This is a genomic window from Trinickia violacea (genome assembly GCF_005280735.1).
GTDB classification, from domain to species: domain Bacteria; phylum Pseudomonadota; class Gammaproteobacteria; order Burkholderiales; family Burkholderiaceae; genus Trinickia_A; species Trinickia_A violacea.
Map to the genome: position 1 here is coordinate 2,797,527 of NZ_CP040078.1, position 57,671 is coordinate 2,855,197.

The window sequence follows — 57,671 nt, forward strand, 5'->3', positions numbered from 1 at the left end:
CGGCTCGTTCGATTAATCCGACGCAAAGACGATCGGAACGAGACCACCAATTTGCCGGGGAAAGTGAGATGCAGTGCTTTGCCGAAATTCAACGGAATGCCGTATTGCCGCTTATCCTGCCTGACACGCGCCGTGCAAAGCGTATCGGCGTGGCGTTGTTCAATGGCTTTGCACTTCCCGGCGCGGCAGCAATCGTAGAGGTATTCCACTCGGCAAATGCATTTGCCGGCTCGGCGCAACGTGGTAGCGCGCACTACGAAGTCTGTTTGCTCTCGGCGGCTGGCGGCAGAATCGCCAGCGCGTCGTCCGTCTTCGTCTGGACAGAGAGCGTCGAGACACTGCGCAATACCGACGATTTCCACGCGCTCTTCATCGTCGGCGGCATCGGGGCCGCCAACGCATTGCGCGACGAGCGGCTGGTCACGTGGCTACGCCGTGCCTATCCTCGCACGGAGCTGATCTTCCCGATCGCCGAAGGCCGTTTGCTCCTCGAAGCGGCCGGCTTCGGGCAGGCCGCAAATGGGCGCGGCTATGGCGAGCGCGTCGCCAAGTCCTTGCGCAACGTCGCCAGCGGCGCCCCATTGGCTGAGCCCGCGGACCCGTTGCGTATCGCGCTGTCGGTGGTTCACGAGGACCTCGGCGCGGAAACCGCACGCCAGATCTCCAACTGGATTGCGCCTCCGGCAGAAACCCAATTCACCTCCATCGTGCGCAAGAACGCGTCGGTTTGCGTCAGCGAGAAAATTCAGGAGTCGGCTCGGTGGCTCGAGGCGAACGGCGATCGGCCGATTGCCATCGACGACGCCGCACAAATCGCCGCCATGAGCGAGCGCAATTTCCTAAGGCGCTTCAAGATGGAGATGGGGGTCACGCCATCCGACTACCTCTTGTACGTGCGGCTCGACATGAGCTGCCGCCTGCTCGTCGAAACCAATTTGCCGGTCGACAAGATTGCTCGGCGTTGCGGCATCGGCAGCGGCGGACGGCTCTCGAAGCTGTTCCGCAAACACCTCGAAACGACGCCGACGGAATACCGCGCGAGCAAACGGCTAATGGCGAAATCCATATAGGACGCTCGCCAATCCGGCGCCCAGCGATTGCGATTCCGGAGGGGTCCCATTCCCCCATTTTGCCCGCCAGTTTCATCGGCGGGTTTTTTTTATAAATTTTAGAAATACGTTTATGCGAACTTTCTTGTTTTTTTCGGACATCGCCATTCGCGGCCATCAAGGCGGATTTGGCGAAAAATGAAAATATCTGGTCCCCTTTCGCCACCCTGCCCTAAAGCCGAATTCTTTCGGTAAAGATGCGTGCTCGTGGGTCTCTAACTCGTATTCACGAGCAATAGGCATGCAGCGTCGCGCTGCTTCTCGCTATCCATTTTTTGCACCTCGGACACATGAAAGTCACCATTGTCGGAACAGGCTATGTCGGGCTCGTCACCGGAGCATGCTTGGCGGAATTAGGCAACGATGTGTTGTGTCTCGATGTCGACTCGGTCAAGATCGATCAGCTCAACAACGGCGTCGTACCGATCTACGAGCCTGGCTTGTCGGATGTGATCGAACGCAACCGCGAGGCTGGACGTCTTCGCTTTTCCACCGACATTCCGGAAGCCGTGGCGCACGGCGATATTCAGTTCATTGCCGTCGGCACGCCGCCCGATGAAGACGGTTCAGCCGATCTGCAGTATGTGCTCGCCGCCGCGCGCGGCATCGCACGGCATATGAACACGTTCACGGTAATCGTGAACAAATCGACTGTGCCCGTCGGCACCGCGGACAAAGTTCGCGACATCGTCATGCGCGAACTGGCCGTTCGCGGTGTCGAATCCCAATTCACTGTCGTCTCCAACCCCGAGTTCCTCAAAGAGGGGGCCGCGGTCGAAGACTTCTTGCGCCCGGACCGCATCGTGATCGGCTGCGACCTCGATGTGCCCGGCCTGCGCGCGAAAAGCCTACTAGAGCAGCTCTACGCCCCGTTCAATCGCAACCATCAACGCACGCTATTTATGGATGTGCGCTCGGCCGAGTTCACCAAATATGCCGCCAATGCGATGCTGGCGACACGCATTTCGTTCATCAACGAACTGGCCAACCTGGCGGATCGCGTTGGCGCCGATATCGAGCAGGTGCGCCAGGGCATCGGGTCCGATCCGCGCATCGGCTACAGTTTTCTATACGCAGGGTGTGGTTACGGCGGCTCATGCTTTCCGAAGGACGTGCGTGCGCTGATGCACACGGCCGGCGAGCAAGGCATGGAGTTGAACATTCTCGCCTCGGCGGAGTTCGTCAACGAGCAACAGAAGATGGTGCTATTCGACAAAATCCGGCATCACTTCGATCACTCGCTGGAAGGCAAGCATTTTGCTGTCTGGGGACTCGCTTTCAAGCCCAATACGGACGATATGCGGCAGGCAACCAGTAGAGCGCTGATTGCCGAATTGTTGCGCGCAAGGGCGACAGTGAGCGTCTACGACCCTGTGGCGCTTGACGAAGCGCGTCGTACACTCGCCGATGATCTCGATCCTGATAGCTACGAGGGCATTCGATTCTCCAGGGATAGAGACGCTACCTTGCAAGGCGCCGATGCCCTCGTGATCCTCACCGAGTGGAAGGAATTCAAGAGCCCGGACTTCGCGCACATGAAGGCGACCTTAAAGAACACCGTCGTGTTCGATGGCCGGAATCTGTATGACCCGGTGTCGATGAAAAAGGAGGGGTGGACGTACTACACGATCGGGCGAGACGCGGCAAAGGATGGGATTGGAGGAGGAAACGGGCCGTTCCTCCCATAGTGGATTGCAGTGGATGAAGCAGCATCTGACTCCGCACTTGTTTCGCGAATCTTCTAGCCGAGGTAGTCGCGAGAGTCCGATACTTTGCGTGCGAGGCGTGCTAACGTTTCAAGTGAGGCTGTCTCGCACGCCTCGGGCGAACCCGCCGCGAAACTCGTTCTCCCGATCGTTGCGAGCGGTCGCACCCGTTGCCAAGCGACCTCGAATTAGGGGCTTCCCCCAAAGGTGGCAGCCCCTCATCGCTAAATTTCAAGCAACATGCGCTCGAACTCTCCAACCTGCCGATCAGGAGAAAAGTACGCTCGGCGCTCAACACATCGCGCCGAAACATGGTCGTAAAAACTCGAATCCACGGCCAATCGATGAATGATCGCCCCAAGGGACGCCACATCTCCGCGCCCCACGACCAGTTCCTTTAAATCTCCAAATACCTCCGGAAGCCCGCCGGATGCAAACGCAACAGTCGGCTTTGAAAACTCCCATGGCTCAAATGCGACATTTCCAAACGGCTCATCCCACATCGAAGTCACCACGACAACATCGACCAAAGAATAAAAATCTTCCGGTTCGATGAAACCGAAATACTTAATCCTAAATCCACCAAATTCTTCTGTTAACTTCTTCAAAACACCGTCTGGATCGCGCCCAGCAACATATATCTCCACATCGCTTAGCCCAGACGCTTTTACCGCCTCAAAGCATTCTCGCACCCCCTTCTCCGCCTCAATGCGGCCAATAAATCCAACAATGAACGTGCCATCGCGTTTTGAGACATTACCCGCATTCCTCATCGGTGGCCTGGAATTATGAATTACCGACGCCTTTGAACCCATAAAGCAATTATTTTCGATATGTCGATTCAAGGCGAAATTACTGACTCCAACCACACTCGTCACAAAGCGCGACAGCTTCCCTTTTGGAAAAGAGGCAACCGCACATGATCGGCAAACGCCCGAACAAGCCCGCCCATTCTTGAACATCGTGGAAGACGGACAAATCATCCAGTAATCGTGAATGACATGAACTATCGGGATCCCATGAAGCTTCGCAGCAAGCCAGATCGCCGGCCCAATGCCCTTGATGTTGTGCGTGCACAGCACATCGAATTTTCGCCCGCGAAAATATAAAATTGCAGCAATAAATACAAAAGGATTAAATATATCCACAATTGAAAAAACAGTCTTCCTTATCCAGCTACGGGCCCCACGATAAAATTGATTGTATATATTGAAATTTGGTAGCGCGAGTACATCAACACCCTTCCAATCGTAAACGACTCTGGAGTGGGTATCGGAAAGAGATAAAACCGAAACCTTATGTCCCCTTTCCTTCAGACCTCCAGCCAGGTAGCTGACAGTGAGCTCAGCGCCCCCAACCACCGACGGGGGAAATCGATTGGAGCACAAACAGATATTCATTTTTTCACCGCGCGCGAGTGTGTTTTAACGATCAGTACCAACCAGAATAATGCGAGCGATGCAGCACTCCCGATAGAAGGCGAATATTGAATGTAGGAACGAGGGAACAGAAATGGTGAAACAACGATGGCCATCACAGTAAGAATTTGCTTGATAAGCAACATGCGGTATTGCTTAGCCGCAAACAGCCAAGCGCTGAACCCTGAATCGGCAAACACGACTACCGAACAGAACATTGCGACATTTAATATGGAAATTCCCGATTCAAACGCATGTCCGTATATCGCCAAAAAAACATACCGCCCGATAAAGAAATTTCCAATGCTGCCGGCCACCGCCAACGCCGCCAAATACGTACCGAGCATCAGCGCACCCCGTCGGATTTCCGCACCGGACCGCATCCCAAACACGAGTTTCGGGGCGAGCGCCAACGCCAACGTTGCGCCCATCATGTTCCACTGTTCGACAAGAGAGGCCGCCGCCGCATAGACGCCTAATTCCGCCTTCGATATTAGTGAACCTAGCAAGATTCGATCGATACGCAGCAAAAAGATGCCGGCAGCGATGGCCGGCCAGAGCTTAAGCCCTCTCGCAATCAAAATACGCTTGACGGCGTCCGAGTTGCGCAGATGCCGCGGCTCTGCAATAGCAAGCGCCCGATAGCGAAAAAATGGCGCCGCCGCCGCGACACATGCTTCGATTGGCCACGCGATCGACGCAACGGCCGCCCCCAGAGACGCATGCGCCGCCAGATACAGCCAAATTACGCGCGCGCTGCTCGCATATGCCTTCGCCCTGGTTACGATCCACGGCCGCGAGTCGACATAGGCCATCAGCGCCCCAAGGGAAATGGGCTCGGCGAACATGGCGAGGCCCGCGATCAAAGTAAGCTCGAGGCTGTGGGGACGTATGATCAGCAGCACGATTCCGGAAAAAATAACAAATACCAGGACCGTGACGGAAAGCCTCAGCCGGAACGCGGAATAGAAAACCAAATGCCGCAAAAGCGTATGCCTACCCAGAATGGGGCTCACAGACTGGGCGCTGAAGATCAACGCCGCACTTCCGACGATATACGCCAAAGATAGCGCGTATTGCAATTCACCAAACAATGCTGCTCCATACATTCGAGCAAATAAATAATTACTCGCGAATGCAGCCAACATTGCCACGATTTTTTCCGTCGCCACCCCCGACATTGACGAAACGGCTAAGCGCGCGATATTCCTCACGCTCGCACCCGCCATCCGACTTTACCCCGTTCGGCGCCTGATTCGAACAAGAAACACCAAACAACCGTCAAAGTCACAAAAAACAGCATTCTTATTCCAAAAATATTCCAATATTCGCCCTGCTGCATGCCGAACGCAGCATAGTAAGACACCTTCGTCACAAACCAAAGCCCAACGACACCTCCGCGAATAATAAATCTGATTTGCCAACCACACAAAATCCCTAATAAATATCCTGTGAAAAAGACAAAAATTGCACCGCCCAGCATTCCGAACCAAAAAACCGGAACGGCCATTTGCCCCATCGTGAAGGTGACATTATCCGTAACGTATGCATCCATCACGCTTGGCAAACCATAAGCGACCATTAAGTCGCGCAGGCCGCTAAGGTGCGTGTAGTCGTCAAATGACGGAGATGACCAGTTAATCAAGGAGCCGAGGAAGCGGGCAAACGCGTGTATTCCGCCGAGTGCAGGCGCCGATAAAAAACCGGAATCGCCATCCACGACGTACCAAGCCTGCCCTTGCAGCAGGAATCTGACCAGAACCATTTCATCAACATCAAATCCTTGAGCTTGGTAGGCGTAATACACCGAGACCCCGCCAACGAGAAGCGCCACCAAAGCGCCGAAGCCAAGATAGCGGAGAACGGGCTTTTGTTCGATCACGTTGATCGCTACGACCGGTGTTAAAACACTCAAACAGTATTGCAGGGTAGCCATAAACTGTTCGCCGTGAAGCACGCTAAGTAGCGCCCCCACTGCAGCCAGCACTACGGCAAGCCAGCGCTGCCACCCTTTCCCCGCCGCGATCAAAATGCCCAAAAAAATAGCCATGAACATTCTGTTGTTGAGAAAGGTCGAGAACAGTAACCCTCCCAAGCTCGAGCTATCGTTACGCAAAGCATAACGATTTACCCCTTGCAAGAACGCAAACCCCTCGAGCGCTCCCGCTCCCACCCCAGCAACGACAATCAGGCACACCAACGCGATTCCTGAATACAGGTTTTTCCGGCTCGCAATTGCGGCTGGGTATACCAAGCCGCGGCTTTTCTTTTCGTCAAATGTTCTATCGAAGCCAAGAAACGCGGCCGCGACAAATACTATATAAAACAACAGCAACCGGCTAAACGCACCATCCGGCTCGCCTAAAACACCCGTTTCTGTCAGCAGCCCCCCAGCCTCTGTGCCAATCCCCGCAATGAACGCCGTCAGCGCCAGCATCAATAGATACAGAATTGATATTGCGAAAACCGGGCGAACAATAAGAAGAACGATGGTCGCCGCCGTCGCGAGAATAAATGTGACCGGCGCACTAAATTCGTTGAAATTGGTGTACGGAAGGAAGCTATTGACGAGTACCAGTAAAATCAAAATTATGGCTGTCCATAATTTCACCGCCTTCGCATCACCGCTCTCCGGCTTCATTTTTCTCATATATCAACGATAATAAAAAATCAGCCCGGCAACCGCGCATCTTTTCGGGCACTACCGAAGAAATTTGCGAAGGTTTGATTTAGCTTTTCCCCTACGACCTCGATCGAAAATCGCTTGGCGTTCTCTTGTCCCGATACCACGAGCGCCGCGGTGAGCTCCTCGTCAGATATCAATCGCGCGAGCGCGTCGGCCCATGCCCCGCCATCCCACGGTTGATCGATCGACATGAATGTCTCCCCCATGTTATCCCGGTACACCGGCAGTCCGGAGGCCACCACCGGCAACCCGGCAATTTGGGCTTCGATCACCGTTCTGCCAAATCCCTCATGTAAGCTGGGAGAAGCGTAAGCATCAGAGGCCAGATAAAATCTCTTCAAATCGTCGTCGTCGACCTTGTCAAAAAAATATGCATCGACTCCGGAGTTTCTCGAGAAATCCTTGCAAATTTTCCTATTCTCCGCATTGATCGGCTCCCCAACTCGAATTAGGGAGATCTCCCTCAGCGTGTTTAATCTCGACACTCCGTCGAAAAGTGCAAAGTTGTTCTTCCGTCCTTCGTCGGATCCGACATTCAATATTACAAACTTATTTCCCAGATCCAATCCGAATTTATTCTTCAGAAACTCTCTCGCGAGATACTTCCCCAACCCACTTGAATCATCGAAATATCGATTATCAAAAGGGCATGGAACTACCCGTAACGTATCCGCCTGGACGTTCGTATAACTGACCAGATCGCGTGCTGTCGCCTCAGAAGGGACCAGCACCAAATTCGCATACGAAACGATATGTTGCAGCAAGCGCAGATAAATTGATTTTATATATTCCACTATGCCATCAACCTTATTTCGCACTGCAACATGATGAAAAATAAGACAAGCTTTGCCACCAGCAATACGGATAAATGGGATTAAGTGGCACATATCCTCCTGATAGATCACCACTAGGTCGGAGGTGCATGCAGCCCTTATCGCCAAAAATGGATAAACGAGAAATTGCCATAAGTAACGCTTAATCGACCGTGCGTTTGCTGGAATGCTGATCTCATCAACGGTGACCCTTTCGAAACCCTTCAAGGAACGAATGAGCAGCGCACTATGCTGCCCGACGCCGTTCCATGAACTCGAGCGCGGCCCTAAGAACCATGCGATTTTCATCATTTCCCTTTCTGCCTAAGTCGTTTTCCGCTCCGAAAACGACGTTCTAGGATCTTGTCGGAATGCCGCAGGTAACAAATAACTGCAGCATCGACATGGCGAAAATATGATCGATGATGTCGCCGGTTTATCTGTCCACAGCCCCATAGCGATACGCACCGCCATAGTATTGGTACCGGTACAGATATCCATAGCGCATTGTGGACGGCGAGAAGCCATTAAATACAAGGCCATCCACATTGCAACCGATCTTCGCCAGGTTAGAAAGCGACTCGACAACCTCGGGATAGCTCACCTTGTTTTGACGCACGACCAAGGCCGTGGCATCGGCGTGCTTAGAGAGCAACGCCGCGTCCGGCACCGGCAGTACCGGCGGAGAGTCGATCACAACCACGTCGTACTCTTGACGAGCGATACGGATCAACTCCTCCAGCGCGCCGTTCCCAAAGAGCTCGGCAGCCTTGTTCGTTCTCTTTCCGACAGGCAGAACATCCATATTTTTGAACAGCGTCTTCACACTGCTTTTGAGATCGGCAGCTCCTTGCAGTACGCCAACTACGCCGGCACCGTTTCCGACGTCCACATATCGGTGAACAGTCGATTTCCGCAAATCAGCATCAAGCAAAAGTGTTTTCATCCCCTTTTCCGCGAGCAGGTAAGCAATGTTCGCGGAGGTCAAAGACTTGCCTTGCCCTGGAACTGCCGAGGTCACCAGGATCACCTTGCCGTCTTTCTTCTCCGCCAAGGCAAATTGCAAAGCAAGAACCAGGCTTCGCATGGATTGCACCAATGGCACATCACTCATCTGTTTGCTGATCAAGAATGGCGACTCGCCCTCTCCCTTCGCTAACTGTTCCTGCGAAATCGGAAGAATACCGAGCGTTTGACTTCCCGTTACGGCTTCGAGACGCTTCGGGTCGCGAACGCGAGCCGATACGACGGCAACGGCCTGCGCGGCTGCAAATCCGAAGATGAGCCCCAAAATTCCCCCAACGGCGACCATCAATACTTTGTTAGGGCTTACCGGCTTGTCCGACACAATTGCGTAGTCCACGATCGAGGCGTTACCGATCGTTCCCGCCTTTGCAATCTGCAACTGCTGTGCGTTGTTAAGCAAACCGACGTACAACTGGTTGTTGACTTCCACGTCTCGCGCAAGACGCAGGTATTGCTGCTGGGTAAGCGGAAGCTCGCGTATTTGCGAGTTCAAGCGCGACGACGACTGCTCGATTTCCCCAAGCTGTGCATCGGCTGCACGCAACAGCGGATTGTCAGCCCGGTACTTCGTTGCCAGCTGACTCTTGTTCATCTGCGCTTCCAATTTCGACTTCTCGATCGTCGCCGACTCGTCCAAAAGCAGCTTGATCTCACCGCCTATGTCAATGCTGCCCTGCCGGTTTCTGAAAGCATTGAGCGCCGCCTCAGCACTCTGCAACCGATCCTTCACAACGGGCAGTTGCTGTTCCAGAAACTCGAGGCTTCTCTCGGATTCCTCCGAGCGTCGTTTGACGTTCTGTGCAAGATATGCGTCAGCAATCGCATTCAACAGCCGCGACGCGTAGATTGGATTGTCGTCTTCATATGTCAATTTGATCACGCTCGACTGCCGCTTTGTCTCAACAGCAGTCAACTCCTTCAAGATCCGTTCGATACGGTCTTGCATGGAATGTCGAACGAGCCGAAATCTCGTTCCAGGCCGCGCCAGAATCTTGTCGAACTGCGCCCGGTAGCCGTTGCCGACTGCGAGCTGCCCGACCACGCCCTTAAGCAGCTCATCCCCGTCTTTGTCCTTAAGGACCCAGTGCTCATTGCCCGTGTAGTCCAACTCCAGGCGCTTCCCCTGCATCCGATACGGCACATCAAAGGTTTTGACGAGAACGATCTCCCCACCCCACGCCCACGAATCGATTCCAAACGGTGCATCCACGAGCCCGTTCTCCCTTCGCGGCAAAATGGTTCCCAGCCACCGGCCGATCAAAGGAAAGGTATTGATGACGGAAACGGTCGTTTGGGCACCGGTAGCCTCAATCGCCTCGCTCAACACCGACCGCGACCGTACGATCTCGATCTCGCCGAGAACTGGCGAATTTTCGATATCAAGCGCCTTGGCAACCGAAGACAACGAACCGAGTGCGCTGCCCTTCTTCTCCTCCACTTGAATAGTGGCATCGACCGAGTAAATAGGCGTTGCTATGAATACATACGCCGTCGTACATAGCAATATGACTCCAAACACCCATAAGAAAACAGATCGGTATGCGACGAGATTCTCAAGTAGATCAATCGGTGACAACCCCATCGAATCACTCTCAGCAACATCAACTCGATTCTTCTGAGAATTTACGGGGAAATATCCAGTAGCCATGCCTGATCTCAATTAATAAAACATGCGTTTTTTAATATGCACTATCACGACCGTGCTAAGCCGACAGCATCGTGCCCAACGCTGTGCACTCGCTTTTTATACCAGCTCCATTTGCCTCAACTTTTCAACCCATATTGCTGCTGCAGCATCGATAACTTCGACGCACGTTTCGTAATGCTCTCGATCCCTTCCAGTCGGATCCGAGATTTCGACACGCTGCCAATGCCCAAACAGCTTAACCTTGCCTCTTTGGGTGAAATCTTCACGAAGCACATTTTCCATATGCATCTCTTCCATGCACAGGATCAGATCGAACTTCGCGAACAGCGACGGCAGAAACAATTTGGATCGGTGATGCTCGAGATCGCCCAGTCCTCGATCGCGCGCAATCGCCATGATGGTGGGATCCGCACTCGCGCCTGGGCACGCGTGAGTCCCGCCGGAGGAAACCGTCGCCCGAGCGCCCTTCAACTTTCCTCGCAAGACGAGCTCCGCGAAAGGACTTCTACATACATTTGCAGTACACACTGTCAATATTCTCAACACGCTGCCCCCACCGACATTCAAGCTATCGCCAATCACTGCTTTCCGTTTTTTTTCGACGTTGGCGCAGGTAAATCGACAAGGCCACGTACGACCCAAAATATACGAAAGCAGCACAAATCAATAGAATTACGACCCCCAAATCCTGCCAAGGATAGTCATTAGGACACAAAAAGAATGCGCCCACAAAATAAGCCAACAACAACAAAAATGCGAATGCGTGTTTATAGACCTTGCTTCTGATTGGACTATTTATCACAATAACTCACCAATACCTTTCCGTTCGGTCACATCGCGTCTCGGCCCCTTCGCCTACTTCAAAAACTGTCTGTTCAACCACAATGTTCTCTACCACACGCACGACAAAGACCCTTATCCGAATTGCACTCTCGTGCCTGACCGCTTACACGGTCCTGGCCCATGCCGGCCAAGGTACGACCCTTTCCAGCGTCGCCCCCATGCGCGGCAATACATCCGCCAGCGCCAATTTCAAGGGCTCCTCGAACGGCAACCTGCCTGGCGATACAAACGTTTCCAAAGTCAACGTCCACACGCTCCTTTATCCAGGGCACACGACGAAAGTGCTCGTCCATTACCTCCCGTGGTGGGGCCCAAGTCCCCGGGGAGTCGACGTCCGCTACCGGTCCGACGATCCCGACCAAATTCGCCGGACCTTCACGGACATGACATCGCGCGGCATCGATGGCGTCGTGGTGGATTGGTACGGAAGCCAGGATTTCGTCGAAACCGCCTGGCGAAAATCGGCCCAAATCCTGGGTGAATTTCCCAACCTATCCTTTTCCATCATGGTCGACAGTGGTGTTTACAAATTCCATCGTTGCCAGGGATGCGACTTGACGCAAACCATCTTGTATTACCTTCGTCCGCTATCAAAAAACTACTTCTCCAACCCTCAATATCTTCGCTATAGCGCGCAACCTGTGGTCTTCGAATTCGGAATGGATGCGGTCGGTGACGCCGACTGGGCCAAGATTCAAGCTGCCTTTCCGGAAATACTGTGGGTCCACATTCACAAGCAGGGCTTCGATCTCGATGCAAGCCGCGGTGCTTTCGCCTGGATAGATGCCCCCGCCAAAAACAGTATTCTTCCAAGCAGCCCCGCCTCCCGCTTAACCAGCTTCTACCGCTATGCCCACACCGAGCCGGCAAAGTTGACGGTCGGTGCCGCTTATAAAGGGTTCGACGATTCTCTCGCTCCGTGGGGAAAGGAAAACCCCAAACATATCGACCAGTCATGCGGTGAAACCTGGCTTCGATCCTTCTATTTGGTCAACTCCCAGTACAGCGTCAAGGATCAACTTCCATTTCTACAGCTGATTACTTGGAACGACTACGAAGAAGGCACGGCGCTTGAAAGTGGCATCGACAACTGCGCCACCTTGAGCGTGCTGCGTTCCGGCAAAAGCATCGATATCCAATTGAGCCATGCATCGACGATAGATCACATCGTCCTACTACGGCAGAAAGGCAATGAGCTGTTCCAAGAGTTCGCTAGCTATCCGCCTGATACAACATCAATACCGCTGCCCCAGCAGTCTGGAACTTATTTTGTCCAAGCAATCGGAAAACCATTTTTAAAGAATACGATTTCCAACTCCATCGTCATACCGTAAAGCAAGTAGAGACGAAGAAGGCAGTGCTCTATTTCATCGGCCTTCCCAGCTCAAGAAATTTTTTGAAGTGGCGCAACGCCCCCACTTTCGCGGCGTCCAGAGCCGCTCGCAAGCAAAATTCGTTCACGCCCTCTTTCCACAGCTACCGAGACATGCTCCAAAAATTGGCGTCTAAGCAATAAAGGATCGTGATGCTCCACCACGTATGCGCGCGCGGCGAGCGAGATTTGCTGGCACAGCGCGGGATTATTTGCCAATTCCTCAACTAGCCGGGCCGCTTCGTTCGGCGAGTGGGCAATCAGCACCTCTCGGCCGTGCGTTACGGTGAGTCCTTCAATGCCAAGCTCGTTCGTCACCACGGGAATTCCCATTGCCATTGCATCCAGGACTTTCGTCTTTATGCCGGTTCCTTCAACTATCGGCATCAGCGCGACATGGCATTGATGCAAAATCGTCGAAAAATCAGACACAAAACCATAATGCACGACATTCCGGTGAATTCCCGCCGTAATCTCCCCCGCTCGCTGGTCGTGATCACCGATTGTGTGCAATACGGCATTCAGTCCACGACCAATCAGCGCCGGCATGATTTCATGCGAAATATGCTTGAGTGAAGCCAAATTCTGAGAAGTCTTCAGATTCCCGACAAAGAAAAGATTGATCACCACGGGAACACTCGGATCCGGGTGCCACACGGCATTCGGGACCGCCACCGCTTGCGGATTCGCATAGACCGACTTAGCTGCAGGACTCCCAGTCTCCAAGCGACGCACTTCCTTGAGTGAAGTCAGCAACGTCGCGTCAAATCTGCTTGGCGCCCCTCGCTCACGGTTCCCGATAATGCGCTGTTCTCGCTTGAGCACATGTCGGCGCAACATCGGTTCGATAGCCTTGAACACGCGCGGGATCCGATTTGAGAATGTTCCGAATATCTCGGAGTGGTGTCCGTTCTCAATGAACTGCCTGTATCGGTCGGCCAATAAGTCGTCGAGATCGACGATCTTCGGAAGCTTGAGAACGTCGCAATACTGTGCGGTCCTTAGCATATCCGCGACGACCACGTCGAAGCCCTGGCAAGCTATCTCTCTCACGTTGGTCTGCGCACGCCGGGAGAAGAACAAGTTCTCCTGCAACGAGTGACGTAGCCTCGTCACCACGTTGAATGCAACCTCGACGCTGTTCGGCAGCGCAATCGTAGTCACCGAACGGCAGCCAAGCTCCCTCAACTTACCGGCGTCAACCGACTCTGACCTGCCACAGAAGACGATCACATGCACATCGTGTTCCGCAGCAAGAAAATCCAAGCTTTGCAAAATAAGCTTCTCTCGCCCGCCCCGCGCTGGAAATGGCGGCCGTGACGCCAAATAAAGCACGCTGTGCCGCGCAACGTGGTCCGCGCTCATTTTGTCAACACCGCTGCGGTCAAACCTGCGTTGATGGCGGGCAGCAGGAGGGTAAGCACGCGGTTGAAGCGTACCAATCCACTCCCGTCTACGTAGACGATGTCCTTGGGCTGAAGCTCAAATTGATTGGCAAGCAGCATCGCGACCGGCGAATGCGCGTCGATTCGATAGATATTCGGTGTCTTTTTCAGCGAGCCTCGAATGACGTAAATCTGGGCTGCGTTAGCGGTCGAGGAATTGATGCTTCCCGCCTGGGCGATGGCATCGCTCAAAGTGAGTTCTCCGCTTTGCAACGGCACGGCGGTAATCGGCCGGTTGACTTCACCCATTACCGATACGCTACTATCCGTGCGGGGCGGAATACGCAACAGGTCGCCGCTTAGCAGCGATATCTTCGACGGATCCATGCCGCTCGAAAGCATCTTCGACATATTCAACTTATACGAGGTACCTCCTCGCACGAGTTCGATCCGACTCTGATCGGCATCCGGGCCCAGCCCGCCGGCGCGGTTGATCGCCTCATACAACGTCAACGGAACGTCATTGATTGCGACGATGCCCGGCGTGTGAACTTGCCCGTCTACATATATTTGTTTCGAACGAAACGAGTTGATCCGGACCGTCACCTGAGGGCTCACGAATGTTCGCGAAAGCGCCTCGGTAATACGCTTCTGGATTTCCGCGACCTCAAGGCCGGCAACATGCAACGTCCCGGCATAAGGAAACTGGAGATTCCCATTGTTGTCGACGACGAAGCCGGGAATCGGATCGGCGGGCCGAGTATTCGTCTGCTGCTGCAAACCTCCGGCCGCCGCCAATTCCGGGTGATCCCAAACCGTTATCTGGAGGACGTCGCCGACACCAACATAATAGGGACTCGCCTCGCCATACAGCACGTGCAGGTCATCCGCTTCTCGCTGAGCCGCCGCCACGCGCATTTTCTCGATCAAACTGACATTGATGTCCGTGATTGGGATAGTCAGGTAGGCGGCTTCCGACTGCTCGGAAGCAGATGTGACGAGTAACGTTTCTGTTTGGCTCATACGCATACCGGGGGCAACCGAGCAAGCCGCCAACGCTTGACACAATGCGACACTTGTCAGGAGAAGCGTGCGTCGCCCCGCAATAGCATTCAATTTTTCAATCAGATATGAGCCGGCTACCGACATGTAAACCTCAATTTTTATCTATTTGTATTTTTATGCTTTAGTTAGTCATGCAAATCGCTAGTACGCGTTTTGATGAACCAAGCCTTTTCTGATCGTCGCAAGCACGATGCGCATGTCGAGCGCAAACGACCAATTCCTCAAGTAATAAAGGTCGTACTCCACGCGCCCCTGCATCTTCTCGATCCTGTCCGTCTCGCCCCGATAGCCGTTCACCTGGGCCCAGCCCGTGATTCCAGGCTTGATTCGATAGCGATGGATGTAGCCGCTCACGATCTTCTGATACAGCTCGTCGTGCTCGATCGCGTGCGGTCGCGGGCCGACCACCGACATCTCGCCGCGCAGCACGTTGAAGAATTGCGGCAGCTCGTCGAGGCTGGTGCGCCGCAGAAACGCGCCGACACGCGTAATGCGGGCATCGTTGCGAGTGGCCTGCTTGACGACGCCCTTCTCTTCGCTATGCACGCGCATCGTGCGGAACTTGTAGATCTTGAACACGCGTCCATCCGCGCCCTTGCGCTTTTGCATGAAGAGCACCGGCCCGCGCGACGTGCACTTGACGGCAAAGGCAATCGCAATCAGCAGCGGCGTCAGCAGAATCAGCGCGATGGCGGCAAACACGCGGTCGAACACTTCTTTCTTCAGCATCGCGTGATGCGACAGCGGCGATGCGGCCAGGTTGATCGCGGGCACGCCGATCAGGTCCGTCATGCTGCTGTCGAAGAGCGCCACGCTGCTGACGTCCGGCATGTAGCGGATATTCACGAGGTCGTCGCGAAACTCGTCGACCACGCGCAAGATCGTGCTTTCTTCCGAAAGCGGCAGCGTCAGCCAGAGCTCCTGCATGCCTTCGTCCCGCACGTGCGCGCCGAACGCACCAAGGTCGTCGAACACCGGCACGGCCGTCTTCGCAACGCCGGCTTCCGGGCGCACATTGAAAATCGCGCAGGCACGAAAGCCGCTCGCCGGCGAGGCTTCGAGCTTGCGCAATACGAGCGCCGAATGCGCGCCGCTGCCGACGATCGCCACCTTGCGCAAGTTCAAGCCCGCGTAGCGGATGCGAGCGAGAACCGTATGCGCGGCCAACCTCGACACGATCAGCGCGCCGCCGGTCGTGCCGGTCCAATACGCAAACCACAGCCGCGAAATCAAGTCGGTCCTGTGCAAGGCGAACATCAGCGCCAAGCCGCATCCCTGCACCACGAGCCACGCCAGCGAAATCTGCCCGGTCAGGCGGAGCATCGAGCGGCCGCGCCACGATTGATAGACGCCGAACGCCGGAAACAGCACCAGCACAAACGCGGCGGCAAACGCAATGAACGCGGCATCGAAGTGGCTCTCGGTCAGGTCCTCGAAGCGAACCTGCGAGGCCGCCACCGCGCCGCCGACCACCAAAACGACGTCAAGGACGCGTGCCATCAACCCTCGAGGTCCGTGCATTTTTCGCTTTCCGTTGGCAAGGTTGGAACCGTGTGCCGCAACACGCGTGCGTCACGCACGCCCGTAGGTATCGTCGAAACGCACGATGTCGTCTTCACCCAGATACGAGCCGGACTGCACTTCGATGATCTCGAGCGGCACCTTGCCGGGGTTCTCGAGCCGGTGCTGAATGCCTAGGGGAATGAACGTGGATTCGTTTTCGCTCAGCAGGAACTGCTCGTCGCCGCGCACCACGAGCGCGGTGCCGCGCACGACGATCCAGTGCTCCGCCCGGTGGTGATGCAGCTGCAGCGAGAGACGCGCACCCGGCTGAACCACGATGCGTTTCACCTGAAAGCGCTCGCCCTGATCGATCGAGTCGTAGTAGCCCCAGGGGCGCCGCACCTTGCGATGCGTGTTCGCTTCCGGCCCATGGCCTGCCTTGATGCGCTCGACCACGCCCTTCACGTCCTGCACGCGCGAACGGTCGACGACGAGCACCGCATCGTCGGTCTCGACGACCACGACGTTGGTCACGCCAACGCAAGCGACCAGGCGTCCCTCGGAATGCGCCAGGCTTGCCGTCGCCCCTTCGAAAACGACGCGGCCGCGCGCCACGTTGCCGTCGGCGTCCTTGTCGAGGGCATCCCACACGGCGTCCCACGACCCGAGGTCCGACCAGCCCGCTTCGAGCGGCACGACGACGCCTTGCGCGGGCGTTGCGTCCGAGCCGAGGTGCTCCATCACCGCGTAGTCGATCGAGTCGGACGGCGAGCGCTCAAAGTCCTCGAGCGCCGGACGGAAGAAGGGACCGTCGCCCCGGCCATTCGCAAACGCGGCAACGCACGCCTCGTGCATCTCCGGCTGCAGCCGCTCGAGCGTGTCCAGCCAGACGCTAGCCCGCACGACAAAAATGCCGCTGTTCCACCAGTACTCGCCCGATGCGACGTATTGCGCCGCCAGCTCTTCGGCGGGCTTTTCGACGAAGCGCCCGATGCGGTGCGCTCCGTCGCCTAGCGCCGCTCCAAGCCGGACATAGCCGAAACCCGTATCGGGACGCACAGGCGGCACCCCGAGCGTCACGACCGCACCGCGTTCGGCGTGGTCCGCCGCGCGTTCGATCGCACGCTGGAACGCGGGCGTGTCCGCGATTGCGTGGTCCGCGGGCATCGCCACGACAATCGCATCGCCGCTGCTCGCGCACGCCGCCAAGGCCGCGAGCGTCAATGCCGGCGCCGTACCGCGCCGCGCCGGCTCCGCGATGATGCGGGCCTGTGCGCCGCTCGCCTGAAGCTGCTCGGCGGTCACGAAGCGATGGTCGTCGCCGCAGACGACGATCGGCGCGGCCGCGACATCGCGTGCTCCCGCGAAATCGCGCAGACGCTGCACCGTCGATTGCAGCAGCGACGCCGGTCCGACGATCCCGATCAGCTGCTTCGGAAACTGTTCGCGCGACATCGGCCACAAGCGGCTTCCTGAGCCGCCGGCAAGCACGACCGGTGCGATGCGCAACGCTGCGTCAGCATGCCGGTCATCGCATGCCTGAACGTTTTCGATCTCTTGGCTCAATTTATGTACTCCTATGCATGCTGTTATCGCGGCCGCGCGAAGCACTCGCGATGCCGTCCGGCGACCAGCACGCTGATTCGCGCGCAGTGCGGCGACGCTTGGGAGTCCGCCTCGTCACGTATTCTTCGTTCGAGGCGAATCGGGATTTCCGCAAGTCGAGAAAGCGCCTTTTTTCAAGCGCTTGCATCACTTGTCGCAAACAGTTCTGTCAGGCTGGAAGCGTACGGGAACGTGAATGTCAAATTCCGTCACGCTCGTGATCGATTCCGCCAAGTTGTTGCGACCGCACATGAAAGGTCGCTCAACCCGGCGTCGATTGCCGCGCGCATACGGCGAGAGCCGCACGCTGTACTACGCGTGCGGCTCTTTTTCAGGTTGAAGTCTTGGACGAGAAGCCGGCGGTCAGCCGATGACCGAATCGGCCGCGACGTGCGCTCAGCCTAGGCGCGGCATGTCGGTCAGCGCGGGTCGTCGACGCGCGACACGAGCTGCGTCGGGCTGACGAATTGCAGCGCGATCAGCACCCAGATCAGCGTGATCGCCATATAGATCATCGCCATCGCATCGATCGATTGCGGCGCGCGCACGCCGGTCGAGAATGCCGCGTAGTACAGCGCGACCACGAGCGTCTGCGTCGTCGGTCCGGCCGTGAAGAAGGTCAGTTCGAACAAGCCGATCGTCCGCACGAGCACGAGCAAGCCCGCCGCGAGCATGCCGGGCACGAGCAGCGGCAGCAGCACATGCATGAAGTAGCGGAACGTATTCGCGCCGAAAATGCGCGCGGCCGATTCGAGATTCGGGTCGATCTGCTCGATGAACGGCGTCATCACGAGAATCACGAACGGCAGCGCGGGCACGAGGTTCGCGAGAATCACGCCGGGCAGCGTGCCCGCGAGGCCGAACTTGTACATCGCGGTCGCCATGGGAATCCCATAGGTGACGGGCGGCACCATCAAAGGCAGCAGGAATACGAGCATGGCAAGCCGCTTGCCGGGAAACCGGACGCGCGCGAGTGCATAAGCCGCCGGCACGCCGAGCACGATCGACAGCACCACCACCGCGCCCACCACTTCGAGCGTCACCCAGAGCACGCTCGCAAGCTGGAAGTCGCTCCATGCCTGCCCGTACCAGTGCAGCGTGAAGCCCTCGGGCAGCGGCGTACCGAACCAGCGCGTAGCCATGGAATTGACCGCGACCGTCGCGATCAACAACAGAATGTTCAACAGGAAGAAAACCACTATGGCCCAGACCAGCGTCTTCCACGCGCGGTCGATGAGGCTCGCGCGCGGCTTGGCGGCCGGCGTCGCGATCGGACGCATGCCGCTCGCTCGATCGGCCGCGGCTTCCGCGCGTTGCACGATGCCGCTCGGCGCTGCGCCTCTCGCGCCTCGATCGTCCGCTTTGACGCCGCCACGTTGCGGCCATGCGCGCCGGGCGTGATCGTCGCTTGCCATCAGCCCTTACCTCCGCTCACCGGCCCTGAGTAGAAGAAGCGCCGCGCGCCGAGCATCGCCACGACGACGAGCAGCTGCACGAAGCCCATCACGATCGCGATCGTGGAAGCCAGCGAATAGTCGTAGCTCTCGAACGCGGCCTCGGACGCCGCAATCGACATCACGCGCGTCGGCCCGGCCGGTGCACCGAGCAGCACCGCCGACGGAAACACCGAGAACGCTTGAACGAACGACAGGCAAGCGGCCATCGTCAGCCCCGGCACCAGGAGCGGCAAATAGATCTGCCGGAACTGCTGCCACGGGCTCGCGCCCAACGTCGCCGCGGCACGCGCGAGTGTCGGATCGATACCGGTCACATACGAGAGCGTGAGCAAAAACGCGAACGGAAAACCCGCTACGACGAGCGAGATCAGCACGCCCCAATAGTTGTGCGTGAGCCGCACCTCGTCCGACACCAGATGCAGTCCCGTCACCGCTTGCGAAAACCAGCCGTTAGGGCCGAAGTACGTGAGCATGCCGTCCGCGATCAGCACGGTGCCGAGCGTGACCGGAATCACGAGCAGCGTGGTCACGAGCTTCTGATACGGCGACTTGCGTCGCAGCGCGAAAGCGACCGGCACCGATGCGCCGACGTTGATCAGCGTCGCAGGCACTGCGAGCTTCAGCGTGACGAAGATCGTCGGCCACATCGACGTATCCGTGAAGAACGTGACGTAGTTCGCGAGCGCGCCGCCGCCGTTCATCGGCTGAAACGACAGCATCAGCCCGTACGCAAACGGATAGATAAAGAGCGCAACGATGAACGCGAGCGCCGGTGCGACGAGCCAGCCCTTCGCGTCGCGCGGCGCGCGAGATAGGGGCAGCGTGCTCATGACTCTTCTTCGGCCTCGTAGACCAGCACGCGCGACGGCGCAATGCGCAGCGTCAGGCGCTCGCCTTCGCTGAATTCCCCCGGCATGCGCGCCCACAGCTTGCCGAACGGTGCATTCGCGAGCACGAGCGAATCGCGTCCGCCATATTCGACGGTTTCGATTTGCACGTCGAACGCGTTTTCGTCGACGGGTGTGGCGCGTTCGAAATCGTCAGGCCGCATCGCCAGCGCGACCGCCTTGCGATCGAAGCCGGACATCGCCACGCCGACGAGCCGCACGCCCTGAGCCGACATCGCGACGTATTCTCCGAGCCCCTCTTCGAGCGTGAACGGCACCACGTTGCGATAGCCCATGAAGCGCGCGACATGCAGGTTCGTTGGTCGACCGTATACCGCCTGCGGTATACCAATCTGCTGCACGACGCCCTCCTTCATCACGACGATGCGGTCGGCCATCGAAAGCGCCTCGTCCTGATCGTGCGTCACATAAATCGTCGCGCGCTCGAGGCTCGTGTGAATGCGCCGGATCTCGGCGCGCATTTCGATGCGCAGCTTCGTATCGAGATTCGACAGCGGCTCGTCCATGAGCACGAGCGGCGGCTCGATGACGATCGCGCGCGCGATCGCGACACGCTGCTGCTGCCCGCCGGACAATTGCCCCGGCAGCTTGTTCTCGTGGCCGACGAGCTGCACGAGCTGCAGCGCTTCACGCGCGCGCCGATGCGCTTCCGCCTTCGGCACACCGCGCATCTTCAGGCCGAAGCCGACGTTGTTCAGCACCGACATATGCGGGAACAGCGCGTAGTTCTGGAACACCATGCCGAAGCCGCGCTTCTCGGGCGGCAACACGTCGATGCGTTCGTCGTCGAGCCAGATGCCGCCCGCCGTAAGCGGTTGCAATCCGGCGATGCAATTGAGCGCCGTCGATTTGCCGCAGCCGGACGGCCCCAGAAGCGCGATGAACTCGCCGCGCCCGATTTCCAGATCGAGATTGCGCAGCGCGGCGACCGGCTCGCCTTGCGCGTTCGTGAAGCTGCGGCACACCGAGTCGAGCCGCAAGCGCTCAAAAGAATGCCTCATGTGGCCTCCCGTCCCCCAAGGGGACTTCCTGCGGGCGCCGGTTCCGCCCCGAGGAAGGCAAGCCCCCCTCGCACCCCGAAGTCACTTCGTCTTCTGCGCGCCGATATCGCGGTCCCATTTCTGGAAAGCGGCGACCATCGCCTGCGCGGAAAGCGGTATCTGATGCGGACGATCGGCAATCCACTTGTCGTACTCCGGACGGCCGTACTTCTTGATCACCTCCTGGCTATGCGCGGGGGCCCGGGCAAGCGTGACATCCTTCACGGCCGGACCCGGATAGAAATAGCCGTCGTCGTAGGTCAACGCCTGCTGCGCGGGCTCGAGCATGAAGTTCATCAGCTTGAAGAGCACCGCCACCTTGTCCTTCGGCACGCCCTTCGGAATCACCATGTAGTGTGCGTCGTTCACCCACGTCATGTTGTCGAACGCCTGCACCTTGAAGTCGGCGGGCACGATGCCGAGCGCGCGCGGATTGAGGTCCCAGCCCGTCACGGTCACCGTCATGTCACGCGTGCCCTCGCCCAGCTCCTTCATCACCGCCGAGGTGCCGCCCGGGTAGTAAGGGATGCAATCGTTCAATGCCTTGAGAAACGCCCAGGTCTTGTCCCAGCCGTTGATCGGGTCCTGCGGGTTCTTGTCGCCGAGCACGTAAGGCAGGCCCATCAGGAACGTGCGCCCCGGGCCGGAATTCGCTGGACGCGCATAGATCAGCTTGTTCGGATGCGCCTTGCACCATTGCAGCAGTTGCTCGGGCGTCTTCGGGGGATCGCCGACTTTGGCGGGGTTGTACTCGATCAGCGGACCGGCCGGCATATACGCGACCTCGATCCCGTAGCCTTGTGCCAGGTCCTGCATCTTGCGCGGACCGGGTGCGTATTTGTCGAGCAGGCCCGGAAACGCGCCGGCGTTATCGGGCAAGAGCTTGAGCCACAAGTTCTGTTCGATGCCGGCCGCGAGCGCGTCGGTGCCGGTCAGGACGAGATCGATATCGGCGCGCCCCGCTGCCTGCATCGCCTTGATCTTGCCCGGCAATTGGGGCGCTGGCGCGTTGGTATACGTGATGTTGGAGACAAGATTCGGATACTTCGCCTTGAACGCCTCGAAGCCCTTCTGCGTGAGCTGCAGATTGCCCGCGACGTCGACAATGTTCAGCGTGATCGGGTCCGCGTGCGCGGCAATGCTGCCGAGCGCCGTAACGAAGACGGCGCCGAGGGCCGCCAGCTTGACTGACAACCTGCCAGGAAAAGACATGGCATCTCCTGTCCTTGAGCTCGAACGGACGACGGCTCTCACGGTAGCACTGCCGATTCCATGTCGTCAAACAACATCCGGCAATTTGCGCCGCACCCCCTGACAACTTTTACGGACCTGCCCGCTCACGACCCGAACATCCGCTCAACCGCCCGTTCGAGATGCTGGCGCATCGCCAGCGCCGCTGCTTGCGGGTCGCGCTTGCGGATCGCCTCCAGTACCGCGAGATGCTCCTGTTGAACGAGCCGCTGGCGCTCGACGGATTTCACGAGCGACAAATTGCGCGACAGGTTCATGCTGAACACGATCTGCTCCTGAATGAACGAGATCGCCGAGATGAAGAACTGGTTCTTCGACGCGCGCGCAATGGCCAGATGGAACGCGAAATCGTCCTTCGCGCCGATGCCTTCGGTTTCGACCACCGTCTGCAGGTTGTCCCATTCGTGCTGGATCGCGGCGATGTCGTCGTCGTCGGCCTTCTCGGCCGCGAGCGCCGCTGCGCCCGATTCGGTCACCACGCGGTATTCGTAGCAGCGTTTGATGTCCGACAGGCTTTCGAGCGGCGCGAAGCGCTTCACGTTCGGGTCGGGGCGCCGCACGACCGTCGTGCCGGAGCCGTGGCGTGTGGCGATGATGCCGTCGGCGCGCAGTTGCGCGAGCGCCTCGCGCACGGTCGGGCGCGAGGTGGCGAAGCGTTCGGCGAGCGCGTGCTCGGTCGGCAGGCGATCCCCTTCCTTGTATTCGCCGTCGATGATGCGGTTCAGGATGTCGCTGTAGATGCGTCCCGGCATGCCGGGCGATTTGCGTTCGGTTGGTATCACGAGGAGGCGCCCAGTTGTCACGGTAGTACTGGATTGTAAGGCAAACAACGCCAATTTCCGCAACATCTCGGCTAACAACTTTCGTAAGGGCGTGTCAGGATTTCCTGACCTCAATTGCAGAATGCCCCTCAATCGATTTCCGCGTTTCCCGACGGCATTCGTATACCAGCCCGCCTACCATGGAATGCAGTTTGGGCCGGCCCGTTTGGGCACGGGCTGTATAGGCCAGCCTATTAGGGCTGGCCCATTCGGGCTGGCCCATCGGGGCACGGTTACTCTTGATCCGCGGTCGCTCCCATGACTCTCCATCCGTCCGAGCGCGAACAGGCTGTCGAGCACATCAACGGCATCTGCCTGCGTCTGTTCGATAGCTGGTGCGAAACCAGAAGCGTGACGCCGCTGGTGTACTTGATGCATTGCTGGCCCCTGCTCGACAGCGGCACGACGTCGATCAAGCGGCTCGTCGAAACGCTGACCGAATTGAAGAAATTCCACCCTGAAACGCTGGACCATGGGCTGTCGCCATGTTTCGCGGAACTGGTCGACCGAGCGAACGAGGTCCTCGTCTACTTGCCCGAGCGCACGCGGCGCGCCGCGAACGCCTGAACATGTAACCGGATTGGGGCCTACCGCAAAGATGCCGGATCGAACCACAGTTCCTTGCGGTCCCGCGGCACCCAAGCCGGCAGATAGGGGTTTTGAAGTTCGATGATGGTCCGATGGGACAGATCGAGGTCCGAGAGCTGGCTCGCGAAGTGCCGGTTGAAAAACGCCTGGAAGCTGCCGTTTTTTTGCATCAGTTCGAGCCCGTCGCGGATTCGCGCAGCGAGACGGGGTTGCGATTTGCTGACATAGAAGAACTGCGCGAACGGGTACTTGATCAGGAGATGCCGGTCGATCGCGAGATTCGGATAGCGGGGCCCGTATGCCCGCTCCTCCTCCGGCGCCTCGAGTACCCCGCGGGGAAAGAGATCAAAACGCCCATGAAGAAGCATGAGAAAAAGCGAGTCGTAGGTTTCGGCGGTCGTAACGGGCACGCGGTTGTACTGATACACGCGCACGTCGCCCCAATTGCTGCCTTGACCGACGGAAAGCGACCGTAGCTGCTCGAGCGTCGTCACGGTGTCGATCTTCGCCTGGTTGTGCTTGTCGATCAGCGCGACGCGATAGCCGAGCAGCCCGCGGTCGATCGGGAAGGGAATCGGAATCATCCCTTCGTCGAAGTCTTCATGGCCGGCGTCGCTGATCATGATGTTGATGCGATCCCCCTTTAGCGCCTCGGTGTGCGAGCGCGCGATCGAGATCGGATCGGTGTAGGGGATCTCGACGTAGGGGCCGTAGGTCGGCGTGGTGACTTTCAGCACCTCCGTCAGCAGCTCGAAGGGATACGCGTAACGTACGAGGTATTCCTCGGATTTGAGCGGACGCACCACGTCGGCCGCGAACACCGATGAACTCAGGAGAGACCAGAACAACAGTCCGCAAAGCATTTTGCGCATGATAGTCGGCTTGCAGGTGGCACATAATTGCAAAAATAACCCGGACACTCGCGGGAAGATATGACGCTCAATACGTTCGGCGTGCTGTGGAATCCGGTCCAGCGCTCGCGCCATAGCGTGCTGCTGCGGCTGCTCGCGACCGTATTGCTGTTCAGCGTCGTCGTCACGCTGCTGCTGACTGCCTTGCAGCTCTACCGCGATTATCACCGCGGAGCGGCGCGGATCGAAAACCAGCTCGTCGATATCGACCGCAGCTATCGCGACAGTCTCAGCGAGGCACTCTGGCGGCTCGACCACGACCAGCTACAGCTCGAACTCGACGGTATCTTGCGCCTCGCGGACGTCCGCGCGGCAGAGGTTCACGAGGCCGGATCGGAGACGCCGATGGTAGTCACCGCGGGGCAGCGCGCAACGAGCGCGGCGATCGTCCGCGAGTTTCCGCTCGACTATCGCGTGGGGGGCAAGCTGCAGCAAATCGGCACGCTTCACGTCGAAGCGACGCTCGCCGACCTGTACGCCGACCTCAGGCGCACCGCGTTCGTGATCCTGATGAGTCAGGCTGCGAACACGTTTCTCGTCTCGCTCTTCACGATCTCGATCTTCTACGTGCTCGTCACGCGCCACCTCGCGACGATCGCGCGTTTCGTCGGACGCTACGACTTCCGCCAGCCGCCGCAAACCCTGGCGCTGCAGCGGCCCGCGCACCATCAGCCGGATGAGCTCGATCGCGTCGTCACTGCGTTCAACGGCATGGGTGCGCGGGTCTATCGCGCCTATCTCGACGAGCGCGAGGCGGCGGAGGAGCGCGAGGCGCGGCGTCTCGCGGAAGCGGCCAACCGCGCGAAGGGCGAATTCCTCGCGAGCATGAGCCATGAATTGCGCACGCCGTTGAACGGCATCCTCGGTTACGCGCAGATCCTGCGCCGCGACGGCACGCTAGGGGAGAAACAGCGCGACGGCATCGACGTGATTCAACGAAGCGGCGAGCATCTGCTCGTTCTGATCGAAGACATTCTCGACTTCGCGAAGATCGAAGCCGGCAAGTTGCGGCTGGAAATGTCCGACGTGCCGCTCGCGAGCCTCTTGCCGATGATCCGCGAAATCATCGGCGTGAAGGCGGAGCAAAAGGCGCTCGAGTTCGTTTGCGAACTCGCCGACGACGCCCCGCTCAGCGTGCGCGCCGACGAGCGGCGGCTGCGTCAGGTGCTGCTCAATCTGCTCGCGAACGCGGTGAAGTTCACGCAGCGCGGCAGCATCAGCCTGCGCGTGACGCGCTCGTCGTTCGGCACGGCGCGTTTCGAGGTTCGCGATACCGGCATCGGCATCGCCGCCGATCAGCTCGAGACGATCTTCGAACCGTTCGAGCAGGCGCGCGGCCCCGGGCATCGCGTCGACGGCACCGGCCTCGGCCTCGCGATCAGCCGCCAGCTCGTGCGCGCGATGGGCGGCGAGATTCGCGTCGAGAGCGAAGTGGGCCGCGGCAGTGCCTTCTGGTTCCGGCTGATGCCGGCGCTGACCGTGCCCGCCGGCGACACCAAGCGCCCGGCGCGCGCCGTCATCGGCTACGAGGGACCGCGCGTGAAAGTCTTGATCGTCGACGACGATGCGACCAATCGCAAAGTCGCGCGCGATTTCCTGAGCGGGCTCGGCTTTGTCACGACGGAAGCCGTCAACGGTCTCGAAGGTCTCGATCAAGCGCTCGCCGAAAAACCGGCGCTCGTGCTGACCGATATCGTGATGCCCGTGCTCGACGGCCTCGATGCGACACGGCGGCTGCGGCGCCTGCCCGGGTTCGACGAGGTGCCCGTCATCGCGGTTTCGGCGAGCCCTTCCGGCGCCGATGAGCAGAAGAGCCTCGAAGCGGGCGCGAACGCGTTCCTCTCCAAGCCGGTCGACTTCGACATACTCGTCGCGCAAATGGGCTTGCTGCTGCAATTGGATTGGACGTACGCGCCGCTCGCCGATACGGAGGCGCTGCTTCCCGCATCCGAACGCTATACCGTTCCGGACGCCGAGATGCAGACGCTGCATCGCCTCGCGCGCCTCGGCAACATGCGCGAAATACTGCAATGGGCGGACCGCGTCGCGTCGCTCGACGAACGCTACGTCCCGTTCGCCTCGCAATTGCGCGTGCTCGCCAAGGGTTATCAATCGAAGGCGATCCTTCAGCTCGTCGAGCGGCACCTCGGTGAGGGGCAAGCATCATGAATACCGCGGCAGCAATCGTTTCGGACATCGCGGCCGAGCCGCCGTCGATCCTCATCGTCGACGATACCCCCGCGAACCTCGGCGTCGTGATGGACAGCCTCGCCGACAAGGGCTTTCGCGTGCTGGTCGCGCTCGACGGCAACGAAGCGCTCGAGCGCGCGCAGTTCTCGCAACCCGACTTGATCCTGCTCGACGTCAAGATGCCCGGCATCGACGGCTTCGAAACCTGCCGCCGTCTCAAGGCCGATCCGCGCACGCACGATATCGCCGTGATCTTCATGACCTCGCTGACCGGCACGGCGCACCTGCTCGAAGGTTTTTCGGCGGGCGGCGTCGACTACATCACGAAGCCCGTGCAAGTCGCGGAGATGATGGCGCGCATCGGCACGCATCTCGCGCTGCGCTCCATGTACAAGCAGCTCGTCGCGCAGAACAGCCAGCTGCAAAACGAAATCGCCGTGCGCGAGCGGACCGAGATCGCGCTCTCGCGAGCGCGCGACGAGCTCGAAGCGCGCGTCGCGAAGCGCACCGAGGAACTCGCACGCGCGAACGCGAGCCTCACGCTCGAAATCGACGAACGCCGGCGTGTCGAAGCCAAGCGCGTGGCGAGTGAGGCCCGCTTTCGGACGATCGTCGAGACGAGCCCGGTGCCGTTTTGCATCACGTCGATGCCCGACGGCGAGCTGCTCTTCGCGAACGAGCCGATGCGGCAGTTGTTCGGGTTCGACGACACGACGAGCCGCGGCATCAACATGGGCGATTTCTACGTCGATGCGACGCTGCGCGACCAGCTCGTGCAGCATCTGCGCCGCGAAGGCGCATTTCGCAATTTCGAGGTGCAGTTCAGGCGCCCGAACGGCACGATGTTCTGGGCCACCGTGACCTCGCGCGTCGCGACCTACGACGACGCCCCGGCGATCTACAACGGCCTGAACGACGTCACCGCGCGCCGGGCACAGGCTGAAGCGCTGCGCAAGAGCGCAGCGAGCTTGGCGAACGCGCAGCGGCTCGCGCATCTCGGCGATTGGGGATGGGATGCGCGCTTGGGGATGACGCACTGGTCCGACGAGGTCTACAACATTCTCGGCTTGACCGAGACGCTCCATGACCTGCACAAGCCGCCGCCCAGCTATCGCACCTTCGCCGCCGCCGTGCATCCCGACGATCGGCACGCGCTGCGGCGGACGCTGCGCGCGCTCGTTCGCGGCGCCCGCGCCGAGGGCATCGATCTGCGCGTGGTCTGCCCAGGCGGCGCGATCCGCATCGTGCGTCTGGAGGCCGAAGCGCTGTACGCGCCGGGCCAAGGGATGCGGCCATCGAAGCTCGTCGGCACGATTCAGGACATCACCGAACGCAAGCGCATCGAGCAGGAACTGTTCGAATCGCGCGAGCAGTTGCGCGAACTCTCGAACTACATGGAAGGCATCCGCGAGGAAGAGCGCAAGCGCATCGCGATGGAGATCCACGACGAACTCGGCCAACTGTTGACCGCGCTGAAGATGGACGTGGCGCTGATGCGCATGCGTCTTGGCGACGGCGACGCCGAAGCGAAACGCAAATCGGACGATATGCGCGAGCTCGTCGAAAAAACGATCTGGATGGTGCGCAACGTGGCGAGCCATCTGCGCCCTGCTGCGCTCAATTTCGGCATCGTGTCGGCGCTCGAATGGCTCGCCGAAGACTTCGGCCGGCGCACGGGCATCGCATGCCGCGTCCGGGTGCGCGGCGGCGAACCGGTGCTGAACGACGCGCATGCGACCGCCGTATTTCGCATCGTTCAGGCGTCGCTCACCAACGTCGCGCGCCACGCGGGCGCCTCGCGCGTCGACGTGACGCTCGACAACGACAGCGCCTCGCTCGCGCTGCAAATCGGCGACGACGGGTGCGGGTTCGATCCCGACGAAGCGAAGAAGGGGTACTCCTACGGCCTGCTCGGCATGGAGGAGCGCGCGCGGCTCATCGGGGCTTCGCTGCAAATAGACAGTGCGCCAGGCACGGGCACGGTAGTTTCGATCCACATGCCGCTCATAGGCGGCCCTACGACATGATCCATATTCTTATTGCCGACGACCACGCGATCGTTCGCGGCGGGCTCAAACAAATCATCGCGACCACGACCGACATCGTCGTGGCCGGCGAAGCGGCGCACGGCGCCGAAGTGATCGACAAGCTGCGGGTCTTGCAAGTCGACCTGCTTCTGCTCGACATGACGATGCCGGGCATCAGCGGCATCGGGCTGATCCGGCGCATACGCACCGAACAGCCCGCGCTGCCCATACTCGTGCTCAGCATCCATAACGAGGCGCAGGTGGTGTCGCGCGCGTTGCGGGCCGGCGCAACGGGCTACGTCACCAAGGACAGCGACCCCGAGATCCTGCTTACGGCGATCCACAAGCTCGCGGCAGGCGGGCGGTTCATCGACCCGAAACTCGTCGATGCCATCGTGTTCGAAACGCATGCGGGCGAAGCGCCGCCGCACGAGGTGCTGTCGGACCGCGAGTTCCAGGTCTTGCAGATGCTCGCCGCCGGCAAGAGCATCAACGACATCGCCGAATCGTTCGCGTTGAGCGCCAAGACCATCAGTACGCACAAGATGCGGCTCATGCAGAAGCTCAATCTCGGCAACAACGCGGAGCTGATCCGCTACGCGATCAAGCACGGGCTCGTCGCGGAATAATAGTGTCGCGCCCTGATATCCGCCGTCAGGATTTCCTGACAGCGGATACAAGCTATTCCGAATAGACATTCCGGCTGCCCCGACTTCGCACTGTGGTTGTGCGTGACTACGATGGTTTCATGGCCCATTAGGCAGGTTGGAGACGGAGATGGTAGTCGCGGAAAGGTCCTTGCGCATGCTGATCGACAAATGGATCGGCAGCACGGGAGCGACATCGGTGCGCGTATCGTTGATGGTGCATGGGTCAGTCAGGCGAAGACGCTGCGTCTGCATTCACGCCGAGCGGCCAGCCGGCATGTTCATGCTTTTTTTCTTTCGCCACGACGACGGTTCGTGGCATGTCATTCCACCCGAGACGACAAGGCCTGCCATGAGCGCCTGCTGACGCTCACCCAGCGAAGGAGAGAGTCCATGTCCGCTCAACTTGCCGATTCAACCGCCCCCGCAAGCGAGCACGAAGCCAATCTGCGCGCGTGGATGAGCGCGTGGTTCGACCACGCGGTGTCCGTGGGCTTCGTCCGGCCGCCGTTCGTGCTGAAAGACGAGGCCGCCGCCAAGCTCGAAGGCTATTACAGCGTCGGCCTCACGCCGAGCGAAGGGGCCACGGCTTTTTTTAGCAAGCCGCATTGAGCGGCGAAATTTCGCCAGCCGCTCATTCTTCCTACCCATTGACTCGATCGAGTCGGCCGCGGCCGTTCGAGTGTCCCAGCCCCCTCCGTACCTGACCAACACCTGACGGCGCCATGCGTTAAAGGCATGGCTCGTATCGCAACGATATATTTTATTTGTGCCTGCGCGCCGCATACGATACGGGACATGGCAGCGCAGAACCGGAGCGGCGAACGCAAAAACCGCACATGCAGCACGGTGCGCCGACACCAGGATTCAGGACCTTGAAAAAACCAACGCTTGACCTGGAATAACGCCGAAATTGCGGTGTTAGCCATAGCACAAGGCCCATGTTCCACATCATCTAGTTAGGAGTTCAAAATGAAGACGCATCTCGTAGCCGCCCTTTCGATCGCCCTCCTCGCTTCGGCCGGCATCGCCACCAGCGCGACGGCACAGGAAAAGACCCGCACCGAAGTCCGTCAGGAGCTGATCCAGGCCGAAAACAACGGCTCGCGCTTTGTCACGGATACGTCGTATCCCGCGGTGAACCCGATCTTCACGCAGCAGGTTGCCCGTCTTCAAGCGCAAAACAGCGGAGCCGGCGCCGAAATGACCGGTTCGAGCGAATCCGGCCGGCATGCGGCGGGTGACGTTACGGGCGCGGCGAAGACCGCTCACGCGCCGTCGCACTGTGTCGGTCCGGTGAGCTACTGCTCGATCTACTTCGGAAGCTGACATGCCGTGCGCCGCAAGGCTGGCCTTCGGTGCCAGCCACTGCGAACGCCTCGCGGCCGCCACCGCGGCGATTTCGTCGGCGCCGATCCGGCGCGCGTGCAGCACGGAATCGTCGTACGGCCCTTCGATGAAGCCCAGCGCAAAGGTGTGATCGCGCAATCCGGCCTCGACGTGCTCCGTGTTGCTGACGACGAGATCGATCTCGACTTGGGGACGATCCGTGTGAAAGCGCGCGATCAGATCGGGCACCCAGTAGACGCCCAGCGTCGCACTGGCGCCGATCTTCAGGTGCCCCGCGCTCAGCCCAGCCAACTCCTTCAATTCCCATTCGGCCGCGTCGGCGAGCGAAAAGATCTGCTCGGCATAGCGGAACAGCATCGTTCCGGCTTCGGTCAGCGCGACGCCGCGCGGCAGGCGATCGAACAGCGCGAGCCCGAGCCGGTCCTCCAGCTCCCTGATTTCCTGCGTGACCGCCGGCTGGCTGACGCGCAAACGCTCCGCGCCAGCGCTGACACTGCCTGCGCGCGCAACCTCGAAGAAGGCGAGTAAATGCGTGAAATTCATCGAGTCTGATTTGACGGCCACGCCTGGATCGGGCAGCCCGTCCAAGCAGGATAGGCGATCCGCCGATCCGGCGGGCGGGCGCCGATCAGATGGCGCGATACGCCCCCGTCGTCAGCACGATCTTGCCGATGTGCTGCGACGAATCGATCAGTTCGTGAGCGCCGCGCGCGTCTTCGAGCGGGAACGTCTTGTAGATTTGCGGCTTGACCGTCCCCGCTTCGACAAACGGCCACACGTTCTGCTCCAAATCGCGAATGAGGCTCGCCTTGTCCGCGTAGCCGCGCGAACGCAACGTCGAGCCGATATGCGTGAGTTGCTTTTGCATCAGCGGCCAGATATTCAAGTCCTTTGCCGGCCCGCCTAATGCGCTTACCTGGACGATGCGTCCGTGCATCGCGGCCGCCTGATAGTTACGCGCGACGTAATCGCCCGCGATGATGTCGAGGATCACGTCGACACCCTTGCCGTCGGTGAAGCGCTTCACCTCTTCGACAAAATCCGCTTCGCGATAGTTGATCGACAGGTCCGCGCCCAAGCGCAGGCTCGCTTGGCGGTGCGCTTCCGAGCCCACGGTCGTGATGATCTTCGATGCGCCGAACGCCTTGGCGAGCATCGTCGCCGTGGTGCCGATGCCGGATGCGCCGCCGTGAATCAAGACGGTTTCCCCCTTTTGCAATCTGCCGCGCTGGAACAGATTCAGCCACACCGTCAGGAAGGTCTCGGGCATCGCGGCCGCCTCGACCACGGAAAGCCCCTTCGGAATCGCCAACGTGGCGTTTGCATTCGCCACGGTGTATTCGGCATACCCGCCGCCCGTAATCAACGCCGCCACCCGATCGCCCGCCTGAAAGCGCGTGACGCCGCTGCCGGCGGCAACCACCTCGCCCGCCACTTCGAGCCCGGGAATATCGGATGCGCCGGGAGGCGGCGCGTATAAACCCTTGCGCTGCAGCACGTCCGGCCCGTTCACGCCTGCGGCGTGGATGCGAATCAGCACTTCATCGGCCGCCGGTTGCGGCACGTCACGCGTGACCGGCGCGAGCACCTCGGGACCACCGGGTCGAGCAATCTCGATCGCCGTCATCGAGGACGGCAGGTTGTGGGTTAGCGACATGGAATCCTCCTATCAAAAGTTTCCGTAGCACAGCATGGGCTGCTGCATGGGATGCAAGTATAGGTTCGCAATCGGATGTATTTATGCTTCAATATTCCGATCGACCAATGCAAATTTGCATCACCCACGGAGACCCGTCGTGAACTGGGACGACACCCGAATCTTCCTCGCCGTGCAGCGCGAACGGACGCTCAGAGGCGCCGCCAAAACGCTCGATCTCGACCAGGCCACCGTTGGACGCCGCATCGCCGCGCTCGAGCGCGTATTGGGCGCGACCTTGTTTTTACGCGCCTCGGACGGCTACGTGCTGACGCCCGCCGGAGAACTCGCGCTAAAAGCGGCGGAGAAAATGGAGCAGTTTGCGCACGAGCTGGTACGCCAAACGCAAGGTGTCGATACGCGCCTAGAAGGCGACGTGCGCGTCACCACCACGGATTCGCTCGCGCTCGAATTCCTGATTCCGGCGATCACGCGCCTGCACGCGAAGCATCCCGATGTGCGGGTCCTGATGAACACGTCGACGCAGATGCTCAATCTCGCGAAGCGAGAGGCCGATATCGCAGTGCGAACGATCAAGCCCGAGAATCCCGATCTGATCGCGCGCCGCCTCGCACGCTGGCCGACGGGGCTGTTCGCGTCGAAGAGCTATTTGAAGAAGCGCGGCGAACCTGAACCTGGCGGCGCCTTCGCCGGCCACGACATCGTGATGTATCAGCCGTACATGACCGGTTGCCGTGCACCGACGCTCGCGGGCGAGCCGATCCACGCGGGCCGGATCGTGTCGGCCGTCAACTCGAATCTGATGCTGCGCTCGCAGATCAAGGCGGGGCTCGGCATCGGCGAAATACCGGTTCTGCTCGGCGAGCGCGACGGCCTCGTGCGCCTTTGGCCGGACCGTACACGCAGCGTGCCCTATGAGGTATGGCTCGTCACGCATCAGGACTTGCGTCACACCGCGCGCATCCGCGCGATGATCGACCAGATTGTGGCCGTCTTTGAAACCTGCGCGTAAGCGCACGGCGCAGCTCCCTGCACACATCTCGAAATTGTTTGATAATCCGTGCGCCACCGGACAAGAAGACATTCGCTGGCGCACGAACCGCCTACGATGACATTGAGACATGCCGATTGCGGAGGGCGAGACGCGATCGGTGCTATCCCTGGCGGGAGGTCGTTTCTCGCCCACGGTATACAAAATCATGAATACATCAGACCAAAACCATCGGCCCTGGCTCTGGGTACTGCTCCTCATTCCCTACGTCGCGCTGCTCTGGCTGCCGTTCTACAACCACCGCATGCCGGCGCTTTTCGGCTTCCCGTTCTTCTACTGGTATCAGCTGCTGTGGGTGCCGATCACCTCGCTGCTCCTCTACGTCGTTTATCGGGGGATCAGCAAATGAACAACGGACAATCGATCAATGGCGTCGCGATGGCCGTATTCATCGGTTTTTTCGCGCTGGTCACCATACTGGGCTTCATCGCCGCGCGTTGGAAGCGCGGCGACCTCACGCAACTGCATGAGTGGGGACTCGGCGGACGCCAGTTCGGCACGATCATCTCGTGGTTTCTCGTCGGCGGCGATTTCTACACCGCCTATACCGTGATTGCGGTGCCCGCGCTCGTGTATTCGGTCGGCGCGTATGGGTTCTTTGCACTGCCCTACACGATCATCGTCTACCCGTTCGTGTTCGCCGTGATGCCCAAGCTCTGGCGCATCGCGCATGAGAAGAACCACATCACCGCGGCCGACTACGTGCACGGCGAATATGGCGGCAAGCTGCTGCCCGCGGCGATCGCACTGACCGGCATCGTCGCGACGATGCCTTATATCGCGTTGCAGCTGGTGGGGATGCAGGTCGTCATCAAAGGGCTTGGGGTGTCGGGCGAGATTCCGCTCGTCGTCGCCTTCATCATTCTCGCGCTCTATACGTATGCCAGCGGCTTGCGCGCGCCGGCGATGATCGCGTTCGTCAAGGACATCATGATCTACATCGTGGTGATCGCCGCGATCTGGCTGATTCCGACGAAGCTCGGCGGCTACGCGCAAGTGTTCGACTCGGCGGACAAATTCTTCGCCGCGAAAGGCGGCGCGACCGGCATCGTGCTGCAGCCGTCGCAGTTCATTGCGTATGCGTCGCTCGCGCTCGGCTCGGCGCTGGCCGCGTTCATGTATCCGCATACCATGACGGCGATTCTGTCGTCGTCATCGGCGAAGACGATTCAGAAGAATGCGATCGTGCTGCCCGCCTATACGCTGCTGCTCGGCCTCATCGCCCTGCTCGGCTATATGGCGATCGCGGCGGGCATCAAGGTGCATTCGGCATCCGACGTCGTTCCCGCCCTCTTCGGCACGCTGTTCCCGTCGTGGTTCGTCGGCTTCGCAGCGGCGGCGATCGCGATCAGCGCGCTGGTGCCGGCGGCGATCATGTCGATCGGCGCGGCCAATCTCTTCACGCGCAATCTCTGGCGCCCGCTCGTCAATCCGAACATCTCGCCGGCGGGAGAAGCCTCGACCGCGAAGCTCGTTTCGCTCGTCGTGAAGTTCGGCGCGCTGCTCTTCATCGTGTTCCTGCCGACGCAGTACGCGATCGATCTGCAGCTGCTCGGCGGCGTGTGGATTCTGCAGATCTTTCCGGCGATCGTGTTCTCGCTCTATACGCGCAAGCTCTCGACGTCGGGGCTGCTCGCCGGCTGGCTCGTGGGCATCGTGCTCGGCACGGCGCTGGCGATTTCGCAAGGCTTGAAGCCCGTGTTCGCGCTGCATGTCGGCGGGGCGGTTTTCCCGCTCTATATCGGGTTGATCGCGCTGGTGGTGAACATCGCCATTGCGTTCGGGCTTTCGGTGGTGATGCCGGCGCGCCGTATGGCGGCAGTGGCGGAGTAACGCCCGAAGTGACTCCCGAACTTACGTCGATAAGCGCTAAAGCAACCCCATCGCCGAAGCCTTCAGGGTCGCGGCCGCGCGCGTCGAACATTCGAGCTTGCGAAACACGCTTTCGACATGCGTGCGCACCGTGCTCGGACTCAGCTCGAGTTCGCGCGCCGCTTCCTTGTTGCTCGCGCCGCGGCTGATCGATCGCAGCACGTCGATCTCGCGCGCGGAGAGGCGTGCCGCCTGCAGACGCGCACGCGTGCTTCGTTGCGGCACGGCTTGCGCGTCGATCAGCGCCTCGACGGCTTCTGCATCGAAGCGCCCCTGCCCGGCCTCGGCACGCAGCAATTGCGCAGCCTCGTCTCCGGACCACGCGGCGCGCCACGGCCGCGCCGAGCGCAAGGCGACCCATGCTGTCGCCGCGCTCAGCACGCGCGCGTCCAACGACAGCGCCTGTCCGCTCGCGCCGCGAAAATACCCGGAACCGTCGAGCCGTTCGTAGGCGTATGACGCGAGCTCGGCCGCTTGCGCAAGCGCACCCGTTTGCTTGCCTGCGCGCGATGTCCAGTACGGCACGAGCCGGATCGTCTCCCACGCCGATGCGCTCAAGCGCCCTGCCGTATTCCAGATCGTGTTCGGCACCGCCGCACGCCCGATGCCGTGAATCAATCCCGCGGAGTACACACACGCCTGCGCGTGCGGTTCGCCGCCAAGCCTAGCACTGCATGCCGCCGCGGCCGATGCGACCGCGCGCGAATAGCCCGTCATCCATGGCAGCTTGAGGTCGATCACATCGGCGATCAGCTCGGCCGAGGTGGTCCCGCGCATGTGCGGCGTCAGGAGCGCTTCATCGAGTTCCGACGGTTCCGCGCTCGCGAGCGTATCGAGCCAAAGCCCCGCGTGAGCGGCGACCAGCGCGACCCAGTCAGCCGGATAGCGTGCGCCTGCGCGGCCGGTGATCAGCGCGAGCGCGCGCTCGAACCCATAGACGCGGCTGAAGATTTCCAAGTCGCCCGCGAGCGACACGACGAACACTGTCTGCGGCACCGCCGCGCCGGCCAGACCGTCCGGTATGCCGCTACCGTCCCACGCCTCGAAAACGTGCCGCAGCACCTCCTCCGATTCCGGAGCGAGGTTCAGCATGCGCGCCACTTCGCCGGACACCTCGCAGTGAATCTGCGCCAGCGGCGAAAGCGCGGTCACGATGCCGCCTTGGACATCGAGCGGCTTCGCCCAATCCGCTCGCTGCGCGAGCATCGCCTCGCGGCCGGCGACGTCGTCGCCGAGCACGTCGGCGAATCCCGCCGCGTTCGCCGTGCAGCCCGACCACCTCAAGAGCGACGCCTCGATCGCCGTGGCCGCGCCCGCGTCGCCGCCGCCGGCGGCACGCGCCAGTTGCGCGGCAAGCCACGCCGTGCGCAGCGAGTGATCGGTCGGCTGCCCCATGCTGAGGTCGCCGATGAAAGCGAGCGCCTTGACCGCGTCGAAGACGCGAATCGCGAAAGCCTCGTCCTGTGCGTTGTCGTTTGTATTCACGCGTCTGCCGATGAATTTTGTATACCGGATGCGGTATGCCGGATGCGGGCCACTATAGCGCAGCCGCTCACGTCCCGTTCCGGACGGGGTCGGACATTTGACCGATACCGCCCGCTCCTGCCGCCTGCGAAGCTTACGCCCAACTTAACCCGCGGCCAGGAGCCCATCATGAATCGTCTGTTGAAGAAGTGCCTCGCGTCGGCCTTGCTGGCCGGCAGCGTGTTTTCCGTCTCGGCCGCGCATGCCGCGCCGCCGCAGGACCTGAAAGGCAAGAACGTCGTCCTCGTGCACGGCGCGTTCGCCGACGGCTCGAGCTGGGACAAGGTGATCCCGCTGCTCGAAGCACGCGGCCTGCACGTGGTGTCGGTGCAGAATCCGCTCAGCTCGCTCGCCGACGACGCGGCCGCCACGAAGCGCGTGATCGATCAGCAGCAAGGGCCGGTCGTGCTCGTCGGCCACTCGTGGGGCGGCGTCGTCATCACGCAAGCGGGCAACGACGACAAGGTCAAGGCGCTCGTCTACGTCGCCGCGTTCGCGCCGGACGCCGGTCAGTCGATCAACGACATGCTCAAGGGCCAACCCGCACCGGTTTGGGCGAGCGAGCTGCACAAGGACTCGGCGGGCTTCCTGACGCTGTCGACCAACGCGGTCGTCCACGATTTCGCGCAGGATCTTCCGGTTGCGGAAGCGCGCGTCGTCGCGGCGACGCAAGGCCCCTGGTTCGCGGGCTGCACGGACGACAAGGTGACCGAGGCGGCGTGGCACACGAAGCCGTCGTGGTTCATCGTCGCGAAACAGGACCGCATGATCGATCCGCACGCCGAGGCGGCCATGGCGAGCGAAATCGGCGCGACAACGACGAGCATCGACGCGAGCCACGTCGCCATGCTGAGCCAGCCGCGCGCGGTGGCCGATGCGATCATCGCGGCAGCGAGCAAGGTGCAGTAAAAGGACGAGACGGCGGCCTCACGCCGTTCCTGCGCGCGCCTGCGCTGACGCATCAAGAAGCAAAGCGTCGGCGCAGGCGCGCGTCATTCTCTCTGGGTCCTGTTCACACTAACAGCGGGCTCTAATCTCCGGCTGTATCCAACCTTCGATAGAAGGCATTCCACATGCAAAACACTCCGGAGGTCGATTCCCGCGCTAACCCATAAAATGCGCATTCGGACCCACCAAAGGATCGACATTGTCTGCGCTCGATTGGCTTAGCCGCCTGCTCGTCATGATGCCCGTCAGCGGTCGACTCGAACTCCGCTGCGACCTCGGCGCGCCGTGGCGCGTCGTCTACGAGCGCTCCGAACCGGGCGAAATGCCCTATCACGTCATCGTCAGCGGGTCGGCGGTGCTGGAAAGCCCCGACGGCCCCACCCAACAGCTCGAGGCGGGCGACATCGTGCTGCTGACGCACGGCTCCCCGCACGCGTTTCACGACGGCAGCGGCGCACGCCCATCACCCGAGCGAAAACGCGACATCTTCAATGTGACCGTCAGCGAAAATCGCGGGAAGGGCGAGCGTCTGGACATGCTCTGCGGCCGCTTCGTCATCACGCCGCCACATGACCGGCTGATGCGAAACTACTTGCCCGCGATACTCGTCGTGCGATCCTCCGCGCACGACGCGTCGCATCAGACGGCAACGTCGCGCCAGCTGGCAAGCCTCGTCGGACTGATGCGGGCCGAATCGGCCTCGTACACGCTCGGCGGATACGCAATGCTGAACGCGCTGTCGGCGGCGCTTTTCGCGCTTACGTTGAGGATGGCCAGCGAATCCGAAGCGGCGGACATCGGCTTGCTCGCGTTGGCCGGCCATCCGCGCCTCGCCCCTGCCCTGAGCGCGATGTTCAACGAGCCCGCGCGCGCGTGGACCCTCCCCGAGCTGGCTCAGCTGTGCAACATGTCCCGCGCGACGCTGGTCCGCCACTTTCGCGACAAGGTGGGATGCTCCGTCAACGACTTGTTGACGGACATCCGCATGACGCTTGCGGCCAACGAGCTGAAGAAGCCCGCGACGTCGACGGAAGCGGTGGCCGAGGTGGTCGGCTATCAGTCGCTGGCCGCCTTCCGGCGCGCGTTCACACAGCGCATGGGGATGACGCCCGGCGAATGGCGCCGGACCGCTCAGGCCATTGCTTGAGCCGATCGAGCATTCAATTGAGCGATTTAGGACTTATTCGGCTCAGATGATCCATCTAAAGTGGAGACTCCTAACCCACTGACGAAGGAGTCAGACCATGAGCCGCATCACCGTACCTGCTATCGCATCCGCCACCGGCGCCACTGCCGAAGTCTACGCACAGGTCAAGAAGGGCACCGGCGGGAGCATTCCGAATCTGTTCGCCACCTTGGGCGCCCTGGCGCCCGCCACCCTCTCGAACTATTTGAACGCCTCGGGCGTGCTCGCCGCAGGCACGTTGAGCAAGAAGGACCACGAGACGATCAACGTGCTCGTCAGCGAATTGACCGGCTGTGACTACTGCCTGGCCGCGCACTTCATGCTGGGCAAGATGGCGGGCCTGTCGGCGGAAACGCTCAAGCAAATCATCGCGGGCCAGCCGACCGGCGACGCGAAGCGCGACGCGCTCGTGCGTTTCGTGCAGACGCTGCAGCGTACGAGCGGCACGGTCAGCGCCGGCGACTTCGAAGCCATCAAGGCGGCCGGCTACACGGACGCGCAACTGGTGGAGATCACGTTGGCGTATTCGCTGATCATCTTCACGAACACCTTCAACCGCATCAACGACACCGACGTCGATTTCCCGCCGGTCAAGTGACGCGCCACGGCGCAGGCGCTCGATCCGGCGCCTGCGCCTCTCACGACAGAGGCTCGGCAAACACGCCGAACCCACGAGCCGGATGTGCCGCGCACCGCTTGGCCATCTCCTTCGCCGGATCAATCGATCGAGGACACATCATGAAAGCGCCATTCCGCGTGGCTGAGAGAAGCAGCGGCTCGTATGGGCACCTGGCATTGCTGAGGTGGTCCATGGCGGCCATCTTTATTTGGTTCGGAATCCAGAAGTTCACGCCCTATGCGGCCGACGCCATCGCGCCGTTGATCCAGCACAGCCCGTTCATGAGCTGGCTGGGCATCTTCGGCGTGCGTGGCGAAGCGCGCGTAGTGGGCACGATCGAGCTGCTGACCGCCGCCGCGCTGATCGCAGGCTCGGCGATACCGGCCGTGTCGGCGCTCGGCGCGGCGATGGCCAGCGCCACGTTCGTCCTGACGACGTCGTTCGTGTTCAGCACGCCGGGCATCACGATGTTCAGCCCGACGGGCTTTCCGATCATCTCGTCGTTGCTCGAGCAGTTTCTGCTGAAGGACGTCGCGCTGCTTGCCGCCTGCCTGACGTTGCTCGTTGCGTCGCTTGCGCCGCGTTCCAGGGCGGCGTAAAACTCGCGCCGCCCTCGTGCCCGCTTGCCGTCAACCCGTCAACCCGGCGTGGCCGCGAGCGCGGCTTGCGGCGCCGGCTCGCGCCGACCGCCGTTCTTCTGCGCAATCGCCGTATCGTCCGCACCGGCCTGCCAGCCGCCGCCGAGCGCGCGATAGAGCGCGACGGCCGCGAGCGCGCGGTCTCGCTTCGCGCGGTTCAGCGCATCGTCGTCGCGCAGATAGCTCTCCTGGGCGTCGAGCACGTCGAGAAAGCTCGACGCACCGCCCTTGTAAAGCTCGTTCGACAAACGCAGCGCCTGGCTCGATGCATCGAGCGCGGAACCGAGGCGGTCCACTTCGCCTGCCGAGCTCACGAGATCGCTGCGCGTGTCCTCGATGTCTTTCAGAGCGTTCAGCATCGTCTGGCGCAGGTTCAGTTCGGACTCGCGCATCTGGCTTTGGCTCTTTGCAATGTCGGCATTGATGCGGCCGGCGTTGAAGATCGGGCTCGTCACGCCGAGCGCGGCGCCAAACAGGTTGTCAGTCAGCGCAGGCATGCCGAGATACGAAGCGGCGAGCAGACCGTCGGTCAGATTCAGCGAGAACTTCGGATACCACTCTGCTTTCGCCGCGCCGACCTCGTCCGCGCGCTGCTCGACGCCCGCATACGCTTCGCGCACGTCGGGGCGACGTAGCAGCGCTTCCGAAGGCAGCGTGTTCGGCGCCGACGTCCGCGGCACCGGGATGTCGCCGTTGCCGAACACGAGCGCGCCGACGCTTTCCGGCGTGCGGCCCGAATACACCGCGATCAGGCTCAGCTGGTGCTGAATCGTCGACTGGACGCCCGGAATGCGCGCCTGCAGATCGCTCAACTGATTCCTGGCCCGCGCGACATCGAGATTCGTCGACAAGCCATACTGCAAGCGCTCCTGTGTGAGCCGCAGCGTGCGCTCGCGGATCTGCTCGTTGTCCTGCAGGATCTGCAGCTCCGTTTGCGCCCAGCGCAGTTCGACATACGCGTCGGCGGTGTTCGCCGCGAGCGCGAGCCGCAGTTGGTTCAGCGCTTCCCACGTGCCCTTGACTTGCGCTTGCGATGCGAGCAGCGCAAGACGTTCGCCGCCGAACACGTCGGGGTTCCAGCTCGCGGCGAGACCGAAACCGGCTTCCCGCACGTAGCCCGCAGGCGGCGGCACGTTCTCGCGTTGCGTGCTCGCGGTCCCGTTCGCGTCGAGTTCCGGCAGCAGCGCCGCGCGCCGCACGGTGGTCTGCGTTTCGGCTTGCTTGACGCGCTCGACCGCGGCTTGCACGTCGAGATTCTGATTCAGCACCGACGTGACGAGTTCGTGCATCACTGGATCGCCGAACTGCTGCCACCACGTATCGGCATCGACAGGATCTTTCGGCACGTCGACGTTGAACGCCGTCGGCGCGGTGTGGGCGACCTGGTCCGGCAGGTTCGCGTGAGTGGCGGGCTGCACGGCGCAAGCGGCCAATGTCAGGCTCGCCGCGATGGCAATGAGTGTCGATTTCATCTGGTTCATCTCAATGAGCCTCAATGGGCATCCGGCGGCGGTGCTGCACCGTCCATACGGCGGGCGAACATCGCACAGGCGAGCGCCACGACAAAGCAGGAGGCCACGGCGAAATAGGTCCCGGAGAAGGTCAGCGTCAGCGCTTCTCGCATCGCCAGGTTGTCGAGATACGCGAGCCCCGCTTGCGGCGCGGTGAGCACGTCTCCCGCCACGGCGCCCAATTGGGTCGTAGCGCCAGAGATGAGCGCCTCGACCACCGGACGCCCTTGCGTCACGTGCTCGTTCAAGCGCAGGTAATGCAGATTCAGGCGGTCGTTCAGCATGGTGTTGCACACCGCCACGCCGATCGCGCCGCCGAGGTTGCGCATCAGGTTGAAGAGCCCGCTGGCCGAACGCAGTCGCGAAGGCGGCAGCGATCCCAACGCCATCGTGACAATCGGCGGAATGCAAAACTGCTGGCCGACGCCGCGCAAAATCTGGGGAAGCAGCAGCTCTTTCCATCCCCAGTCGCTCGTCACCGGGACATACAGGTAGCAGCCGAGACCGAACAGCACGAGACCGGCGAGGTTCAGCCAGCGCAAGTCGACGCGTTGCGCGAGCCTCGAATAGAGCCCCAGCGCCACCAACTGCGCGCAGCCCACCGACAGCAGCGCAAGGCCGATTTGCAGCGAATTGAAACCGCGCACGCGGGACAGAAACACCGGCGTCAGAAACACCGTGCAGAAAATGCCGATACCCGTGATGAACGACAGCGCGGAGCCAATCGCGAAGTTGCGGATCGCGAGTGCGCGCAAATCGACGATCGGCTCGCGCGCCGTGAACGCATGCACGAGGAACAGAAAACCGCAGATCGCCATGATCCAGACGCACACGAGGATCGTCGTATCGCCGAGCCAGTTCTTGCGCGGCCCTTCTTCGAGCACGTATTCGAGGCAGCCGAGGAAGCCCGACATCAGCACAATGCCGAGGTAATCGCCCTTCTTCAGCAAGCTCAAATCGGCCTTATCGATGTGGACGTACCTCGGCACAAGCAGCGTCACGGCGAGCCCCGGCACCAGGTTCAGATAGAAGAGCCAATGCCACGACCACTGGTCGGTGATCCAGCCGCCGATCACGGGACCGATGGCCGGAGCCAGCGACGCGAGCGCCCCGATGGTTGTGGACGCAACAATGCGCTGCTTGCCCGGAAACAGTACGAAGGCCGTCGTGAACACGGTCGGGATCATCGCCGCGCCGAGCGCGCCTTGCAGCGCCCGGAAGATGATCTCCGTGTTCATGTCCCACGCGAGCCCGCACAGCATGCTCGTGATCGTGAAGCCGAGCGCGGAGCCGGCGAAGAGCCAGCGGGTCGAAAACACGCGCGTGAGCCAGCCCGACATCGGAATCACGATGATTTCGGCGATCAGGTAAGCGGTCTGAATCCACGAGAGTTCGTCCTGGCTCGCCGACAGCCCTCCGCCGATATCCTTGAGCGACGACGCCACGATCTGGATGTCGAGCGTCGCCATGAAGAACCCGAGACACATCAGCGCGAAGGCGAACACCTTCTCCGAATGGGGCATGTCCGCGGGATTGGTTGAAACGCGTGAGGTCATGATCGGAGCTCCGTGCGCGCTCACTGCTCGCCCGCGCGCGCGCCGACCAGATGCACGTCGACCGTCGCGGACAACCCGGGCCGCAGATAGTCCGCGTTCTTCGGGGTGTCCAGCAGGATGCGCACCGGCACGCGCTGCACGATCTTCGTGAAGTTGCCGGTGGCGTTCTCGGGCGGCAGCACGCTGAACGTCGCGCCGGTGGCCGGCGCGATGCTCTGCACCGTGCCGCGGATCGCGCCCGAATGGGCGTCGAGCGTGACCTCGGCCGTATCGCCGTCGTGCATCTTCTTCAGCTGGTCTTCCTTGAAGTTCGCATCGACCCACAAGCCGCTCGACGGAACGACGGTCAGCATCGACGTACCGGCCGTCGCGAGCAGGCCGACGCGCGCCGTGCGGTTGCCGACGTAGCCGTCGACGGGCGAGCGGATCGTCGTGTACTCCACGTTCAACTGCGCAAAGCGCTCTTCCGCCTGGGCCTGGGCGACGTGCGCCTCGGCGTCGGCGATCTGCGCATCGAGCACGCTCAATTGCTGCTTCGCCGCGATCAAAGACGCATCGCTGCCGTCCACGGCGGCCTTTGCCTTCGCGAACGACGCGTCGGCTTGCTCGACGATTTGGTTCGACACCGCGTCGTCCTTGACGAGCTGGCGGTAGCGAACCTCGTCGGCGCTGCTGCGCGTGAGTTCCGCGTGCGCCGAAGCCAGTCCGGCCGTTTGCTGATTGATGATCGCGAGTTGCAACTGGCGCTTGGCCTTGAGTTCATTGACTGTGGCCTGCGAGCTGTTCACTTCGGCCGTGGCCTGCGCGAGCTTGGCGTCGTAGTCGCGCGAGTCGAGGCGAATCAGCACTTGGCCCGCCGTGACGCGCTGGTTGTCCTGCACCAGCACTTGATCGACGAAGCCCGTCACTTTCGGCGCAATCACCGTCACGTTGCCGCCGACGTAGGCATCGTCGGTCGACTCGATCCAGCGGCCCGCGGCGAACCAATAGATTCCGGCACCGCACAGCACGGCCACGACGCCGAGGACGGCGAGCCGCATCCAGGGAATGCGTTTCGTCGACGAAGCGGCCACGCCGCCGGCGGGAGAAGTTGGGATAGGTGTCGAACTCATAATTTATGTGTGTACGCACTTAATAAAATAGGATCTCCGCCGCCTGACCGCTCTGCTGGGCGATATGGCGATTGGTCAACGCATAGTGCATGTGCATACGCACTACTTCAATGCGGTGGCGATCAAGGAACTATTGTTGTGGCGACAACTATCGCGAAGACAGTGCTACTTTGCGGCCAGAAAGGCTCGCTGACTCATGCGGGTGTGCGAGTGATATGGGAAGGCTCGCCCTATCGGAGTGCGGGGTGGACTAAGCGTTCGAAACGTCGCGCGTAATACGGAAGAGCTCGCTTCTCAAGCTGGCCGCCTGTTGTTGGCCGAAGCTGCGCTCGAAGCACTCCTGCGCGGCGCGCCAGTATGCGGCGGCCTCATCCAGCTTGGCGCGGCCGCACGGCGTAAGGGTCAGTTGAAGACGCCGCTTGCTGTGCTCTGTGGACGAGCCGGCGACAAAGCCGTCGCGCAGCATCGGCCTGAGCGCGCGAACGAGCGTCGTCCTGTCCATCACCATGGCGTCGGCCAGCTCCATCATCGTCGAGCTCGGACTATGCCCCAGGGTGCTCAGGATGCTGAACTGCGTCGGCGTGATGCCGGCCTCGGACAAATGCCGCTCGTACAGCTTCGAGATGTGCCGGGCGGCCTGGCGGACGGCGAAGCAATCGTCGATGTTGGGCGTTAATGTGTGCATTTGCACAGAATAAGTGCCTACGGCAACCCGATCAATGCCCGCCTGTGCATCAGTTTGTCGCCGTTAGGAGAAGAATCGAACCGGCTGACCGCCATCCGGCTCGTTATGCGTGCTGCTCGGTCTGCTCCCGCTGCGCAGTTTTCATTTCGTCGAAAAACGAGGCGGCGTGATCGATGAACGCCCTGACCTTGGCCGGCAGCAACGTGCGGGTGCTATAGGCCAGACGAATCTCGACCCAGCCGTCGACGATCTCGAATCCTTCCAATAGACGCACGAGCCGGCCGGATTGCAGCTCGGATTGGATCAGCGATGCCGGCAGCATGCCGATGCCGAAGTTTTCCAGCACCATCTGCCGATTGAAAACCGGGCTGTTCGACGCGATTTCGTACTTGAGCGGAACCGTCACTTCATCTCCGTCTTCCTTGAAGGTCAATACCGGCTTGCGCAACGACGGCGGAGGCGCGACAAACAGATGGTCCGACAATTCCATCGGATGCTTTGGCGCCGCATGCGCTTGCAGGTATTGCGGCGAGGCAACGAGAATGATCGGCATGCGCTCGAGCACCCGCGTGACCGCCGTGTCGGTGCTCAGCATGAAGGGCAGCACGATGCCGAGATCGAAGCCGTCCGCGACCAGATCGACGGGACGCTCGGTCAGCGTGACGTCGAGGTCCACCTTCGGATGCTTGCGCTTGAACGACGCGATGAGCGGCACGAGCCGGTTGACGGTCGCCGTCGTATGCGCGACGAGCCGCAGCACGCCGCTCGGCTCCAAGGTCTGCGTCGACGCCGACGCTTCGAGCGCATCGAGGTCGTCGAGCACTCTGCAGCATCCATCGTAAAAGCGTTCCGCCGCTTCGGTGAGCGAGATCTGCCGCGTGGTGCGATGAAAGAGCCGGCTGCCGAGACGCTTCTCGAGTGCCGCGATTGCGCGTGACACTACGGGCGTCGTAAGACCGAGGTTGTCCGCGGCGCGCGTGAAACTCTTCGCTTCGACAACCGTACGGAAGATTCGAAGGCTATCGATATATTCCATCTGGCACCTCTAGCGAGTCGGACTTCCAGTATTGAACGAGGGTCGGATTTACGCAAGCGTCAACCGGTCACCCACCGCATTTTTCCGCGCGACGGCTGCTTTTTTTCACTACCTTTACGCGCCGTCGCCTACGCTGAGTCCGTATTGAAACCACCGGATTATTCCGCTCCGCACATCATGTATTCAGGCATCTGGTTGCCGATCATCACGCCGTTTCGCAACGGCAAAGTAGACATCGACGCGTTGCAATACCTCGCGGATACCTATCTACGCACGGAGATCAGCGGCTTCGTCGCCCTCGGCACGACGGGTGAAGCCGCCTTGCTCTCGCTAAGTGAGCGCATCTCGGTTCTGCATGCGCTCTTCGATGTCGTCGGCGAGCAACTGCCGGTGCTGGTCGGCGCCGGCGCCCCGGACACGCGCGAAGTGCTGCGCGAGATCGTGCTCTACGAACGCTGGAATTGCACCGGGTACCTCGTCTCCCCGCCGTCTTATGTTTGCCCGGATCAAGCGGGCGTGCAATGGCATTTCGAGCAGGTGGCGCAGGCGACTCAGCGCTCGATCGTCCTGTACGACGTGCCCCATCGGACGGGCGTCACCATCGCGCCCGACACCGTCAAGGCACTGCTTGCGCACGAGAACATCGTCGCCATCAAGGAGTGCGTGCCTAGCCGCTTCTGCGAACTGGGCGGGCAGCCAATCAGCCTGCTTTGCGGCAACGACGATGCATTCGTCGATTGCTTGAGCGCCGGCGGAGCGGGCGGGATCCTGGCGAGCGCTCATGTTTGCGCGGACCTGCTCGTCGATGTTCTCTCGCTGATGAACGCGGACCGTGAAGCAGACGCCAAGACACTGTTTTCGCGCCTGAGCCCGATTTTGCGGCTGTTGTTTTCCGCCCCGAACCCTGCCGCCATCAAGGCGATGCTCGCGCTCGACCATCCGATCAGCGCCGAGACGCGCATGCCGATCGCCCCTGCGTCAGCGGAGTTGGTGGGGCGACTGCGTGACGCTCGCGAGACGCTGCAGGCGCTGCGGGCCGACTGCGAGAACGCGGTCATCTAGCTTAAGCGCGCGCCCGAAGCGACGGCCCTCCCGCCTCCACTCGATGCCATTTTTTACGCGAAATTTGCGGAAAGCGTACATCTTTTTTGATGAATTGCAGGGGGGTGCCCCATAAAATCGTCGAGCTTTTTTTGGGGAATCGGCAAGAGTCCCTATTCACAATTAGAACCTTTTCTTAAGGCAATTCCGGAGTAACAGTCAGTGAAAAATAAGATTATCAGCGCGGCAGTGTTGTCCGTATTTGCTGCGACCGCTCATGCACAAAGCAGCGTCACACTGTATGGCTTGATCGACGCAGGCATCGTCTATACGAACAACCAAGGTGGCAGCAGTGCTTGGCAAGAGCAAAGCAGCATGCTGTCGAACGAGGTATGGGGGTTGCGAGGCAGTGAAGACCTCGGCGGCGGCATGAGCGCAATCTTCCGGCTCGAAAACGGCTTCAATCTCCAGAACGGCCGGACCACGTACTCGGGCACGATGTTTGGCCGCCAGGCTTACGTCGGTCTGCAGAGCGACAAATACGGCACGCTGACGCTCGGCCGCCAATACGACGCCGTGGTCGACGAGCTTGGCGCGATCGCGCTGGCGAACAACGGAGACGGCAATAACTTGGCCGCTCATCCGTTCGACAACGACAACGTCGACGATTCGTTCTATATCAACAACTCGGCCAAGTACGTGAGTCCGACCTACAACGGGCTGCAGGCTGAAGTGCAATACGGTTTCAGCAATGCCGCCGGCGGGTTCTCGAACAATCGCGCCTATAGCGTGGGCGCGACTTACAGCAATGGCCCGATCAACCTGGCGGCCGCCTACCTTCAACTCAACAACGGCGGCTTGACCTCGAGCGGGGCACTGACGAGCAACGATTTCGTGAGCTTCCCCGCCGCGCGGCAGCGCGTCATGGGAGCGGGCGGCAACTACACGTACGGTCCGGCCGTTGTCGGCCTGCTGTGGACGCACACGCTGTTCGACAACACGCAGCCTGGCGAGAATTCCGTGATCGCGCAGCCGTTCGACAGCCTGCACTTCGACAACTATGAAGTCAACGTGCACTACGCGGTGACCCCTTCGATCTCGCTCGCCGGCGCATACACCTTTACTCAAGGCGCCTTTAGCGGCAGCACCGGCTCGGCAGACCCGAAGTGGCATCAAGTGACGCTGATGGCGGACTATTCGTTCAGCAAGCGCACGGATGTCTATCTAGAGGGTGTCTATCAGCACGCGTACGGCGCTGACGGTACCGCGTTCGAAGGCGCGTATATCAATGGCTTGGCGCAGTCTTCGACAAGCAATCAAGTCGCGGCGACGGTGGGCATTCGGACGCGGTTCTAAGCGACTATCGGCTTAGGGCAGCTTGGGCCCGTTGCAGCCACTCGCTGTTATGTTCGCGGGCGTGGCGTGGCCAATGTTTGCCATCGTGCACGATCTCGGCGTAAAGATCGCGTGCGCGCTGGCGGTCAGCGTCGCCGGGCTGCGCCGTCAGCCAATCGGCGTAAAGGCAACGAGGCGCAGCATCGCTTGCGCTGGCGAGCGCCGTTTCGAATGCGGCGCGTGTGCCTGGCGCCCCCGTCGCGGCCAAGGCCCGTGCATACAGCAAGGCAGGCTCCGATTGCTGGCGGGCGACGGGATTGACGGCGAACAGCTTCTCTAGCGTGTCCTGCGTGGCCGCAACATCGCCGGTGGCAAACTGCGCACGCGCCAACCCTTGAAGCAAGGCCGGATCGGATGAGAACGGCCCGCTGGCCGCCGCTTTGTAATGCTCCAACGCTTCAGCGGCATTTCCCGCATCGAGCAGCGCTGCGCCCAGCCGCATGCGATGCGCGACGGTCGGTGCGCGATCGAAATCCATGCGCGCCTCCCGCACTGCCCGGTTGGGATCGACGAACTGCGAGATGGCCCTCGTTGCTGTCATTGCCCCACGCGACTGGCGCAGAGCGGGCAAGTAAACGACAAAGAAATAGACCAAGCTGCCAAGGCCAGGGAAAAGAAACAGGATCAGCAGCCAGTACATGTTCTGCTGGTTGCGCACGGCATGCACCGCAAAGAAGAGCGCGATGATGACGTAAAGGCTGATTCCGAAAATGCGCATGTACGAGAGGGTCGGTTGTGGTGCCTTGCCAGCGGCACGTCAGCGAAACGGCAGAACCCTATTGTGACAGAAGCGCAATGCGATGCCGGGCAGTTCGGCGGGCCTCCGTCAGCTCGGCACGTTCGGTTCAGCAACCTCAATACCCAGCAAGACCGAACTAATCGATTTCCCATGTGCGTCGATGGCGAGCGAACGCGTGACGCCGCCGCCCAGCGCATCGCCGAGTACGAAATTGAACGACGCCAGTCGCGGCAGTTCGTAGCGCACCACGTCGCCGTGCACGATATCCGCGAGCCAGGCCTTCACGCTTTCGGCGCTCAAGTGGGCGCGCAGATGTTCATAGTGACGCGGATCGTGACAGATCACCGACACGTTCAGCGTATTGCCCTTGTCGCCCGTGCGCGAATGCGCGAGGTCACGCAGCTTCATATCACGCCTCCACGAAGGTAAATGCCGGCTTGGCATCGGCACGCGGCAGCAATACCGACTGCACCGCAAGCACTTCGCGCGTCGACTTCGTCACACCGCCGCCGCCCGCCGGTCCGTTCGTATAGAGCGTTTCGACTTCGTTGCCGACGCGCAGTGCTTCTTCCGCGGTCGCCGTGCGGCCCGCGACGCGCACGCGCACTTCGTATGGCTCGTTGCGCTCCACACCTGCCGTCTCGCCATAAAGCGAATCGACGCCGATCAGATCGAAGCGCAGCTCACTCGTGTCCACACCTGTCAAAGCAAGCCGTTCGCGCACGATATCGAGCGCGAGGCGCGCTCTCGCGACCGCGCCCGGCCCGCCATATGAAATCTGCCCTTCACCGATGAAGCCGTCGACATACGCCACCGACACCTTCAGCGTCTGCGTGCGTTCAGTGCCGCGGCCGCCTGTTACGCACACGCGGTCAGTGGCTTCTTCCCTCACCTCGACCTCCGTGAAGTCGGCGACGACATCCGGTTGCAGATAGCGGCTCGGATCATGAATCTCGTAGAGCAGCTGTTCCTTGCACGTTGCCGCACTGACACGGCCGCCCGCATGCGGCACCTTCGTGATCGTGACCGAACCGTCCTCGGCCACCTCGCCGATCGGAAAGCCGAGGCGCGCGAGATTCGGCACGTCCTTATAGCCGGGGTCCGCGAAGTATCCGCCCGTGACCTGTCCTGCGCACTCCAGCAGATGCCCGACGACGGTCGCCTGCCCTAGCGTCGTCCAATCGTCCATGCGCCAGCCGAACTCGTGAATCAGCGGCGCGGTGAACAGCGACGGATCGGCGACTCGGCCCGTGAGCACGATATCCGCCCCTGCATCGAGCGCCGCGACGATGGGCGCGGCGCCCAGGTAAGCGTTCGCCGACACGATGCGTTCGCGGTAGGCCGCAACCGCATCGCCGGACTCCTCGAAACGGAATTCGCCTTTCAGCACGACATCGAGCACATCGTCGCCGCTGACAGCCGCGATCTTCAAGCCATTCAGGCCGAGCGAGCGCGCGATCTGCGCCGTCTTTTGCGCCGCTGCATAGGCGTTGGCCGCACCCATGTTCGAGACGATGCGCACGCCGTTGCGCATGGCAACGGGCAGCACCGCGCGCATGCGCGCTTCAAGGAGCGGATCGTAGCCGAGCTGCGGGTCCTTGCGCTTCGCCTGCTGCGCGATCGCGATGGTCCGTTCAGCGAGACATTCGAACACGAGATAGTCGAGCTTGCCGTGCTCCGCGAGTTCGACCGCGGGCTCGATACGGTCGCCGGAGTAGCCCGCGCCGGCGCCGAGTCTAACGAGACGTCGTTCGCGAGGTTCGCGCGCCTCGCCTGGATTTGCTGTCATTGCCACACCACCATCGAATGAAACTCACAACGAAAAAATGCCCAGCGCGACGCACGCAATCGTCATCACGATCGACGCGCCGAACAGCAGCGGAAACGTAAACTTCTGGTGCTCGGCCAACTCGATCCCGCACAGGCCGACAACGAGAAAGGTCGCCGGCGTCAGCGGACTGACGGGAAAGCCCGTCGTCATTTGCCCGAGCAGCGCGGCCTGCCCCACGTGGACGGGCGGCACGCCGAACTGCCCGGCCACTTCCGCAATCACGGGCAGTACGCCGAAATAGAACGAATCGGGGTCGAACAGCATGCTGAGCGGCATCGACAGCAGGCCGAGCACGACGGGAATGTGGCCCGCCATCGCGGGCGGCACGAAGCCGACGGCCGCCTGCGCCATCGCCTTCAGCATGCCGCTGCCTTGCATGATCCCGGTGAACACGCCCGCCGCGAGCAGAATGCCCGCCATCATCAGCGCGGCGCGTGCATGCGCGTCGATGCGTTTTCTCTGCATCTCGACATTCGGGTAGTTCACCATCAGCGCGATGCACAGGCCGACCATGAACATGATGGCCGGCGGAATCTTCTCGCCCATGACCACCATCGTGCCGAGCACGACCACCGTCAACACGATGTTGAACCAGAAATTCTGCGGGCGTCGAAGCGCCTGTTCTTCCGTGGTCAACTCACGCTTCGGCATCGGTATGGCGCCGTCCGCATTCGATATGCCGAGGCGCTTTTCTTCGCGCCGCCCGAGCCAGTACGCCGCGCCGAACACGAACACCAGGCCGATCGCTTGCACCGGAATCAGCGGATTGAACAGCGCGGATACGGGCAGATGCAGCGATGCGGACGCGCGGATCATCGGCCCCGTCCACGGCAGGAAGTTGATGCCCGCCGCCAGCGAGACAGCCGCTGCCAGCACACGCTTGTCCATTTGCAAGCGCTCATAGAGCGGCAGCATCGCTGGAATCGTGACGAGAAAGCACACCGCGCCTGAGCCATCGAGATGGATCAGCAGCGCGAGCAGCGTCGTGCCCATCACGATGCGCGTCGGCCGCGTGCCGACTGCGCGAAGAATGCGGTCGATGATGGGATCGAGCGTGCCCGCGTCGGTGATCGTGCCGAAGTACAGGATTGCGAACACGAACATGCCGACCACGGGCGCAAGACTCTTCAGCCCGTCGACGACGAACTTGCTGGTCTGCAAACCGAAGCCGCCAAGCAACGATGCCGCAATCGGCACGATGATCAGCGCGACGAGCGGCGACATGCGCTTCGAGAGAATGGCGCCGAGCAGAACGGCAATCGTGACGAGCCCCAGTAACGGCAGCATGGTCGTGTCTCCAGTCTTGTCATTGAATGGTTTCCAGCGTAAGTTCGATCCAGCAATAACACAATTGAAATGATCTGATCACAGCAATCACGAACGGTTATGGATCTGAATCTGCGGGAAATCCGTGCATTCGTCACGGTGGCAATAGCGGGCAGTTTCACGCAGGCCGCCTCGCGGCTGCATCTGTCGCAACCGGCGCTGACGGTGCAGATACGGCGGCTCGAAGAAACCGTCGGCGCGCGCCTGTTCGACCGCAACAGCCGCAGCGTGGCGCTCACGCAAACGGGCCGCGAGTTGCTGCCGCTGCTGCAACGCTCGCTTGACGATATGGAGCGCGTGCTGCGCGACGCCCGCGCGCTCGGCGACGGAACGAGCGGAACCGTGCGGCTCGCGTGCCTGCCGACCTTCGCGGCGAGCGCGCTACCCGATCTGATCCAGGCGTTCAGAAAGCGCGTGCCGCAGGCGGCCTTTCAGATTCGCGACGTGGTCGCGAATACCGTGAATACGCTCGTGCGCAACGAAGAAGCCGATATCGGCCTGACAGGCGGCGATGCGTTCGACGCCTCGCTTGAAGTCCTGTATGAAGGCGCCGACCGGCTGGTGGTCGTGTGCCCGAAAACGCACGCGCTCGCGCGCAAGCGGCGTGTGTCCATCAGTGAGGTCGCGCGCTCGCCGCTCGTGCTGACGGCGCCAGGCACGAGCGTTCGCAGCGTGGTCGATGCCGCGCTCGAAGACGCCGGCTGCGTACCGGAGATCGCCTGCGAGCCGACTTATATGATGACGGCGGTCGCGATGGTGCGCGGCGGCCTCGGCCTCACCATCCTGCCGGCGACGGCACGCGAAGTGCTCGCGGAACCCGATCTTGTCGCCCGATCCATCGGGGGCGCAGCGTTTGTTCGCCCCATCGCGTTGATCAAAAAGCGCGGCAGAACCTTGCCCCCCATCACCCAGGCGTTTGTCGAGCAGTTTCTGCATTCGACTCGGTCGTCAACCATCGCGTAGGCATCCGTGGCTACGGGACCACGCCATTTACAGTTGATTACAAGTGTTCACTGTTGCCGGCGCGCGCCGTTCGTACAATCGACGCACTTAAGTGGACTTTGGGGGAGCGAATATGAAAACAGTGCAATGGATTGCCGCCGGCCTCGTGGCGCTTGCCTCCGTGTCAGCCTTTGCGGCAGCGGGTGGTAACGGAGGCGGAAACGGGGGAGGCGGTGGAAACGGCGGAGCGGGAAGCAGCGCTGGGGCCGGACACGGTGGTCTGGGTGGCAATGCGGGTGGCATGTCCGCCGGCCACATGAGCAGTAAGGGACTCGGCAATTCCAATGGCTTTAATTCAGGCGACCGCGATGCCGGCCTTGCCCGCGCGGCGGATCGATCGGACACGCAGGCGGACCGTGCCGACTCGCTATCCAGCCATAAAAGTCTTCATGCCGCTCACACGGATCACGCGCGTTCACACTCGCACGCGCGGGTGAGCGCGAAGGTTCACCACAGCCAGCACATCGCTACCAGCCATTCGACTTGAAGTAACACAAATGGCGCCCGGCCGGTGCCGAGCGCCATTGCGACCAGTCTCAGACCGGACGCGACACAAGCTCGTCCAGAACCGTGTCCAGCTCCACCTGACCGCGGATGACTTCTTCAGGATTCCTTTCGAAATCGATCCAGCCTTCGTTGAATCCGTCCAGCATGCGCATGCGTGGCACCGGATGCTTCATGCCCTGCGAGCGGAACAGCGCTTCCCAGGTCTGCCTGTCGACAACCTCGGCGCGTACCGGACGCTCGAGCACGCGAGCAAAGGCCGACGCCAAGTCGTTGGGACTCACTCGGCGCGGACCTTCGAGCTCGACGATGCGCACGCCGCTCCACGTCTGCTGAAGCAGGTCGGCCGCGACGCGCCCTACGTCGGCGGTGGCGACCATCGGTACGGGTTTGTCGAGCGGCTGCAGGTAACTGGCAATCACGCCATCGTCACGTGCTGACGCGATATCCCACGCGGCGTTTTCCATGAACCAGCCGGGTCGCAGAAACGTCACCGGCATCGGCATCTCGCTCAACGCCTGCTCCATCAGCGTGCGTTGAGTGAGCAGATTGCTCTCGCGGGCCTGTGCGCCGATCGTTGACAGGCACACCACCTTGTCGGGCCGCGCCTTCAGAAGGGCCGTGGACACGGCGTCGATCACCGCCCGCGCCTCGGGAAACCCCGGCGCAGGATCGAACTCTGAAGGCGGCAGGATAAAAACGCCCTTCGTGCCTTCAAACGCGGCGGCAAGCGACGCGGCGTCTTCCATCCGGGCCGTCGCAAGTTCGCAGCCTCGCTCTGCCCACGCACTTGCCCGTGCGACGTCGCGCACGACCGCACGCACCGGTTGACCTGCCGCCAGAAGCCGACGGGCCAATGTGCCGCCGACCTTGCCTGTAATTCCTGTGATTGCATACATTGCTCGTTCTCCTTGCATGAATAGATAGAGTGGCGCCGCCTCGAATCAGCGGCTCCCGGACATTCAGGCGCGCTGCAGACCGTCGTAAAGCGCATGCTCGAATTGCCCGTAGAGATTCACGACGCGGTTGTCGTAGAAGGGCAGCATCTGCGTAAACAGCGATCCAGCGACGCGCTTGACCGGATCCACCCAGAAGTACGTGTTCAGCAGTCCGGCCCAGCTCGCGCTGCCCGCGCTGCGTCCGTGCGGTCCGGGCTGGGTATTGATGTCGAACGACAGCCCCCACTCGTGCGCCGCGCCTGGAAACTGATCGAAGCTGTTCGACCATGACGGTTGCGCCGTCTTCATTTCCGTGACCTGCAAGTCGCCGATGTGATTGCGAAACATCGTCGCGACGGTATCGGCACGCAGCACGCGCTCGCCGCGATATGTCCCGCCGTTCAACAACATCTGCAGGAACGCCATGTAGTCGCGCGGCGTGCTGAACAGTCCACCACCGCCCATGAAGAATTCGGGACGCTGGTTGATCTCGAACGGCTCGGGCACCAGTGAGCCGTCGGCCTGTCGCCTGTGCATGGTCGCGACGCGCTGCTTCTGCGCACTGCCGATGAGGAAGCCCGTGTTGCGCATGCCTAGCGGCTCGAAGATCTGCTCGCGGAAGTAGACCTCCAGCGACTGGTCGGTCACGGCCTCGACCAGCTTGCCGACCCAGTCCATGCTGATGCCGTACTCCCAGCGTTCCCCGGGCTCGAACTCGAGCGGCGCCGTGAATGCGCCGTTCATCGAGTAGCCGATGTCAGGCATGCCCGTCACCTTCTCGTACTGACTGAGCCTGTCGCTCCAGATGCTGTACGTGAAGCCGGAGGTATGCGTCAGCAGATGACGCACCGTGATCGCGTTTCGCGCAGGACGCAGCTTCGGCTGTCCTGAGCTATCGAACCCGTCGAGGATTTGGGGCGACTTCAACTGCGGCAGGATCTCGCCCGCCGGCTGATCCAATCGCAGCCTGCCCTGCTCGATGAGCTGCATGCACGCGGTTGCGGTAATCGCCTTTGTCATCGACAGAAGCCAGAAGATCGTGTCAGGGCTGATGGCTTCGCGAGTGTGAACATTCGCCTGGCCACGCGCTCCCTCGTATACGAGCCCGCGTTGTGTTGCACCCATGGCGACGACACCGGCCACCGTCCCGTCGTCGACTGCCCGTTGCAGGCATTGATCGATCGACGCGTGGGCGGGGTGCCGGATGAGCGCAGCGTCTCCCGGCGCACGCTGCGGTGCTGCCTGCGCATTGCGGCTTGCGAAAGCGCCAAGCGTCGCGACGGCCAGCAGGCTCGACGTGCCTTTCAGGAGGCGGCGACGATTCAGTTGAACTGTCATTTTCCGTTCCTAAATGGCGGCCGCGATGGCAACGATGAAAATACGGCTATGCATGGCAATCTCCTTTCGATCGGCGGGACGGAATGTCTCGGTGAGAGGCATTCTGGACAAGCGCCAATCGAAACAAAATGACATGGATGGCATTAGATAAGTGACAACGAGTCACCAATGAGGCATGCTGGGCGTGAGTGGCCAGTGCGGCTTTTGAGTGGAGCGATGCTGCGTTGGCCTTCAATCGATCGATTTCAACCCGTCACTCGTCAGTCGTATTCACCCGCGCGACCATGAGATCCAGTAGCGAGAAGCTGTCCGGCAGCATTAGCGTGTTCGCCGCCGTAGTCGATGCAGGGACGTTTGCGGCCGCTTCGGAAGTGATCGGAATGTCGCCGCCGGGCGTGAGCCGGGCGATTGCGAGGTTGGAAAAGCGGTTGAAGATCCGTCTCTTCAACCGCACGACGCGCTCCGTCGCGCTGACGGAAGAAGGCCGCCGCTTTTACGAGCAGGTCATGCCGCACCTCGCCGGGCTGGAAGAAGCCGCCGCTGCGGCGGCAGGCGGCGCGTCGGCTGTGCGCGGCAAGCTGAGAATCAATCTGGATCCCGTCGTCTACCGGACCATCCTCGGGCCACGGCTCGATGCGTTCATGGACGCGCACCCCGACCTCGAAATCGAGTTCATCGCGCGAGACCATCTTGGCGATCTCGTCATGGACGGCTTCGACCTCGCCGTGCGATTCGGAGAGCCCAAAGCCTCCACCCTGATTGCGCGAAAGCTGCTCGATTCCGGCGTTGTTACG

The 57,671-nt window shown here is 61.1% G+C and carries 51 protein-coding genes and 1 pseudogene (1 of these 52 only partly in view); 22 read left to right on the forward strand and 30 right to left on the reverse strand.

The window, feature by feature from the left end; genetic code table 11:
• Nucleotides 1–68 precede the first annotated feature (68 nt).
• Nucleotides 69–1,070 carry a helix-turn-helix domain-containing protein gene (locus tag FAZ95_RS34585; protein WP_137336883.1) on the forward strand — a complete coding sequence of 334 codons (1,002 nt, stop codon included), beginning with the start codon at nt 69–71 and terminating at the stop codon, nt 1,068–1,070.
• 329 nt (nt 1,071–1,399) lie between these two features.
• Nucleotides 1,400–2,797, forward strand: a complete 1,398-nt coding sequence (locus FAZ95_RS34590; RefSeq protein ID WP_137336884.1) for a UDP-glucose dehydrogenase family protein — start codon at nt 1,400–1,402, stop codon at nt 2,795–2,797.
• Between the two features lie 242 nt (nt 2,798–3,039).
• Here FAZ95_RS34590 and FAZ95_RS34595 read toward each other — a convergent pair whose 3' ends face one another.
• From FAZ95_RS34595 to FAZ95_RS34620, 6 genes are all read right to left on the reverse strand, one after another.
• Nucleotides 3,040–4,215 (reverse strand): glycosyltransferase, encoded by a 1,176-nt coding sequence (locus tag FAZ95_RS34595; RefSeq protein ID WP_137336885.1) that lies wholly within the window; start codon nt 4,213–4,215, stop codon nt 3,040–3,042.
• Entirely contained in the window at nt 4,212–5,387 is a 1,176-nt protein-coding gene (locus tag FAZ95_RS34600; RefSeq protein WP_137336886.1) for an MATE family efflux transporter, read from the reverse strand. Before FAZ95_RS34600 ends, FAZ95_RS34595 begins: the two co-directional genes overlap by 4 nt.
• A gap of 56 nt (nt 5,388–5,443) precedes the next feature.
• Nucleotides 5,444–6,874, reverse strand: a complete 1,431-nt coding sequence (locus tag FAZ95_RS34605; protein WP_175425837.1) for a DUF6418 domain-containing protein — start codon at nt 6,872–6,874, stop codon at nt 5,444–5,446.
• Nucleotides 6,875–6,903: 29 nt separating this feature from the next.
• The gene (locus tag FAZ95_RS34610) at nt 6,904–8,043 is read right to left on the reverse strand and encodes a glycosyltransferase (protein ID WP_137336887.1); all 1,140 of its coding nucleotides are present in this window, start codon (nt 8,041–8,043) and stop codon (nt 6,904–6,906) included.
• A 124-nt stretch (nt 8,044–8,167) separates the two neighbouring features.
• Complete coding sequence (locus FAZ95_RS34615; RefSeq protein WP_137336888.1) at nt 8,168–10,405, reverse strand: polysaccharide biosynthesis tyrosine autokinase; 2,238 nt, start codon at nt 10,403–10,405, stop codon at nt 8,168–8,170.
• Between the two features lie 96 nt (nt 10,406–10,501).
• On the reverse strand, nt 10,502–11,065 hold the full coding sequence (locus tag FAZ95_RS34620; RefSeq protein WP_137336889.1) for an arsenate reductase/protein-tyrosine-phosphatase family protein: 564 nt from the start codon (nt 11,063–11,065) through the stop codon (nt 10,502–10,504).
• 341 nt (nt 11,066–11,406) lie between these two features.
• Between FAZ95_RS34620 and FAZ95_RS34625 the strand changes: the two genes are divergently transcribed.
• A complete protein-coding gene (locus FAZ95_RS34625; protein WP_254700103.1) occupies nt 11,407–12,582 on the forward strand; it encodes a glycoside hydrolase family 71/99 protein in 1,176 nt (391 codons plus the stop codon).
• 50 nt (nt 12,583–12,632) lie between these two features.
• Here the strand turns inward: FAZ95_RS34625 and FAZ95_RS34630 are convergent, their stop codons facing one another.
• From FAZ95_RS34630 to FAZ95_RS34670, 9 genes are all read right to left on the reverse strand, one after another.
• Complete coding sequence (locus FAZ95_RS34630; protein ID WP_137336891.1) at nt 12,633–13,985, reverse strand: glycosyltransferase; 1,353 nt, start codon at nt 13,983–13,985, stop codon at nt 12,633–12,635.
• A complete protein-coding gene (locus FAZ95_RS34635) occupies nt 13,982–15,154 on the reverse strand; it encodes a polysaccharide biosynthesis/export family protein (RefSeq protein ID WP_437437760.1) in 1,173 nt (390 codons plus the stop codon). The genes FAZ95_RS34630 and FAZ95_RS34635 overlap by 4 nt, the downstream gene beginning before the upstream one ends.
• Before the next feature lie 57 nt (nt 15,155–15,211).
• Entirely contained in the window at nt 15,212–16,591 is a 1,380-nt protein-coding gene (locus FAZ95_RS34640; protein ID WP_137336892.1) for an undecaprenyl-phosphate glucose phosphotransferase, read from the reverse strand.
• 51 nt (nt 16,592–16,642) lie between these two features.
• Nucleotides 16,643–18,139, reverse strand: coding sequence for a mannose-1-phosphate guanylyltransferase/mannose-6-phosphate isomerase (locus tag FAZ95_RS34645; RefSeq protein ID WP_137336893.1), 1,497 nt, complete (start codon nt 18,137–18,139; stop codon nt 16,643–16,645).
• Between the two features lie 458 nt (nt 18,140–18,597).
• Nucleotides 18,598–19,458, reverse strand: coding sequence for an ABC transporter permease (locus FAZ95_RS34650; protein WP_137337743.1), 861 nt, complete (start codon nt 19,456–19,458; stop codon nt 18,598–18,600).
• 134 nt (nt 19,459–19,592) lie between these two features.
• On the reverse strand, nt 19,593–20,465 hold the full coding sequence (locus FAZ95_RS34655) for an ABC transporter permease (protein ID WP_137336894.1): 873 nt from the start codon (nt 20,463–20,465) through the stop codon (nt 19,593–19,595).
• The gene (locus tag FAZ95_RS34660; RefSeq protein WP_137336895.1) at nt 20,462–21,544 is read right to left on the reverse strand and encodes an ABC transporter ATP-binding protein; all 1,083 of its coding nucleotides are present in this window, start codon (nt 21,542–21,544) and stop codon (nt 20,462–20,464) included. The genes FAZ95_RS34655 and FAZ95_RS34660 overlap by 4 nt, the downstream gene beginning before the upstream one ends.
• Nucleotides 21,545–21,625: 81 nt before the next feature.
• Nucleotides 21,626–22,795 carry an ABC transporter substrate-binding protein gene (locus FAZ95_RS34665; RefSeq protein WP_137336896.1) on the reverse strand — a complete coding sequence of 390 codons (1,170 nt, stop codon included), beginning with the start codon at nt 22,793–22,795 and terminating at the stop codon, nt 21,626–21,628.
• A 125-nt stretch (nt 22,796–22,920) separates the two neighbouring features.
• Nucleotides 22,921–23,586, reverse strand: coding sequence for a FadR/GntR family transcriptional regulator (locus tag FAZ95_RS34670; RefSeq protein WP_254700390.1), 666 nt, complete (start codon nt 23,584–23,586; stop codon nt 22,921–22,923).
• A gap of 327 nt (nt 23,587–23,913) precedes the next feature.
• On the opposite strand from FAZ95_RS34670, the gene FAZ95_RS34675 reads away from it, so the two are divergent.
• Nucleotides 23,914–24,222 (forward strand): hypothetical protein, encoded by a 309-nt coding sequence (locus FAZ95_RS34675; RefSeq protein WP_137336898.1) that lies wholly within the window; start codon nt 23,914–23,916, stop codon nt 24,220–24,222.
• 20 nt (nt 24,223–24,242) lie between these two features.
• On the opposite strand, the gene FAZ95_RS34680 is transcribed toward FAZ95_RS34675, so the two are convergent.
• Complete coding sequence (locus tag FAZ95_RS34680; protein ID WP_137336899.1) at nt 24,243–25,115, reverse strand: transporter substrate-binding domain-containing protein; 873 nt, start codon at nt 25,113–25,115, stop codon at nt 24,243–24,245.
• A 60-nt stretch (nt 25,116–25,175) separates the two neighbouring features.
• Between FAZ95_RS34680 and FAZ95_RS34685 the strand changes: the two genes are divergently transcribed.
• From FAZ95_RS34685 to FAZ95_RS34710, 6 genes are all read left to right on the forward strand, one after another.
• Complete coding sequence (locus FAZ95_RS34685) at nt 25,176–27,323, forward strand: hybrid sensor histidine kinase/response regulator (RefSeq protein WP_137336900.1); 2,148 nt, start codon at nt 25,176–25,178, stop codon at nt 27,321–27,323.
• Complete coding sequence (locus FAZ95_RS34690; RefSeq protein ID WP_137336901.1) at nt 27,320–29,371, forward strand: response regulator; 2,052 nt, start codon at nt 27,320–27,322, stop codon at nt 29,369–29,371. Before FAZ95_RS34685 ends, FAZ95_RS34690 begins: the two co-directional genes overlap by 4 nt.
• On the forward strand, nt 29,368–30,000 hold the full coding sequence (locus tag FAZ95_RS34695; protein ID WP_137336902.1) for a response regulator: 633 nt from the start codon (nt 29,368–29,370) through the stop codon (nt 29,998–30,000). The genes FAZ95_RS34690 and FAZ95_RS34695 overlap by 4 nt, the downstream gene beginning before the upstream one ends.
• 175 nt (nt 30,001–30,175) lie before the next feature.
• Nucleotides 30,176–30,385, forward strand: a complete 210-nt coding sequence (locus tag FAZ95_RS34700; RefSeq protein ID WP_254700105.1) for a hypothetical protein — start codon at nt 30,176–30,178, stop codon at nt 30,383–30,385.
• Nucleotides 30,386–30,411: 26 nt separating this feature from the next.
• Nucleotides 30,412–30,630: a hypothetical protein gene (locus FAZ95_RS34705; protein WP_137336904.1), complete on the forward strand. Its 219-nt coding sequence runs from the start codon at nt 30,412–30,414 to the stop codon at nt 30,628–30,630.
• Nucleotides 30,631–30,990: 360 nt separating this feature from the next.
• The gene (locus FAZ95_RS34710; RefSeq protein ID WP_137337744.1) at nt 30,991–31,347 is read left to right on the forward strand and encodes a DUF4148 domain-containing protein; all 357 of its coding nucleotides are present in this window, start codon (nt 30,991–30,993) and stop codon (nt 31,345–31,347) included.
• Nucleotides 31,348–31,407: 60 nt separating this feature from the next.
• Here the strand turns inward: FAZ95_RS34710 and FAZ95_RS34715 are convergent.
• Nucleotides 31,408–31,911: pseudogene (locus FAZ95_RS34715) on the reverse strand (LysR family transcriptional regulator); the annotation flags it as partial.
• 85 nt (nt 31,912–31,996) lie between these two features.
• The gene (locus tag FAZ95_RS34720) at nt 31,997–33,025 is read right to left on the reverse strand and encodes an NAD(P)H-quinone oxidoreductase (protein ID WP_254700108.1); all 1,029 of its coding nucleotides are present in this window, start codon (nt 33,023–33,025) and stop codon (nt 31,997–31,999) included.
• A 139-nt stretch (nt 33,026–33,164) separates the two neighbouring features.
• On the opposite strand from FAZ95_RS34720, the gene FAZ95_RS34725 reads away from it, so the two are divergent.
• From FAZ95_RS34725 to mctP, 3 genes are all read left to right on the forward strand, one after another.
• Entirely contained in the window at nt 33,165–34,037 is an 873-nt protein-coding gene (locus FAZ95_RS34725) for a LysR family transcriptional regulator (protein WP_137336905.1), read from the forward strand.
• A gap of 187 nt (nt 34,038–34,224) precedes the next feature.
• A complete protein-coding gene (locus FAZ95_RS34730; protein WP_137336906.1) occupies nt 34,225–34,425 on the forward strand; it encodes a DUF3311 domain-containing protein in 201 nt (66 codons plus the stop codon).
• Nucleotides 34,422–35,909: a monocarboxylate uptake permease MctP gene (gene mctP, locus FAZ95_RS34735; protein WP_137336907.1), complete on the forward strand. Its 1,488-nt coding sequence runs from the start codon at nt 34,422–34,424 to the stop codon at nt 35,907–35,909. The genes FAZ95_RS34730 and mctP overlap by 4 nt, the downstream gene beginning before the upstream one ends.
• A gap of 36 nt (nt 35,910–35,945) precedes the next feature.
• Here the strand turns inward: mctP and FAZ95_RS34740 are convergent, their stop codons facing one another.
• Nucleotides 35,946–37,433 (reverse strand): HD domain-containing phosphohydrolase, encoded by a 1,488-nt coding sequence (locus FAZ95_RS34740; RefSeq protein ID WP_254700110.1) that lies wholly within the window; start codon nt 37,431–37,433, stop codon nt 35,946–35,948.
• A gap of 168 nt (nt 37,434–37,601) precedes the next feature.
• Between FAZ95_RS34740 and FAZ95_RS34745 the strand changes: the two genes are divergently transcribed.
• The 4 genes from FAZ95_RS34745 (at nt 37,602) to FAZ95_RS34760 (ending at nt 40,824) form a co-directional block, all read left to right on the forward strand.
• Nucleotides 37,602–38,381 (forward strand): alpha/beta fold hydrolase, encoded by a 780-nt coding sequence (locus tag FAZ95_RS34745; RefSeq protein WP_137336908.1) that lies wholly within the window; start codon nt 37,602–37,604, stop codon nt 38,379–38,381.
• Between the two features lie 238 nt (nt 38,382–38,619).
• A complete protein-coding gene (locus FAZ95_RS34750) occupies nt 38,620–39,567 on the forward strand; it encodes an AraC family transcriptional regulator (RefSeq protein WP_137336909.1) in 948 nt (315 codons plus the stop codon).
• A 97-nt stretch (nt 39,568–39,664) separates the two neighbouring features.
• A complete protein-coding gene (locus FAZ95_RS34755) occupies nt 39,665–40,204 on the forward strand; it encodes a carboxymuconolactone decarboxylase family protein (RefSeq protein ID WP_137336910.1) in 540 nt (179 codons plus the stop codon).
• 140 nt (nt 40,205–40,344) lie between these two features.
• On the forward strand, nt 40,345–40,824 hold the full coding sequence (locus FAZ95_RS34760; RefSeq protein ID WP_137336911.1) for a DUF417 family protein: 480 nt from the start codon (nt 40,345–40,347) through the stop codon (nt 40,822–40,824).
• Nucleotides 40,825–40,862: 38 nt separating this feature from the next.
• Here the strand turns inward: FAZ95_RS34760 and FAZ95_RS34765 are convergent, their stop codons facing one another.
• The 5 genes from FAZ95_RS34765 to FAZ95_RS34785 form a co-directional block, all read right to left on the reverse strand.
• The gene (locus tag FAZ95_RS34765; RefSeq protein ID WP_175425840.1) at nt 40,863–42,335 is read right to left on the reverse strand and encodes an efflux transporter outer membrane subunit; all 1,473 of its coding nucleotides are present in this window, start codon (nt 42,333–42,335) and stop codon (nt 40,863–40,865) included.
• A 20-nt stretch (nt 42,336–42,355) separates the two neighbouring features.
• Nucleotides 42,356–43,930: a DHA2 family efflux MFS transporter permease subunit gene (locus FAZ95_RS34770; RefSeq protein ID WP_137336913.1), complete on the reverse strand. Its 1,575-nt coding sequence runs from the start codon at nt 43,928–43,930 to the stop codon at nt 42,356–42,358.
• Between the two features lie 20 nt (nt 43,931–43,950).
• Nucleotides 43,951–45,042 (reverse strand): HlyD family secretion protein, encoded by a 1,092-nt coding sequence (locus tag FAZ95_RS34775; protein WP_137336914.1) that lies wholly within the window; start codon nt 45,040–45,042, stop codon nt 43,951–43,953.
• A 250-nt stretch (nt 45,043–45,292) separates the two neighbouring features.
• Nucleotides 45,293–45,727 (reverse strand): MarR family winged helix-turn-helix transcriptional regulator, encoded by a 435-nt coding sequence (locus tag FAZ95_RS34780; protein ID WP_137336915.1) that lies wholly within the window; start codon nt 45,725–45,727, stop codon nt 45,293–45,295.
• A gap of 103 nt (nt 45,728–45,830) precedes the next feature.
• The gene (locus FAZ95_RS34785; protein WP_137336916.1) at nt 45,831–46,763 is read right to left on the reverse strand and encodes a LysR family transcriptional regulator; all 933 of its coding nucleotides are present in this window, start codon (nt 46,761–46,763) and stop codon (nt 45,831–45,833) included.
• Between the two features lie 177 nt (nt 46,764–46,940).
• Here FAZ95_RS34785 and FAZ95_RS34790 point away from each other — a divergent pair, with 177 nt between their 5' ends.
• Both FAZ95_RS34790 and FAZ95_RS34795 read left to right on the forward strand, forming a co-directional pair.
• Nucleotides 46,941–47,825, forward strand: coding sequence for a 4-hydroxy-tetrahydrodipicolinate synthase family protein (locus tag FAZ95_RS34790; RefSeq protein ID WP_137337747.1), 885 nt, complete (start codon nt 46,941–46,943; stop codon nt 47,823–47,825).
• A gap of 201 nt (nt 47,826–48,026) precedes the next feature.
• Complete coding sequence (locus FAZ95_RS34795) at nt 48,027–49,160, forward strand: porin (protein ID WP_137336917.1); 1,134 nt, start codon at nt 48,027–48,029, stop codon at nt 49,158–49,160.
• Between the two features lie 4 nt (nt 49,161–49,164).
• On the opposite strand, the gene FAZ95_RS34800 is transcribed toward FAZ95_RS34795, so the two are convergent.
• The 4 genes from FAZ95_RS34800 to FAZ95_RS34815 all read right to left on the reverse strand — a co-directional run bounded on the left by FAZ95_RS34800 (nt 49,165) and on the right by FAZ95_RS34815 (nt 53,056).
• Nucleotides 49,165–49,917, reverse strand: a complete 753-nt coding sequence (locus FAZ95_RS34800) for a tetratricopeptide repeat protein (protein ID WP_137336918.1) — start codon at nt 49,915–49,917, stop codon at nt 49,165–49,167.
• A 108-nt stretch (nt 49,918–50,025) separates the two neighbouring features.
• Nucleotides 50,026–50,346 carry an AtuA-related protein gene (locus FAZ95_RS34805; RefSeq protein WP_137336919.1) on the reverse strand — a complete coding sequence of 107 codons (321 nt, stop codon included), beginning with the start codon at nt 50,344–50,346 and terminating at the stop codon, nt 50,026–50,028.
• Nucleotide 50,347: 1 nt separating this feature from the next.
• Nucleotides 50,348–51,727 (reverse strand): acyclic terpene utilization AtuA family protein, encoded by a 1,380-nt coding sequence (locus tag FAZ95_RS34810; RefSeq protein WP_137336920.1) that lies wholly within the window; start codon nt 51,725–51,727, stop codon nt 50,348–50,350.
• A 24-nt stretch (nt 51,728–51,751) separates the two neighbouring features.
• Complete coding sequence (locus tag FAZ95_RS34815; protein ID WP_137336921.1) at nt 51,752–53,056, reverse strand: CitMHS family transporter; 1,305 nt, start codon at nt 53,054–53,056, stop codon at nt 51,752–51,754.
• A 99-nt stretch (nt 53,057–53,155) separates the two neighbouring features.
• Here FAZ95_RS34815 and FAZ95_RS34820 point away from each other — a divergent pair, with 99 nt between their 5' ends.
• Nucleotides 53,156–54,058, forward strand: coding sequence for a LysR family transcriptional regulator (locus FAZ95_RS34820; RefSeq protein WP_137336922.1), 903 nt, complete (start codon nt 53,156–53,158; stop codon nt 54,056–54,058).
• A 112-nt stretch (nt 54,059–54,170) separates the two neighbouring features.
• Nucleotides 54,171–54,584 (forward strand): hypothetical protein, encoded by a 414-nt coding sequence (locus FAZ95_RS40305; protein WP_437437761.1) that lies wholly within the window; start codon nt 54,171–54,173, stop codon nt 54,582–54,584.
• Between the two features lie 49 nt (nt 54,585–54,633).
• Here the strand turns inward: FAZ95_RS40305 and FAZ95_RS34830 are convergent, their stop codons facing one another.
• Both FAZ95_RS34830 and FAZ95_RS34835 read right to left on the reverse strand, forming a co-directional pair.
• Nucleotides 54,634–55,500 (reverse strand): NmrA family NAD(P)-binding protein, encoded by an 867-nt coding sequence (locus FAZ95_RS34830; protein WP_137336923.1) that lies wholly within the window; start codon nt 55,498–55,500, stop codon nt 54,634–54,636.
• A gap of 63 nt (nt 55,501–55,563) precedes the next feature.
• Nucleotides 55,564–56,877: a serine hydrolase domain-containing protein gene (locus tag FAZ95_RS34835; protein ID WP_137336924.1), complete on the reverse strand. Its 1,314-nt coding sequence runs from the start codon at nt 56,875–56,877 to the stop codon at nt 55,564–55,566.
• 284 nt (nt 56,878–57,161) lie between these two features.
• On the opposite strand from FAZ95_RS34835, the gene FAZ95_RS34840 reads away from it, so the two are divergent.
• Nucleotides 57,162–57,671, forward strand: the 5' portion of a protein-coding gene (locus FAZ95_RS34840) for a LysR family transcriptional regulator (protein ID WP_137336925.1). It continues 423 nt past the right edge of the window; 510 of the gene's 933 nt are visible here — the first part of the coding sequence; it begins with the start codon at nt 57,162–57,164; the stop codon falls past the right edge of the window.

Excerpts from the sequence above, each read along its gene's own strand:
- FAZ95_RS34835 (WP_137336924.1), bottom strand. The coding sequence starts at position 56,877 with ATGACAGTTCAACTGAATCGTCGCCGCCTCCTGAAAGGCACGTCGAGC.
- FAZ95_RS34675 (WP_137336898.1), top strand. The coding sequence starts at position 23,914 with ATGACTCTCCATCCGTCCGAGCGCGAACAGGCTGTCGAGCACATCAAC.
- FAZ95_RS34765 (WP_175425840.1), bottom strand. The coding sequence starts at position 42,335 with ATGAAATCGACACTCATTGCCATCGCGGCGAGCCTGACATTGGCCGCT.
- FAZ95_RS34660 (WP_137336895.1), bottom strand. The coding sequence starts at position 21,544 with ATGAGGCATTCTTTTGAGCGCTTGCGGCTCGACTCGGTGTGCCGCAGC.
- FAZ95_RS34670 (WP_254700390.1), bottom strand. The coding sequence starts at position 23,586 with ATGCCGGGACGCATCTACAGCGACATCCTGAACCGCATCATCGACGGC.
- FAZ95_RS34615 (WP_137336888.1), bottom strand. The coding sequence starts at position 10,405 with ATGGCTACTGGATATTTCCCCGTAAATTCTCAGAAGAATCGAGTTGAT.
- FAZ95_RS34790 (WP_137337747.1), top strand. The coding sequence starts at position 46,941 with ATGTATTCAGGCATCTGGTTGCCGATCATCACGCCGTTTCGCAACGGC.
- FAZ95_RS34585 (WP_137336883.1), top strand. The coding sequence starts at position 69 with ATGCAGTGCTTTGCCGAAATTCAACGGAATGCCGTATTGCCGCTTATC.
- FAZ95_RS34760 (WP_137336911.1), top strand. The coding sequence starts at position 40,345 with ATGAAAGCGCCATTCCGCGTGGCTGAGAGAAGCAGCGGCTCGTATGGG.
- FAZ95_RS34690 (WP_137336901.1), top strand. The coding sequence starts at position 27,320 with ATGAATACCGCGGCAGCAATCGTTTCGGACATCGCGGCCGAGCCGCCG.
- FAZ95_RS34805 (WP_137336919.1), bottom strand. The coding sequence starts at position 50,346 with ATGAAGCTGCGTGACCTCGCGCATTCGCGCACGGGCGACAAGGGCAAT.
- FAZ95_RS34700 (WP_254700105.1), top strand. The coding sequence starts at position 30,176 with ATGCTGATCGACAAATGGATCGGCAGCACGGGAGCGACATCGGTGCGC.
- FAZ95_RS34810 (WP_137336920.1), bottom strand. The coding sequence starts at position 51,727 with ATGACAGCAAATCCAGGCGAGGCGCGCGAACCTCGCGAACGACGTCTC.
- FAZ95_RS34785 (WP_137336916.1), bottom strand. The coding sequence starts at position 46,763 with ATGGAATATATCGATAGCCTTCGAATCTTCCGTACGGTTGTCGAAGCG.
- FAZ95_RS34775 (WP_137336914.1), bottom strand. The coding sequence starts at position 45,042 with ATGAGTTCGACACCTATCCCAACTTCTCCCGCCGGCGGCGTGGCCGCT.
- FAZ95_RS34680 (WP_137336899.1), bottom strand. The coding sequence starts at position 25,115 with ATGCGCAAAATGCTTTGCGGACTGTTGTTCTGGTCTCTCCTGAGTTCA.
- mctP (WP_137336907.1), top strand. The coding sequence starts at position 34,422 with ATGAACAACGGACAATCGATCAATGGCGTCGCGATGGCCGTATTCATC.
- FAZ95_RS34590 (WP_137336884.1), top strand. The coding sequence starts at position 1,400 with ATGAAAGTCACCATTGTCGGAACAGGCTATGTCGGGCTCGTCACCGGA.
- FAZ95_RS34635 (WP_437437760.1), bottom strand. The coding sequence starts at position 15,154 with ATGTCGGTAGCCGGCTCATATCTGATTGAAAAATTGAATGCTATTGCG.
- FAZ95_RS34640 (WP_137336892.1), bottom strand. The coding sequence starts at position 16,591 with ATGCACGGACCTCGAGGGTTGATGGCACGCGTCCTTGACGTCGTTTTG.
- FAZ95_RS34830 (WP_137336923.1), bottom strand. The coding sequence starts at position 55,500 with ATGTATGCAATCACAGGAATTACAGGCAAGGTCGGCGGCACATTGGCC.
- FAZ95_RS34655 (WP_137336894.1), bottom strand. The coding sequence starts at position 20,465 with ATGAGCACGCTGCCCCTATCTCGCGCGCCGCGCGACGCGAAGGGCTGG.
- FAZ95_RS34685 (WP_137336900.1), top strand. The coding sequence starts at position 25,176 with ATGACGCTCAATACGTTCGGCGTGCTGTGGAATCCGGTCCAGCGCTCG.
- FAZ95_RS34800 (WP_137336918.1), bottom strand. The coding sequence starts at position 49,917 with ATGCGCATTTTCGGAATCAGCCTTTACGTCATCATCGCGCTCTTCTTT.
- FAZ95_RS34610 (WP_137336887.1), bottom strand. The coding sequence starts at position 8,043 with ATGATGAAAATCGCATGGTTCTTAGGGCCGCGCTCGAGTTCATGGAAC.
- FAZ95_RS34820 (WP_137336922.1), top strand. The coding sequence starts at position 53,156 with ATGGATCTGAATCTGCGGGAAATCCGTGCATTCGTCACGGTGGCAATA.
- FAZ95_RS34770 (WP_137336913.1), bottom strand. The coding sequence starts at position 43,930 with ATGACCTCACGCGTTTCAACCAATCCCGCGGACATGCCCCATTCGGAG.
- FAZ95_RS34595 (WP_137336885.1), bottom strand. The coding sequence starts at position 4,215 with ATGAATATCTGTTTGTGCTCCAATCGATTTCCCCCGTCGGTGGTTGGG.
- FAZ95_RS34730 (WP_137336906.1), top strand. The coding sequence starts at position 34,225 with ATGAATACATCAGACCAAAACCATCGGCCCTGGCTCTGGGTACTGCTC.
- FAZ95_RS34630 (WP_137336891.1), bottom strand. The coding sequence starts at position 13,985 with ATGAGCGCGGACCACGTTGCGCGGCACAGCGTGCTTTATTTGGCGTCA.
- FAZ95_RS34665 (WP_137336896.1), bottom strand. The coding sequence starts at position 22,795 with ATGTCTTTTCCTGGCAGGTTGTCAGTCAAGCTGGCGGCCCTCGGCGCC.
- FAZ95_RS34650 (WP_137337743.1), bottom strand. The coding sequence starts at position 19,458 with ATGCGTCCGATCGCGACGCCGGCCGCCAAGCCGCGCGCGAGCCTCATC.
- FAZ95_RS34625 (WP_254700103.1), top strand. The coding sequence starts at position 11,407 with ATGCGCGGCAATACATCCGCCAGCGCCAATTTCAAGGGCTCCTCGAAC.
- FAZ95_RS34710 (WP_137337744.1), top strand. The coding sequence starts at position 30,991 with ATGAAGACGCATCTCGTAGCCGCCCTTTCGATCGCCCTCCTCGCTTCG.
- FAZ95_RS34705 (WP_137336904.1), top strand. The coding sequence starts at position 30,412 with ATGTCCGCTCAACTTGCCGATTCAACCGCCCCCGCAAGCGAGCACGAA.
- FAZ95_RS34745 (WP_137336908.1), top strand. The coding sequence starts at position 37,602 with ATGAATCGTCTGTTGAAGAAGTGCCTCGCGTCGGCCTTGCTGGCCGGC.
- FAZ95_RS34720 (WP_254700108.1), bottom strand. The coding sequence starts at position 33,025 with ATGTCGCTAACCCACAACCTGCCGTCCTCGATGACGGCGATCGAGATT.
- FAZ95_RS34755 (WP_137336910.1), top strand. The coding sequence starts at position 39,665 with ATGAGCCGCATCACCGTACCTGCTATCGCATCCGCCACCGGCGCCACT.
- FAZ95_RS34780 (WP_137336915.1), bottom strand. The coding sequence starts at position 45,727 with ATGCACACATTAACGCCCAACATCGACGATTGCTTCGCCGTCCGCCAG.
- FAZ95_RS34815 (WP_137336921.1), bottom strand. The coding sequence starts at position 53,056 with ATGCTGCCGTTACTGGGGCTCGTCACGATTGCCGTTCTGCTCGGCGCC.
- FAZ95_RS34695 (WP_137336902.1), top strand. The coding sequence starts at position 29,368 with ATGATCCATATTCTTATTGCCGACGACCACGCGATCGTTCGCGGCGGG.
- FAZ95_RS40305 (WP_437437761.1), top strand. The coding sequence starts at position 54,171 with ATGAAAACAGTGCAATGGATTGCCGCCGGCCTCGTGGCGCTTGCCTCC.
- FAZ95_RS34605 (WP_175425837.1), bottom strand. The coding sequence starts at position 6,874 with ATGAAGCCGGAGAGCGGTGATGCGAAGGCGGTGAAATTATGGACAGCC.